Annotated in this window: 46 protein-coding genes (2 of these 46 cut by a window edge); 21 read left to right on the top strand and 25 right to left on the bottom strand. The window is 49.9% G+C overall.

The annotated features are described in order from the left end of the window. Nucleotides 1–2,580 carry the 5' portion of a transporter substrate-binding domain-containing diguanylate cyclase gene (locus Q366_RS07920; protein ID WP_035237854.1) on the bottom strand. It extends 336 nt beyond the left edge of the window, so the window shows 2,580 of its 2,916 coding nt (coding positions 1–2,580); the start codon lies at nucleotides 2,578–2,580; its stop codon lies off the left edge, out of view. 257 nt (nucleotides 2,581–2,837) lie between these two features. Here Q366_RS07920 and Q366_RS20185 point away from each other — a divergent pair, with 257 nt between their 5' ends. The 3 genes from Q366_RS20185 (at nucleotide 2,838) to Q366_RS07905 (ending at nucleotide 6,809) form a co-directional block, all read left to right on the top strand. After that, nucleotides 2,838–4,070, top strand: a complete 1,233-nt coding sequence (locus Q366_RS20185; protein WP_051957903.1) for a phospholipase A — start codon at nucleotides 2,838–2,840, stop codon at nucleotides 4,068–4,070. Between the two features lie 208 nt (nucleotides 4,071–4,278). Further along, nucleotides 4,279–5,979, top strand: a complete 1,701-nt coding sequence (locus Q366_RS07910) for a 4Fe-4S dicluster domain-containing protein (RefSeq protein WP_035237853.1) — start codon at nucleotides 4,279–4,281, stop codon at nucleotides 5,977–5,979. Then, entirely contained in the window at nucleotides 5,976–6,809 is an 834-nt protein-coding gene (locus Q366_RS07905) for a CoB--CoM heterodisulfide reductase iron-sulfur subunit B family protein (protein WP_035237852.1), read from the top strand. Before Q366_RS07910 ends, Q366_RS07905 begins: the two co-directional genes overlap by 4 nt. Nucleotides 6,810–6,937: 128 nt before the next feature. Here Q366_RS07905 and Q366_RS07900 read toward each other — a convergent pair whose 3' ends face one another. The 6 genes from Q366_RS07900 to Q366_RS07880 all read right to left on the bottom strand — a co-directional run bounded on the left by Q366_RS07900 (nucleotide 6,938) and on the right by Q366_RS07880 (nucleotide 11,096). Then, a complete protein-coding gene (locus tag Q366_RS07900) occupies nucleotides 6,938–7,474 on the bottom strand; it encodes a gamma carbonic anhydrase family protein (protein ID WP_035237851.1) in 537 nt (178 codons plus the stop codon). Between the two features lie 15 nt (nucleotides 7,475–7,489). After that, nucleotides 7,490–8,911 (bottom strand): glycine--tRNA ligase, encoded by a 1,422-nt coding sequence (locus tag Q366_RS07895; protein ID WP_035237850.1) that lies wholly within the window; start codon nucleotides 8,909–8,911, stop codon nucleotides 7,490–7,492. Continuing rightward, nucleotides 8,881–9,078 (bottom strand): hypothetical protein, encoded by a 198-nt coding sequence (locus tag Q366_RS21260; protein WP_156968137.1) that lies wholly within the window; start codon nucleotides 9,076–9,078, stop codon nucleotides 8,881–8,883. The genes Q366_RS07895 and Q366_RS21260 overlap by 31 nt, the downstream gene beginning before the upstream one ends. A gap of 3 nt (nucleotides 9,079–9,081) precedes the next feature. After that, complete coding sequence (fumC, locus tag Q366_RS07890; protein WP_035237849.1) at nucleotides 9,082–10,473, bottom strand: class II fumarate hydratase; 1,392 nt, start codon at nucleotides 10,471–10,473, stop codon at nucleotides 9,082–9,084. Between the two features lie 190 nt (nucleotides 10,474–10,663). Continuing rightward, nucleotides 10,664–10,849, bottom strand: a complete 186-nt coding sequence (locus Q366_RS20795) for a type II toxin-antitoxin system YoeB family toxin (protein WP_084691749.1) — start codon at nucleotides 10,847–10,849, stop codon at nucleotides 10,664–10,666. Next, on the bottom strand, nucleotides 10,818–11,096 hold the full coding sequence (locus Q366_RS07880) for a type II toxin-antitoxin system Phd/YefM family antitoxin (RefSeq protein WP_035237847.1): 279 nt from the start codon (nucleotides 11,094–11,096) through the stop codon (nucleotides 10,818–10,820). Before Q366_RS07880 ends, Q366_RS20795 begins: the two co-directional genes overlap by 32 nt. 250 nt (nucleotides 11,097–11,346) lie before the next feature. On the opposite strand from Q366_RS07880, the gene yciA reads away from it, so the two are divergent. The 4 genes from yciA to Q366_RS07860 all read left to right on the top strand — a co-directional run bounded on the left by yciA (nucleotide 11,347) and on the right by Q366_RS07860 (nucleotide 14,829). Continuing rightward, nucleotides 11,347–11,742 (top strand): acyl-CoA thioester hydrolase YciA, encoded by a 396-nt coding sequence (gene yciA, locus Q366_RS07875; RefSeq protein ID WP_035237846.1) that lies wholly within the window; start codon nucleotides 11,347–11,349, stop codon nucleotides 11,740–11,742. 107 nt (nucleotides 11,743–11,849) lie between these two features. Next, complete coding sequence (locus Q366_RS07870) at nucleotides 11,850–12,476, top strand: nitroreductase family protein (RefSeq protein ID WP_035237845.1); 627 nt, start codon at nucleotides 11,850–11,852, stop codon at nucleotides 12,474–12,476. Nucleotides 12,477–12,677: 201 nt separating this feature from the next. Beyond that, entirely contained in the window at nucleotides 12,678–14,063 is a 1,386-nt protein-coding gene (locus Q366_RS07865; RefSeq protein WP_051957902.1) for a TrkH family potassium uptake protein, read from the top strand. 103 nt (nucleotides 14,064–14,166) lie between these two features. Beyond that, entirely contained in the window at nucleotides 14,167–14,829 is a 663-nt protein-coding gene (locus Q366_RS07860) for a potassium channel family protein (RefSeq protein ID WP_035237844.1), read from the top strand. A 67-nt stretch (nucleotides 14,830–14,896) separates the two neighbouring features. On the opposite strand, the gene Q366_RS07855 is transcribed toward Q366_RS07860, so the two are convergent. Next, a complete protein-coding gene (locus Q366_RS07855) occupies nucleotides 14,897–17,098 on the bottom strand; it encodes an EAL domain-containing protein (RefSeq protein ID WP_169742942.1) in 2,202 nt (733 codons plus the stop codon). Between the two features lie 31 nt (nucleotides 17,099–17,129). After that, nucleotides 17,130–19,814 (bottom strand): response regulator, encoded by a 2,685-nt coding sequence (locus Q366_RS20180; protein WP_051957900.1) that lies wholly within the window; start codon nucleotides 19,812–19,814, stop codon nucleotides 17,130–17,132. Nucleotides 19,815–20,052: 238 nt separating this feature from the next. On the opposite strand from Q366_RS20180, the gene Q366_RS07845 reads away from it, so the two are divergent. From Q366_RS07845 to Q366_RS07820, 6 genes are all read left to right on the top strand, one after another. Beyond that, a complete protein-coding gene (locus Q366_RS07845) occupies nucleotides 20,053–20,922 on the top strand; it encodes a radical SAM protein (protein WP_035237843.1) in 870 nt (289 codons plus the stop codon). A 30-nt stretch (nucleotides 20,923–20,952) separates the two neighbouring features. Beyond that, entirely contained in the window at nucleotides 20,953–22,956 is a 2,004-nt protein-coding gene (tkt, locus tag Q366_RS07840) for a transketolase (protein WP_035237842.1), read from the top strand. Between the two features lie 31 nt (nucleotides 22,957–22,987). Then, entirely contained in the window at nucleotides 22,988–23,380 is a 393-nt protein-coding gene (locus Q366_RS07835; protein ID WP_035237841.1) for a secondary thiamine-phosphate synthase enzyme YjbQ, read from the top strand. Between the two features lie 410 nt (nucleotides 23,381–23,790). Further along, entirely contained in the window at nucleotides 23,791–25,611 is a 1,821-nt protein-coding gene (locus Q366_RS20175; protein WP_051957899.1) for a methyl-accepting chemotaxis protein, read from the top strand. Nucleotides 25,612–25,626: 15 nt separating this feature from the next. Then, on the top strand, nucleotides 25,627–26,553 hold the full coding sequence (locus Q366_RS07825; protein WP_211251876.1) for an MBL fold metallo-hydrolase: 927 nt from the start codon (nucleotides 25,627–25,629) through the stop codon (nucleotides 26,551–26,553). A gap of 100 nt (nucleotides 26,554–26,653) precedes the next feature. After that, on the top strand, nucleotides 26,654–27,262 hold the full coding sequence (locus Q366_RS07820) for a hypothetical protein (RefSeq protein ID WP_035237839.1): 609 nt from the start codon (nucleotides 26,654–26,656) through the stop codon (nucleotides 27,260–27,262). Between the two features lie 212 nt (nucleotides 27,263–27,474). On the opposite strand, the gene Q366_RS20790 is transcribed toward Q366_RS07820, so the two are convergent. The 15 genes from Q366_RS20790 to surE all read right to left on the bottom strand — a co-directional run bounded on the left by Q366_RS20790 (nucleotide 27,475) and on the right by surE (nucleotide 46,421). Beyond that, nucleotides 27,475–28,896, bottom strand: a complete 1,422-nt coding sequence (locus Q366_RS20790; protein WP_211251875.1) for an eCIS core domain-containing protein — start codon at nucleotides 28,894–28,896, stop codon at nucleotides 27,475–27,477. 239 nt (nucleotides 28,897–29,135) lie between these two features. Beyond that, on the bottom strand, nucleotides 29,136–31,112 hold the full coding sequence (locus Q366_RS07810) for a TonB-dependent receptor (RefSeq protein ID WP_051957898.1): 1,977 nt from the start codon (nucleotides 31,110–31,112) through the stop codon (nucleotides 29,136–29,138). Between the two features lie 29 nt (nucleotides 31,113–31,141). Beyond that, a complete protein-coding gene (locus Q366_RS20170; protein WP_051957897.1) occupies nucleotides 31,142–31,771 on the bottom strand; it encodes a class I SAM-dependent methyltransferase in 630 nt (209 codons plus the stop codon). Next, on the bottom strand, nucleotides 31,768–32,988 hold the full coding sequence (locus tag Q366_RS07800; RefSeq protein ID WP_035237837.1) for an ABC transporter substrate-binding protein: 1,221 nt from the start codon (nucleotides 32,986–32,988) through the stop codon (nucleotides 31,768–31,770). Before Q366_RS07800 ends, Q366_RS20170 begins: the two co-directional genes overlap by 4 nt. Further along, the gene (locus Q366_RS07795) at nucleotides 32,985–33,854 is read right to left on the bottom strand and encodes a class I SAM-dependent methyltransferase (RefSeq protein ID WP_051957896.1); all 870 of its coding nucleotides are present in this window, start codon (nucleotides 33,852–33,854) and stop codon (nucleotides 32,985–32,987) included. The genes Q366_RS07800 and Q366_RS07795 overlap by 4 nt, the downstream gene beginning before the upstream one ends. Next, on the bottom strand, nucleotides 33,851–34,675 hold the full coding sequence (locus tag Q366_RS07790) for an ABC transporter ATP-binding protein (RefSeq protein WP_035237835.1): 825 nt from the start codon (nucleotides 34,673–34,675) through the stop codon (nucleotides 33,851–33,853). Before Q366_RS07790 ends, Q366_RS07795 begins: the two co-directional genes overlap by 4 nt. A gap of 1 nt (nucleotide 34,676) precedes the next feature. Beyond that, nucleotides 34,677–35,693 carry a FecCD family ABC transporter permease gene (locus tag Q366_RS07785; protein ID WP_035237958.1) on the bottom strand — a complete coding sequence of 339 codons (1,017 nt, stop codon included), beginning with the start codon at nucleotides 35,691–35,693 and terminating at the stop codon, nucleotides 34,677–34,679. A gap of 363 nt (nucleotides 35,694–36,056) precedes the next feature. Beyond that, the gene (locus tag Q366_RS07780) at nucleotides 36,057–37,091 is read right to left on the bottom strand and encodes an HD-GYP domain-containing protein (RefSeq protein WP_051957895.1); all 1,035 of its coding nucleotides are present in this window, start codon (nucleotides 37,089–37,091) and stop codon (nucleotides 36,057–36,059) included. A 384-nt stretch (nucleotides 37,092–37,475) separates the two neighbouring features. Next, the gene (locus tag Q366_RS07775) at nucleotides 37,476–38,027 is read right to left on the bottom strand and encodes a DUF4276 family protein (RefSeq protein ID WP_035237833.1); all 552 of its coding nucleotides are present in this window, start codon (nucleotides 38,025–38,027) and stop codon (nucleotides 37,476–37,478) included. Continuing rightward, nucleotides 38,024–39,211 (bottom strand): AAA family ATPase, encoded by a 1,188-nt coding sequence (locus Q366_RS07770; protein ID WP_035237832.1) that lies wholly within the window; start codon nucleotides 39,209–39,211, stop codon nucleotides 38,024–38,026. Before Q366_RS07770 ends, Q366_RS07775 begins: the two co-directional genes overlap by 4 nt. Before the next feature lie 464 nt (nucleotides 39,212–39,675). Then, nucleotides 39,676–42,363 carry an aconitate hydratase AcnA gene (gene acnA / locus Q366_RS07760; protein WP_035237830.1) on the bottom strand — a complete coding sequence of 896 codons (2,688 nt, stop codon included), beginning with the start codon at nucleotides 42,361–42,363 and terminating at the stop codon, nucleotides 39,676–39,678. 306 nt (nucleotides 42,364–42,669) lie between these two features. Beyond that, on the bottom strand, nucleotides 42,670–43,587 hold the full coding sequence (locus tag Q366_RS07755; RefSeq protein WP_245619905.1) for a hypothetical protein: 918 nt from the start codon (nucleotides 43,585–43,587) through the stop codon (nucleotides 42,670–42,672). Continuing rightward, nucleotides 43,577–44,479, bottom strand: a complete 903-nt coding sequence (locus tag Q366_RS07750) for a DUF4438 domain-containing protein (protein WP_035237829.1) — start codon at nucleotides 44,477–44,479, stop codon at nucleotides 43,577–43,579. The genes Q366_RS07755 and Q366_RS07750 overlap by 11 nt, the downstream gene beginning before the upstream one ends. A 10-nt stretch (nucleotides 44,480–44,489) precedes the next feature. Continuing rightward, nucleotides 44,490–45,671 carry an MFS transporter gene (locus Q366_RS07745; RefSeq protein WP_035237827.1) on the bottom strand — a complete coding sequence of 394 codons (1,182 nt, stop codon included), beginning with the start codon at nucleotides 45,669–45,671 and terminating at the stop codon, nucleotides 44,490–44,492. Continuing rightward, nucleotides 45,672–46,421, bottom strand: coding sequence for a 5'/3'-nucleotidase SurE (gene surE / locus Q366_RS07740; RefSeq protein WP_035237826.1), 750 nt, complete (start codon nucleotides 46,419–46,421; stop codon nucleotides 45,672–45,674). Nucleotides 46,422–46,595: 174 nt separating this feature from the next. Here surE and Q366_RS07735 point away from each other — a divergent pair, with 174 nt between their 5' ends. Both Q366_RS07735 and Q366_RS07730 read left to right on the top strand, forming a co-directional pair. Next, nucleotides 46,596–47,216: a TetR/AcrR family transcriptional regulator gene (locus Q366_RS07735; RefSeq protein ID WP_035237825.1), complete on the top strand. Its 621-nt coding sequence runs from the start codon at nucleotides 46,596–46,598 to the stop codon at nucleotides 47,214–47,216. Between the two features lie 148 nt (nucleotides 47,217–47,364). Next, the gene (locus Q366_RS07730; protein WP_035237824.1) at nucleotides 47,365–48,423 is read left to right on the top strand and encodes an ATP-binding protein; all 1,059 of its coding nucleotides are present in this window, start codon (nucleotides 47,365–47,367) and stop codon (nucleotides 48,421–48,423) included. 163 nt (nucleotides 48,424–48,586) lie between these two features. Here the strand turns inward: Q366_RS07730 and Q366_RS07725 are convergent, their stop codons facing one another. Beyond that, on the bottom strand, nucleotides 48,587–49,219 hold the full coding sequence (locus Q366_RS07725) for an arylesterase (RefSeq protein WP_051957894.1): 633 nt from the start codon (nucleotides 49,217–49,219) through the stop codon (nucleotides 48,587–48,589). A 92-nt stretch (nucleotides 49,220–49,311) separates the two neighbouring features. Here Q366_RS07725 and rlmN point away from each other — a divergent pair, with 92 nt between their 5' ends. The 6 genes from rlmN to Q366_RS07685 all read left to right on the top strand — a co-directional run. Then, nucleotides 49,312–50,343: a dual-specificity RNA methyltransferase RlmN gene (gene rlmN, locus Q366_RS07720; protein WP_035237821.1), complete on the top strand. Its 1,032-nt coding sequence runs from the start codon at nucleotides 49,312–49,314 to the stop codon at nucleotides 50,341–50,343. Between the two features lie 141 nt (nucleotides 50,344–50,484). Next, complete coding sequence (locus Q366_RS07715) at nucleotides 50,485–51,135, top strand: cobalamin B12-binding domain-containing protein (RefSeq protein WP_035237818.1); 651 nt, start codon at nucleotides 50,485–50,487, stop codon at nucleotides 51,133–51,135. Beyond that, nucleotides 51,126–52,178 carry a uroporphyrinogen decarboxylase family protein gene (locus tag Q366_RS07710; protein WP_035237816.1) on the top strand — a complete coding sequence of 351 codons (1,053 nt, stop codon included), beginning with the start codon at nucleotides 51,126–51,128 and terminating at the stop codon, nucleotides 52,176–52,178. The genes Q366_RS07715 and Q366_RS07710 overlap by 10 nt, the downstream gene beginning before the upstream one ends. A gap of 1 nt (nucleotide 52,179) precedes the next feature. Beyond that, a complete protein-coding gene (locus Q366_RS20165; RefSeq protein ID WP_051957893.1) occupies nucleotides 52,180–54,699 on the top strand; it encodes a PAS domain S-box protein in 2,520 nt (839 codons plus the stop codon). Nucleotides 54,700–54,836: 137 nt separating this feature from the next. After that, nucleotides 54,837–55,655: an SIR2 family NAD-dependent protein deacylase gene (locus Q366_RS07700; RefSeq protein ID WP_035237815.1), complete on the top strand. Its 819-nt coding sequence runs from the start codon at nucleotides 54,837–54,839 to the stop codon at nucleotides 55,653–55,655. Between the two features lie 1,228 nt (nucleotides 55,656–56,883). Next, nucleotides 56,884–57,671, top strand: partial view of a transglycosylase domain-containing protein gene (locus tag Q366_RS07685; protein WP_245619904.1) — the 5' end (the start) only. Its footprint extends 2,191 nt past the window's final position; only the first 788 of its 2,979 coding nucleotides appear in the window; its start codon is at nucleotides 56,884–56,886; its stop codon lies beyond the right edge, outside the window.

Raw genomic sequence — 57,671 nt, 5'->3', positions numbered from 1 at the left:
GCAGGCATCTCCGGCAGGGTGCCCATGGGTGTCGTTGATCTTCTTGAAATGATCAATATCCAGAATAATGACTGAAAAAGAGATCTCATTGCGTTGGCACAGACTAAAAATCCGCGCAAACTCTTCGTCAAATACCCGCCGGTTAAAAAGACCGGTCAAACCGTCTATGCGGCTCAGTTCCGCCAGCGCATGATTTGCCTCAATCAGCTTCCGGTTGAGTCTGCGCACTTTATTGGTCCAGAAAAGTGTGACAAGGATCAGGATGACCGTCACGCCCAACGCCTTCCAGAACGGTGAATAGTCAAATTTCTGCTCCATTTTCACACTGAGCCAGTGATCCAGTACCTGGGCTTTCTGTTTTTCAGATACAGACATGACCAATTTCTGAAAAATGTCCCCCAGCAGGGGCTCGTCATTCCGGGAGCCGATACCGGCCTGCCAGTCATAGGGCATTTTGCCGGCAATTTTGATGTCCACAATCTTTTCCTGGCGCAGATGATAGCCGATTTCCGTCATGGTGCAGATAAACCCGAAAAGCGTTCCCCGCTGCACCATGTTGATACCGGCAAGTTCGCTGTCCAGGGCCACAAGGTGCATACCGGGATAGGTTGATTTTAAAATCTCTGATATGGCCGAAGACTTGACAACCCCCATGGGACGGTCCAGAAACTTACGGAAATCATCAATAAACGGCGCATTGACAGAGGTGGCAATGACATTGGGGATGGTGAGATAGGGCGCTGTAATATCCATATACGCTTGTTTTTCAGGGGTTTTCATGGCTGCCATGCAAAAATCACATTGTCTTTTCTTGATTTGCGCAAGCAGATCATCCCAGGAGTTGCATTTTTTTACGGTCACGGGAATAGGCAGTTGTTTTGAAAAAAGCGCTAAAAAATCCGCACCAATTCCCACATACTGGCCGTCGCTGTTCACCCTTCCAAACGGCAGCCGGTCTGAGACCACGCCAAGGACCAGCTTTTTCTTTTCTTTCAGGTAGGCGGCCTCTTTATCGGAGAACCGGAGGGTATAGCCGGCTGACGTGCCGGTTTTAGGAGAAAGCCAGGCCGTCTCAAGCAACTGCCAGTCCGAGGCAGACAGAGAACCAAGGGCCTTGTTCATGATCCCAGCCAAAGGAGCTAGGTCCGGCCGGACACCAAACCGCAAATCTTCCGCCCCCATACCGTCAACACTGAATTCACCGGCAATGACTAAATTGACCAGCCCCAGTTTCCGGATATACAGGTTCCCTGTATTCAAAGGCGCCACCACGGCATCCAGCTTGCCAAAGGAGAGATCTTTCATCATGACGGAATGATCATCATACTCCCGAAGGCCCGGACCTGTCAGCCGGGAAAGAATTTTTTTATAAAATACTTCCCGGGTCATGCCCACCACCCGGTCCTTGAGGCTGCTGATCCCCTGGTAATTCTTAAAGTCGTTGCGTACAAAAACCACTGTTGGAATCTGGTGATACACATTGGTATACCGGGTAAATTGTGTGCGCTCTTCGGCATAGGAGATATTGGCAACGGCATCCAGTTGCCCGGTTTTAAAAAGATAGAAAATCTTGGCCCAGTCATCCACAACATAGGAGAATTTAAGGCCGGTCCGTTCTGAAATCATCTTGAGTAAAGAATCACTGAACCCTACCTGGCGGCCTTGACTGACAAAACTATAAGGGGAAAAATCAGAGAGCATACCCATGGTGATGACCGGATGGCCGGCAATAAAGGCTTGCTCTTCCCCGGTGAATAAAAGCGTGGCCGTATTGTTGTTCAGATATGGATACCGGCCCCATTTCCGGGCCAGAACATCCATGGTCTGCTTCGGAACCGCATTTAAAATTTTTGTCAGAATGGACTGGAGCAGGGGATCCTTTTTTGAAATGCCCAGCCGGAAGTCCTCTTCAACAATTCCTTTGGCGTTGAAAGGACCGACCATACTGATACCGGAAAGATGGTTGTCACGGGCTACAAAACGCCCGGTCATTTCACTGGCAATCACGGCATCCACCCAGCCGAAGGAAAGCGCCTTCATCAGCGAAATATAGTCGTCATATTCGTAAACCCTGGCATGACCATCCTGCCGGAGGCACTCTTCATAATAGATGTCCCGGAGAATGCCGATCCGTTTTCTGCCAAGACTCTCCAGCCCTTTGAAAGGATGGGGAATTTCGCCGGTTCTCATGAACAGGACAAGTGCTTTAACGTGATATGCCGGGGTAAACAGCATCCATTCGCTGCGCGCCTTGGTAAAGGAGATCTGGTCAATAACATCCAGATCCCCGTTTTGAAATGAGGCGTAAATATTGAACCAGCTGCCCAGAACAAATTCAAATTTCAGTCCCGAGGACTGTTCCAGCAAATGGAGCAGGTCAATGGAAAATCCGCTGATCTTGCCTTGGTTATAGAAAGAATAGGGCGGTTCATTATCGATAATACCGATGCGGATACTTTTTTGGGATTGAATGTATGCCTTTTCCTGGGCAGTGAACAGGTCATTGTCCGTTGCGGCATGGGCCAGGATACCAGCAGTGGCTGCCCAGACGAATATCGCAAATGTCAGTATTCGTTTCATCAAACGCGTTATTTCTCCCCGTTTTTTTACCAGATTGTTTCAATTGCGGCACGCCTCTTCACGTGCGCTTGATTTAATTATCATATTTTTAGTTTCCAATACATGAGGAATTGATCCATCCAGTCATTGAAAATTTCTTGACAAGGCCAAGGATTCTAAATTAAGTGTGATTGGTTTTGTTTTTTTGTCCTGTGCATCCCAAGTCCAAAAAATGATGTCCAAAAAATGCGGTGATTAAACCGTTGCGGAGCGTTTCCATGTCTTATCCCTTGAAAATAAATCGGTTTACAGCTGTGTTTTTTGTGATCTTTGCCCTGGGTGCAGGTCCTTTTCATTTAAGGTCTGCAACGGCTGGCACACCAAATGTATTTATTGTCCCGCCCCAGGAAAACGCCGTGGCAGGCCAGCCTGTCCGGTTTACGCTGTTTGTCCAGAATTCCGGCACCACGGATATCATTTCAAAGGATTATCATTCTGTCATGGTCACGGTGGGTCTAAACGACCAGAAGCGTATGGTGAAGGCCATTTGTATGGAGACCGTCCCTGACGGCATAGTGACGGTTCCGGCCGGCGGATTCGCCAAACTGACCTATGAGTTTGAACTGCCCCGGGACATGGCCGGAACAATCCGCCTGGCCCTTGGGGATTTCAAGTCTGGCCCGGTATTGTTTTCCGCTGCCCCGCCTGTTGAATCCCAGGCCCGGGAAGCGGAAAATCCAGGCCGGGAGCAACTGGTCATCGGAGAAAAGCAGAACGAATTCGAGCCCTTTTTGAAAAATCTGTCTGCCTATGAGCCGGTCTATTTCCTGTTCGGTGTGGACCCGGGGATGGAAAAAAGCAAATTCCAGGTCAGTTTTAAGTACAAACTGTTCAACGCGCCCTTTGACAGCCGGGGGCTCAATTCCCTGCTGGATGGGGTTCATCTGGCCTATACCCAGACCTCTTACTGGGATCTTAAATCAGATTCCAAACCCTTTGATGATTCCAGTTATAAGCCCGAGTTGTTTTATCTGGTGCCCAAAATTGATTTAGCGCTGCCGTGGGTTAAACTCTTCGGGGTCCAGGGCGGTTTTCAGCATGAGTCCAACGGCAAGGGCGGGGATGATTCCAGATCCACCAATTACATATATATCAAACCGATTATGGCGGTTTCACTTTTTGAAAAGGCTTATCTGACCCTGGCCCCCAAATTGTGGGTCTATGTGATGAATGAGGATGAAAGCAACCCGGACCTGGCAGATTTTCGAGGATATTTTGATTTGCAGGTCCAGGCAGGCATTCCCATGGGCCTGTGCCTGGATACCCACACAAGATGGGCTGACGCGGGGCCCAGCATCCAGGCGGACTTAAGCTATCCATTGACCTCATTTTTCAACAACGGACTTAATCTCTACCTGCACCTGCAGTATTTCAACGGATACGGGGAACGCCTGAAGGATTACAGCACAAAAGAAGAGATCTTCCGGATTGGTTTTTCCCTGAGCCGGTAATGCGGATCATTCACACATTCCAGTGTAAAAATATAAGTGTTTGCTAAAAAATATAATTGACAATATCATCGTATTGTAATATGCCAACAATTTATTTTTGTGCTCCTTTTGAGCCGTATTTATGTTGAGTAGCATTTATGTAACATCCTTTGGCGCCCTGATTCGGGGCTCCTGGATATCATCTCTAAATTTTACTGGGAGATAATTAATGCCGTTGTATGATTTATTAACCGGCCCAATGCTTTATACCTGGAGTTTTTTTATTGCGTTGGCAGTATTTTTCATCGGAATCCTTTACAGAATCATTGGATTTTTCCGGTTAAACATCGGACCGAACCTGCCCGTATTCACTATGGCAGGCCGGATAAAAGCGTTTTTGTCCGGCCTGTTCGGCATCCTGGCCTCGCCTGCCCGGATTTTCCATCTTTTCAAGACGGTTATTCTGGATGTCGTGCTTCAATTGCCGCTGCTGCGCCAGGATTTCCTGAAGTGGGTTATGCACATCTGTATTTTCTGGGGATTTGCAGGGTTGTTTTTTTTCCATGCCCTTGAAGGCTATGTCAGCGAAGTAATTTTTTCAAATTACCTGTCCACCCTGAACCCGTTCATGGCCCTTCGGAATATCGCCGGTGTAATGGTGATGGCGGGACTGGTCATTGCCGTATATCGCAGGAAAACCCATTTTCGCTTGAGACAGATCAGCAGGCGGCCCGATTACCTGGCAATCGCCCTGCTTGCACTCATCATGATATCCGGTTTTGGCCTGGAGGCCGCGAAGATCATCTCTTCGGGTGTGTTTTACGAAATGGTGGAGGAATATGGCTCCTTGGACGAAGAGGAACTGCCGGCGCTTAAGGCTGTCTGGCAGGAAGAATTCAATGTCCAGTTCCCCGGGGAGACCATCGAGGTCACCCCGGAACTTATGGAAGAAGGAGAGCTCCTCAATGAAGACAATTGTGCTGCCTGCCATGCCAACCCAAGATCTGCCTTTGTCTCCTATCCGATCTCCGTTGCCATGACGCCTGTTGCCGGTTTTTTCAACAGGAACCGCCTGGATGCACTGATACTGAAGATTCACTTTTTAAGCTGTTTTCTCGCCTTGGCCTACCTGCCTTTCAGCAAGTTCCTGCATATCCTGACAACCCCGGTAAGCCTTATGATTTCAGGACTTGCAGGACAGCAGATAAAACGCGATGAGAACAGGGCCACCCGCCGGGTCTTTGATCTTTCCGCCTGCACCCAGTGCGGCACCTGCACCAGCCACTGTGCCGTGGGGCCTTTATATGAAATCCTTGACAACCCATGGGTGTTCCCCTCGGAACGCGTAACCCGCATCCGGGAGTCGGCATGGGGACGGCCGATGGAGCCGGAATCAAGGGATGCTTTTTCCCTGGGCAGTTTTATCTGCACCATGTGCAACAAATGTTCCCAGATCTGTCCTGCCGGGCTGGACTTGCAGGATATCTGGAAGGAAACCCGGGAGCGGCTGGCAGAGGAATCTCTTCCGGACCCCGTTATCCGGATAAGGGACCTTCGCAAAAAACAGACGCCTGAAAAAGCCGGACTTCAAACCCCTGTGGTGATCAAACCCGGGAAAAATCCTTTGATTGCATCCTTGAAAAGATCCTTCCAGACCGCTACGTTTTCACAATGTTATACCTGTCTGACATGTACGAGCACATGCCCGGTGACAGGTGTTACCGGCGAAATCAGGGAGTTCGGATCAGCACCCCACCAGGTCATCCATGCCCTTGTTCTGGGGCAAACCGATCTGGCAAAGGATGCTTCCATTGTCTGGGACTGCCTGACCTGTTATAAATGCCAGGAAAATTGTCCCCAGGGCGTCAGGATTACGGATATTTTTTATCAACTTAAAAACATGGTATACCACCAGGAATTTGGAATATGAAATACGCGCTATTCTCAGGATGCAGAACCGGATTTGACATCCCCCAGCATCCAAAGTCGGCCAAGGCAGTTTTATCCAGGCTCAATGTTCAGACCCAGGAACTTGATTTTGGATGTTGCGGATACCCTGCCAAGGAAAAAAATCTGGATGCCTTTCTTTTGCTGGCCATACGGAACCTGGCCATGGCCCAGGCCCATAACCTGCCTGTATTGACCCTGTGCAAGTGCTGTTTCGGCTCCCTTAAACAGGCAGAATATTATTTTAAAAATGATCCCGACAAACAAGTCCGGATCAACAGTATACTGCAAAAGGAAGGGCTGTACTATGACGGGGGTGTCAAAATCCATCACATGCTGACCCTCCTGGACCGGGAAATCGATCAAGATCTTCTCCGGCAGTGCATCACCCATCCCCTTGACGGGATAAAAGTCGCCCCAAGCTACGGCTGCCATGCCCTGCGCCCCTCAACCATCACCGGGTTTGATGACCGTCCCAATGCACCGACGATATTTGAACGGATTATCGCACTGACCGGGGCAGAACCCGTAAACTGGTCCAGACGCCTGGAATGCTGCGGCAATCCCCTGTTGGAGAAAAACAGCAGCCTGGCCCAGACTTTTATTCTGGAAAAATATAAAACAGCGGAACAGGAAGGTGCGGATATCATCTGCATGGCATGCAATTATTGCCACATGCAGTTTGAACACGGCCGGGATCTTATCCTGAAATCAGGATCAACACCTCCCATCCCTGCCATGCTCATTACCCAATTGCTGGGCCGGGCCATGGGGCTCGAAAAGGACCGGACAGGGGCGGAAACTGCCGCCTAAAACCGTGCTTGGCCGAAAAGTTGCCCAGCGGCAAGGCGCAGAAAAATTTGTAACCGGCGCATACTAATGTATGTGAGGATTGCAAATTTTTCTGCAACGCCGCAGATGGGTGACTTTTCGTTCAAACACTATTTAATCTCATAAAACAGATCGCTGGAACGATATTCCCTTGCATGTTCCACATAGCCATCAGAGGCTCTTTTCAGCATCCGATCAACCTCTTCCCGGTTTTCGTAAACTTTTTTGACCTTGCCAGGCGACCCTGTAACCAGTGAATAGGGTGGAATTACCGTTCTTTCCAGAACAAGGGTACCGGCCGCGATGACGCAGCCTTCCCCGATGACGCTTTTGTTCAGGAGAACAGCACCCATGCCGATCAGGCAGCCGTCCCCAATGGTGGTGCCGTGAACACAGCAGTTATGGCCGATGGTAACGCCGTTGCCGATGATCAAAGGGATGTCTTTGGCCACATGGCCCGTGCAAAGATCCTGAATATTTGTGCGTTCACCAATGCGGATTCCGGCGACATCTCCCCGGATAACCGTTTGAAACCACACCGAAGAATCCCGGCCGATTTGCACATCACCTATAATTTGGGCACTCGGTGCGATAAAAACGGAGTCGTGGATATCCGGCACAATATTGTTGTATGAATACAAAGGCATAAAATCAGGCTTTCGTTAATATGTAAATTTTTCCCGGAAAAAGGGAACCAGTTCATCTATTTTCATGCGCTGCTGATCCATGGAATCCCGCTCCCGGATGGTGACGGCATTGTCGTCAAGGGATTCATAATCAAAGGTGACGCAATAGGGGGTGCCGGCCTCGTCCTGGCGGCGGTAGCGCTTGCCGATGCTGCCCTGGACGTCAAAATCCATGTTCAGCCCCAGTTGCTGTACCAGGGTGTCAAAGATAGACTTTGCATTGTCGGCAATTTTTTTGGCCAGGGGCAATACTGCAATTTTCACAGGCGCCAACTGGTTGTGAAGATGCAGCACCACCCGGGTGTCCCCCTCTTGAATCTCTTCTTCTTCATAGGCGTCGCACAAAAATACCAGGGCGGAGCGCTGTACCCCGAGGGACGGTTCAATGACAAAGGGGATGTACTTTTCCCTGGCAGCCTCGTCAAAATACTGCAGATCCTTGCCTGAGTGCGCCATGTGCTGGCTCAGGTCATAGTTGGTCCGGGAGGCGATGCCGCACAATTCCCCCCAGCCAAAGGGATACTGGTATTCAATATCTGAGGTGGCATTGGAGTAATGGGACAATTCCGCCGGGTCATGGTCGCGGAATCTAAGATTGTCCGGGGTAACGCCCAGGCCCAGGTACCAGTCCATGCAGAATTTTTTCCAGAAGTCATGGCACTCAAGATCAGTACCGGGTTTACAGAAATATTCAATTTCCATCTGTTCAAATTCCCGGGTCCTGAATACAAAGTTGCCCGGGGTGATTTCGTTCCTGAATGCCTTTCCGATCTGGGCAATCCCAAAGGGGATTTTTTTGCGTGAGGTGGTCTGGACATTTTTAAAATTGACAAAAATACCCTGGGCGGTTTCCGGACGCAGATAAATGTCCTTTCCCTCGCCTTCAACCACACCCTGCTGGGTTTTAAACATCAGGTTAAAGGCCTTGGGCAGGGTCCAGTCAAGGCTGCCGCACTGGGGACAGGTGATGTTCTTGGCATTAATAAAATCCAGCATATCCTGGGGCGGGGTTTTTTCCCCGGCCCAGTTGGCGGGCTGTTCACCAGACCCGTTGTCCTGCTGCCAGTTTTCCACAAGCTTGTCAGCCCGCTCTCGGGATTTACATTTTTTGCAGTCCATCAGCGGATCGGAAAAACTGCCCACATGGCCGGAGGCTTCCCAGGTGGTCGGATTCATGAGGATGGCGGCGTCCAGGCCCACCATATCAATGCGCTCGGTGACAAATTTTTTCCACCAGGCCTCTTTCAGATTTTTAAGCAGTTCCACTCCCAAAGGACCGAAATCCCAGGCATTGGCAAGTCCGCCGTAAATTTCAGATCCCGGATATACAAATCCCCTGCGTTTACAAAGTCCAACGACTTTGTCCATCAATGTTGTTTCTTTTTTTGGTTTAGCCATTTTCCACTCCATGTTCCAAAACCGCCCGGATGGTGTCCAGGGCCAGCCCGTTGTAATTTATCAATATTACTAATTATAATGATACCCATGATATTTCTGGAATTTTCACTTTTAAAAAGAGGTTGAATATACATGATTTTTATATTTTGCTGAACTGTTTTTTTCAAAAGTTACTTTTGTCCCAGAATCATGGTTTCGGGGGTGACCCATTCATCAAATTGCCCGGGCTGGACCAGGCCCAGTTCTGCGGCTGCCTCTTTTAAGGTCATGCCGTCCCGGAGCGCTTTTTTGGCGATCCGGGCCGCATTGTCATATCCGATGTGCGGGGCCAGTGCCGTGACCAGCATCAGGGAGTTTTTCAGGTGGCGTTCAATCACCGGGATGTTTGGGGCAATCCCGGCCAGGCAATGGGATGTGAACGAGGAGAGGGTGCCGGCCAGAAGGGTAACGGATTGGAGCAGGTTATGGATGATAACCGGTTTAAATACATTTAGTTCAAAGTTTCCCTGGCTGGCGGCAAAGCCGATGGCCGCATCGTTTCCCATGACCTGGCAGGCCACCATGGTGGCGGCTTCTGCCTGGGTGGGATTTATTTTTCCGGGCATGATGGAGCTGCCCGGCTCATTGGCCGGGATATTCAGTTCTCCGATGCCGCACCTGGGACCGCTGGCAAGCCACCGGACGTCATTGGCGATTTTCATCAGATTGGCAGCCAGTCCTTTGAGTGCGCCACTGGTGAACACGATCTGGTCATGTCCGGTAAGGCCATGGAAGGTGTTTTTGATCTGTTTGAACGGATGGCCGGTTGACCCGGCAAGTTCTTCTGCCACGGCTTTGCCGAACCCCTGGGGCGCATTCAGGCCTGTCCCCACCGCTGTTCCGCCAATGGCCAGGGGATAGAGTGTTTCCAGGGCTTGTAAAATCTGGTCCCGGCTGCTCCGGACCATGGCTTCCCAGCCGCTGATCTCCTGGCCAAGTGTCAGCGGGGTGGCATCCTGGAGATGGGTGCGGCCGATTTTAATGATCTGTGAAAACTTACGGGATTTCTCTTCAAGGGTGAGACGCATGCGGTCAACTGCGGGAAGCAGGGTGTCATGGATCTCAAACACCGCTGCGATATGCATGGCAGCCGGGAATGTATCATTGGAGCTTTGGGATTTGTTCACATGGTCATTGGGGTGGATGGGCCTGGTATCATCCAGTTGCCTGCCGTCAAGCAGGGCGGCCCGGTTGGCAATGACCTCATTTAAATTCATATTGGTCTGGGTGCCGGAGCCGGTCTGCCAGACGTGAAGGGGAAACTGGCTGTCGTGGTCGCCGTTCAGGATTTCATCGCAGACCCGGATAATCAGATCTGCCCGGTGGTCATCCAGCAGCCCCATTTGTCTGTTGACGGCTGCACAGGCTTTTTTAAGCCGTGCATAGGCATGGATCAGGGCCCGGGGCATCAACTCCCGGCCAATGGTAAAATTCTGACGGCTGCGTTCGGTCTGGGCACCCCATAATGCGTCTGCGGGCACCTGGATTGGGCCCATGGTATCATGTTCGGTTCGGTTCGCCATTTCTTAAATCCTTCTTTCGTCCCTTACTCAGGAAGGGGCGGATCTGTTGTGTCGGTTACGGGAATTATGGGCTCCCTTACAATCTGTACCTCGGGAGCTGCCAAGGATCATAACATCAGGTTATCATTTCAGATGTTTTTCCGGCGGTCAAGTCAGAATCCCTGTTATCACGGCCCAGGCGGTACCATCATCATCTTCCCTGAAAAGGATCCCGCATTACCGATTCTATCAACTGAAAGATACGAAGCGCTGTTTTTCGGTCAGTTTCAACCCAAGATTTCAAATCATCTCTAAATTCAGGTTGGAATACAGACTCTTTTTGCGTTTTTACACTGGATGCTTTTTTACTCAAAATCGATCTCAGCGCGAAGGTCATCGATTGTCTGTGAGATACCAGAGCCTTTTTTTACCCTATTGAGTGTCGTCAGGAGTCGCTTGGCATTTTTAGGGGAGCGAAGAAGATGCACTGTTTCAAGGATACCTGAAAGCTCGTCTGCACTTATCATGGCGACATCTTCGCATCCACGGCGCTGAATAATGACGACTTCTCTATTTGCCGTAACCTCATCCATCAAGGACGCTAAACTTGCCCTGGCTTGGGTGTATGTAGTTTGTATTGGCATAATACCTCCTTTTATTGTACAGACATACAGTTGTCTTCAGAGGGAATGTCAACATTTAGAACAACAGATTGATCAGGTAGCCCTTTGTGTCAGGATTTCCTGACAAGTCTACTCCTGACAAGTCTACCCCTGACAAGTCTACTATTGATCCCTTGATCAAATATGGTTTATATAGGATCTTATTTCATTTCACCCGCACAAGATAGAATATAATTTAAACAGTGATCATAATTAATCAGAGAGGGTATTCATGGAAGATAAAAAACAGCCACAGGGAGACCTGCTTCTCCGGACCCAGACAATGCCGGCAGATACCAACCCAAACGGAGATATTTTTGGGGGGTGGGTCATGTCCCAGATGGATATTGCAGGGAGCATCCTGGCCAAGGAGGCGACGTGCGGACGTGTGGTGACCATTGCCGTGGAAGGTATGAAGTTTATCGAGCCCATTCAGGTGGGCGATATCTTTTGTTGTTATGGTTACGTGGAAAAGATAGGGAATACCTCAATTACAGTGAAGTTGGAAGTGTGGGTCAAGCCCATACTTAACGCCTGCGGTGTGGCGCGTTATCAAGTTACGGAAGCGCGATTTGTGTATGTTGCCATTGATGAAAACCACAAGAAAAGGCAAATTCCCAAAAAGTAAAACAGTTGGTATATGTTTCAGTGTTACCGGGCATGATGCCCATAAAGTAAGTTTTGGGTAATTAAAAGCATGTAATCTTCAAAAGAAACAGGAGATAGGGAAATATTATGAATTTTGAGCAGATTACTGAAAACAGACGGTCCATTAACTTTTTTGACCCTGAAAAAGAGGTTCCCCGGGAAAAGATCAAAAAAATGGTGGAACTGGCCAGTCATACACCTTCCAGCTTCAATCTCCAGCCCTGGAACCTGATGGTTCTTCAAAACAGGGAGCAAAAGGAACAGCTCAAAGCCCTGGCCTGGGACCAGCCCAAAATCGTTGAAGCCCCGGTCATCATGATTGTGCTGGCAGATAAAGAAGGATGGAAACAGGGCCATCCCGGATTTGAACGGACCTGGCAGGAGATGGTCAAAATTGGTATGCCCGAGACGCAACGGGATTGGTTCCTAAACGCCACAAATTCCTTATACAACTGGAGCCCGGATGCCAACCTGGCCTTTGCTGCCAAAAACGCGGGATTCTTTGCCATGAGCCTGATGTATGCCGCTGTGAGTTTAGGCCTTGATTCCCATCCCATGGACGGATTTGACCATGAAGGCGTAAAAAAAGCATTCAATATCCCTGACAGATACTGGATTACAATGCTGCTTGCCGTGGGATACAAAAAATCCGGGCTTGTACTTGATCCACCTAAATGGCGGAAGACCTATGAAGAAATCGTCGTTGACTTTTAACCCTGAAGCGCCCATTTTAGCCCCGCATTGTCAATGAAGTTTGATTTTCATGGGCTGGCAGCGTAATATTGGGGCCAATGGTTTCCGGTGCTGTCTTGCAAATGAACGAACCAAAGACAGTGCCGGATTAATTTTTATAGGCAGTGTTCATCCGGATGATTATGGATTTTCATTTCTTTAAAAACGCAATTTGGGCTGAATATGACGTTGCTGCACCGTAAGGAGCCCACCCGGAAAGGGAAGGTGCTGTCCCCGGGCCGGGTCTCCATGCTCAGCTATGCCGTGTTGATACTGCTTGGCGCGTTTTTGCTCCTTTTGCCTGCATCCACTGAAAAAGGACATCTGGGCTTTATTGATGCGCTTTTCACATCAGCTTCCGCCGTGTGCGTCACAGGGCTTGTCGTGGTGGACACAGCTTCCACCTTCACCTTTTTCGGCAAAGCAGTGATCATGGTGCTGATCCAGGCCGGCGGCATCGGCATCATGGTTTTGTCCACCATGTTCCTGCTCACCCTTGGCAAACGGGTGGGCATGACCGGCTGGCAGATGCTCTCGGATACTTACAGTTACGGCCAGGGAAAAAACGTATATTCACTGGTCAAAGAAATACTGATCTTTACATTTGTCATTGAGCTGATCGGCGCGGCATTGATGCTGCCGGATTTTCTTTGCAGCTTTCCTGTGGACCAGGCCATCTGCTATGCGGCATTCCATTCGGTCAGCGCATTCTGCAACGCCGGTTTTTCTCTGTTTCCGGACAGCTTTACCCGGTATGGCGGCGGCTGGCTGATCAACCTTGATATCTGCTTTCTCATTATCACTGGCGGGATCGGGTTTATTGTCATGGCGGAAATCCGGCAAAAATTTTCATTTTCAAAACGCTGCTGGTCAAAACTCAGTCTGCACACACGGCTTACGCTGACTGCCACTTTGATTCTGCTGGCCGGCAGCACCCTGTTATTTTTTATTCTGGAATGGTCCAACACCCTTAAAACGCTGCCCCTGCATGCCAAATTTCTGGCCTCTTTTTTCCAGGCCGTAAACACCCGTACAGCCGGGTTTAATACCCTTGACATTGGCAGCCTGACCAATGAAACGCTTTTTATCAGCATTCTTCTGATGTTTGTGGGCACAGCCCCCGGCTCCTGCGGCGGCGGGGTTAAGGTGACCACCGTATCTGCCATCGCCATCCTGGGATATTCCAGATTCCGGGGACAGGAGTATCCCCATATTTTTTACCGCAGGGTGTCTGATGCCAGTATAACAAAGGCGGTGAGCCTGATTCTCATCAGTATGCTGGTGATTGTCATCGGCGTGGTGCTGCTCCAGCAGACGGAGATCGGCGATGTCTCCCATATTCAGACCCGGGGTGCCTTTCTTGAGATTCTCTATGAGGTGGTCAGTGCCTTTGGCACCGTGGGTCTGTCCACCGGTATTACGTCCGGATTTTCAGGGATTGGCAAACTGATTATTATATGTATCATGTTCATCGGGCGCTTAGGCCCCATGGGCATTGCCATGGCAGTCAGCAGAAAAGGCAAACCAAGTAAATTTTCCTATGCCCAGGAAAATATAATGATCGGTTAAAAAAATATGTCGGTTGAAAAAATATGATCGGTTGAAAGAATAGTGATCGGTTAAAAAAATATGATCGGTTGAAAGAATAGCGATTGGTTGAAGAAAGGGGTATATGAAACAGTTTCTGATTATCGGCCTGGGAAATTTCGGATTTCACCTGGCCACCCATTTATACCGCAAGGGCCATGATGTCATGGCCATAGATAAAAGCCCTGTCCTGGTACAATCCATTAAAGACCATGTCACCCAGGCGGTGGTTGCGGATGCCACGGATGCGGCCACCCTCAAAGAGTTTGGCATCAAAAATGTGGATACAGCCGTGGTGGGCATTGGTTCCGTACTCGGGGATTCCATCCTTGCGGTGCTCAACCTTCAGGAACTTGGCATCCCGCATATTGTGGCCAAAGCCATCAGTGATCCCCACAAAAAAGTTTTGGAAAAGCTGGGTGTCAAAGAGATTATCTTCCCGGAAAAAGACACAGCCCTGTCCATGGCGAAAAAACTGGACAACCCCAGCCTCATAGATTATCTGCCGTTTATGGAAGGGTATGGCATCATTGAACTGGCCGTGCCTGAAAAATTTATGGGCAAAAGTCTTAAACAGATCAACCTGACCAATAAATACGGTGTTCAGGTCGTTGCGATAAAAGGCCTGGACGCCGGGAATACACGGTTCTCCCCCCAGGCCGATCACGTTCTGAACCAGGGCGATATCCTGATTCTGCTCGGACCGGAGAAAGGGTTGGATACCCTGAAAACCGCTACCCAGAAATAGCCTGCATGGGTCCTGAACCGGCCCCCAAAAGCATTACGCAGATCCCCCGGAAAAATATCTGCGGTTGCTATTTTTTCCCATATTGCACGATAAAATCGTATAAATCCTCCCAGGGCATAGGTTTGGCAATAAAATAACCCTGGCCGCTGCCGCAGGAAAGATGTGACAGTTGATCCAGCTGGGACCGGGTTTCCACTCCTTCCGCCACGGCGGATATATTCAGGGATCTGGCCAGGGCCAGGATGGATTTAACAATTTTCCGGCTCTCCTCTTTGTTGTCCATGGCGTTGATAAAGGAGCGGTCAATCTTGATCTGGTCAATGGGAAACTGCTGCAAATAGGACAGGGATGAGTAGCCTGTGCCGAAATCATCAATGGCCAGCTTGACCCCAAGATCACGCAGGGCATACAGTTTTCTCACAGCCTGCTGCGTATATTTCATTAACAGGGATTCCGTGAACTCAAGTTTAATATTCTGGGGGGTGAGCCCGGCGTTTGAAATCTCGCATTTAAGCTTGTCGACAAAATCATTCTGCAGAAATTGCCTGATGGAGACATTAAGATTCATGGTCAGCAACTGTCCGGTGTCTTCCTTGATCTGTACCAGTTTCCGGCATCCCTCCCGAATGACCCAGTCCCCTATGGGAAGAATCAGCCCGGTCTCCTCGGCAATGGGGATAAACTGGTCCGGGGGAACCAGGCCCCGGCTGGGATGGTGCCAGCGAATCAGGGCCTCAAATCCTTCCAGCGTATCAGATGCGATATCTATGATGGGCTGAAAATATAATACCAGTTCCCGGCGCTCCAGGGCCTTTCTCAGTTCGGTTTCAAGGGTAAGACAAGTCAGGGCGCTTTTGTGCATCCGGCTGGAAAAAAATTGGAACTGGGCTTTGCCCGAATCCTTGGCATGGTACATGGCAAGGTCGGCGTCCCGGATCAGACTGTCGGCTGTATCATACCCCTGTGTATGGGTCACCACCCCGATACTGGCGGAAATCCGGACTTCCTGCCCGCTGACCATGAAAGCAGATGCAGCCGCTTTTGTAATCCGTTCGGCAATGGCGGAGATCAGCTCGTCGGAATCCACATCGGAAAGCAGAACGGCAAACTCGTCCCCGCCCAGCCGGGCCAACAGGTCATTGTTCCGCAGGCACTGCTTGATCTTTTCAGCCACCAGTTTTAAAAGCTGGTCTCCGGCCTGATGGCCCAGGGAGTCATTGACATTTTTAAACCGGTCCAGATCAATGAGAAGAACGGCGAACCTGAACCTTGAGTTTTTTTTCTGTATCTGCAGAAGGGTGTTAAGCTGTTCTGTGAAATACCGCCGGTTGGCTATCCCGGTCAGGGCATCATGGAATGCCTGGTGGTGCAGTTTTTGTTCGAACAGTTTTCGCTGGGTAATGTCTTCGTAAAAGACAAACACGGCCTGGACAACACCGTCGATTTTAACCGGATACGCCAGGGCCGATACCTGGATGTCAAATCCGTTTTTATGGCGGCACCCGGTTTCTGTTTTGCCGGTCCGGCCCTCCAAAGCCTTTTGCACCAGATCTTCAATCTTTTCCTGGGACCGGCCATCCAGCATGCTTGCCGGGAATTCATTATAACTGAGTTCTGAATAGGCGTATCCAAACAGGTCAAAAAAACCTTTGTTGCTGTTAAGTATTTTTTGATCCCTGCCGATCAAAACGATGCCGTAGGGAGAATTCATGAACAGCTCCCTGAAATAGGTCTGGGTTTTATGGGCCTGGGCGGACTTTTCCTCAAGATCCCCCTGCACCTGTGTCAGTTTTTGTTTTTCTTCCACCAGGGCTCTTTGGGAGTGTTTCACCTGGTCAGTTTTCTTTTCCACCATCCGGGCCAGCTGGTCCCTGTACCGCTTCAGCTCGAGCTGGGATTTGATACGGGCAAGGGTAATGGGCGCATTCACCGGTTTTCTGATGTAATCCACAGCCCCGGCCTCAAACCCCACAGCCTCATCTGCCTCATCAATTTTAGCGGTGACAAAAATAATGGGAATGTGGCTGGTGGACTGGTCGGATTTCAAACGCCTTGCCACCTCGTAGCCGTCCATCTCCGGCATCATAATATCAAGCAGAATCAGGTCCGGGGTTTCTCCGGAATAAACAATATCCAGTGCCATATGGCCGCTGATGGCCACACTGATCTCATAATCCCGGACAAGAATGCCCCCCAGCACATCGATATTGGCCGGGGTATCATCAACGATCAGGATTTTTTCCTTTAAACACTCGGTAGAATCGGTCACCTGTTTCACCCTTTTCCTGGCGGCGGTTTTATCATGGCCTTAGGCATGATTGCTTCCGGATCGCGGTTTCCAGACATTGAAAGGTTTTGCGGGCACTGGGAAAATCAAAGCGTTTGACTTGAAGGGCCAGGGTACCGGCATCCGCTGCAAAGACAGTGCCTTCCAGCTCCTTTGAAAAAGATACCGCATGGACCTTGGCATCCAGGCTGTTTTTTTTAAGCAACTCCCCCATTTTCTTCATCATGTCACCCATCTGATCGAACAGTTTCTGTTCCGGAAACGGTCCGGCCTCCCCGGGCCTCTTGTCTGTTTTTTCCCTGATACGTTCAGCCGTGGCGCAGATCAGGGAAAACTGGGTGTCAATATCTGCCAGATCCGCTTTAAGTGCCATGAGCTTTGGCTCATCCTTTTCTTTTTCATCCTTAATCTTTTTTTCAAAATTCGCCAGAAGGCGCCCGAGACACACAGCGGATATATTCAGGCTGACCCCCTTAAAGCGGTGAACCACAGCCAGAAGGCCCGGGATATTGCCGTCCTGTATCAATTTTTTGATTTCAAAAATCGTATGCTGGTTTTCCAGGGTATAATCAACTACGGCCCGGCATAAAAGGGTATGGTTTCCGTTGAGCCTTTTTGCCGCATCTTTTACATCAATCCCCGGCAGATCTTCCATGGGGGAATGAGTTTCAAAAATTTCGGATTTTGAAACATGGTTTCCGGTTTTTATCGGTTTTCCAAGGATATTTGACAGCACTGTGAAAAGGGTATCCGCATCCACGGGCTTGGTTATATATTCATCCATGCCGGCTGCAAGCCCTTTGGCCCGGTCCCGGGCAAGGGCATTGGCAGTCATGGCGATGACCGGAATATTTGCTGCCTTTCCAAGCTTCCGGATAAGACGGGTGGCCTCATACCCGTCCATATCCGGCAACCCCACATCCATGAGCACCGCATCAAACGTTCTGTTTTTCAACCGCTCAAGGGCCTGGGCCCCGGTAGCGGCGACCACCGTATCAATACCCTGGCCTCTTAAAATTTCAACAGCAAGGGTCTGGTTGGTTCGATTATCTTCCACCAAAAGAACGCAGGCGCCATGAAGTGCATATTGGCCGCCAAGCAGCACCGGGCTGTCTTCAAAAAGCGTTTGATCCTCACAGAACAACTCCATGATCGCATCAAACAAGGCAGACTGCTTTACAGGTTTGGAAAGAAATGCCCGGATGGCCGGCAACCGGTTCAAAGCAGTCCCGGTGCCAATGGAACCAATGGCAATCACCGGCGGGAAAGCGTCTGAACTGATCTGGCGAAATTCCGGCGGCAGCCCGGTGTGTCCAAACAATTCCAGATCCAGCACCATCAAATCAAACTTAACCGGATCATGGCAGATGGCTGCAACCTCCTCCTTTTTTTTGAGTACGCCAAACCTTTCAGTCACCTTGAATCCGAACAAGGATAAGAACCTTTCAAGCACTCTGCCGGTGGTGGCATTTTTTACAGATAGAAGAACGGATTTGCCCTTTAACTCTGCGCGCCGGCCAACCGGGATAAAATCATTCTCTTCTGCGCGTTGGACATGAATGGTAAAGGAAAAACACGAACCTTTCCCTTTGGTGCTGGACACGGAAATCTGTCCCCCCATCAATGCCACCAGATTTTTTGATATGGCAAGTCCCAGTCCGGTGCCGCCGAATTTCCTGGAGGTGGACCCGTCTGCCTGGGTAAATGCGTGAAAGAGATGATCCAATGTCTGCTGATCCATACCAATGCCGGTATCATGGATGGAAACGTCCAGATAAAATCCGGTGCCATTTTCCTGATTCCGGGCGGTTACCCGGATCAGGACCTCTCCTTCATGGGTAAATTTCACCGCATTTGACACCAGATTGATCATCACCTGTTTTAAACGAAGGGGATCGGTTTTTATCTGGCGCGGCACAGTTTCATGGATATCTGTAATGAGCTCCACCGATTTTTGGGCAAGGCTGTGTTTGAAGACATCCGCCACCTCTTCTAAAAGGTCTCGCAAATTCACCGGAACCACTTCGATGTCAAGCTTTCCCGCATCTATTTTTGAAAAATCCAGAATGTCATTAATGATCTTTAGCAGATCCTTTGAAGACGTATTGATGATGGTTGCATACTCGTTCATCTGGGGCGAAAGGCCGGCTTTGAGCATAAGCTCGCTCATGCCGGTGATGGCATTCATGGGGGTCCGGATTTCATGGCTCATGGTGGCAAGGAACTGCCCTTTTGCATTGGACGATGCCTTTGCCGCATCCCGGGCCACCGTAAGTTCGGCATTGATGTTTTCAAGTTCCCGGGTGCGTTCGGCCACCTGTCTTTCCAGAAGCTCTTCCCGGCGTTCAATCTGATGGACCATCCAGTTCATGCTGCGCATCAGGGAAATCAATTCATTTTCATCGCCTGGTTCAACCGGTTCATTGGGGATAATAAAATATCTGTATCTGCCGTGCTGTATATCCGTACACAGGGAAACGATCTGCTGGATCTGCTTGAAAAAAAGCCATTGAAGCCCGAAAAGAAAAGGACTGAACATGGTATTGAAAAGTATCAGGCCCAGGCATATGGTCAAGGCAATTTGAAAGGCAGTATCGAAAAAAAAAGGCGTGTTCCTGGTAAAGAAAACAACAATCATCACCGGGATCAACATGTGCAGCGAGGAGAGCAGCCGGAATTTGGTCTTTACTTTAAACATGGGAAATCCACCAAAACAATTTAATCATGTATAAAAATCTTTTGTTTATCTAAGCATAATTGTTTGTTGAGCATGTCTTTATTAGGGTGGATTATTATAAAGAAACCCACTTGAAGTCAAGCAAAAACTAAGGGGCCGCTGACAGCCTTCGGATTTGCGGTTGATACATTGAATTTTTACATCATACCTGATAAATATAATGGCCTAAATTTTTAAGGGGATACAAGGGGATACACAAATGCACTACGAAGGCATGGTTATCAGGCCTCCCAGCGAGGCGGACAGTATATTGCTCCAGGTCACATTGGGCTGTTCCCATAACAAATGCACATTTTGCGGAACCTATCGGGGAAAACGGTTCAACATCAAAAAAGATGATGTGATCTTTGAGGACATTGAATTTGCCAGCAAGTACTGCCGGCGGCAGAACCGCTTGTTTCTGTGTGACGGGGATGCCCTGGTTATTCCCATGCGGCGCCTGGTCCCCATCCTTGAACGGATCCGGGAGCGGCTGCCCTGGGTGGAGCGGGTGGGCGTTTATGCCAACACCAAAAGCATCAAAATGAAAACCGATGAGGAGCTGGCCCTGCTTCACAAGCTTGGTATCAAGATCGCTTACATGGGCCTTGAATCCGGTGACAACAAGGTGCTTGGGGCCATCTGCAAGGGTGCGGATGCAGATACAATGGTCACCATGGGAAAAAAGTTGAAAAAGGCCGGTATCAAGGTCTCGGTGACAGTGCTGCTTGGGCTTGGCGGCCGCAAAGGGTCTTTGGACCATGCCAGGGAAACCGGCAGGGTGCTCACGGCCATGGACCCTGATTTTGTAGGTGCGTTAAGCCTGATGCTCATCCCCGGAACAGAACTGCATGACCAGTATGTCAACGGAGACTTTCAACTGCCCGGGCCAGAGGAGATGCTCACCGAACTGGGTGCCATGATTGCCGCCACCAACCTGACAGACGGCCTTTTCCACGCCAACCATGCATCCAATTATTTGCCCGTGCGTGCGCATTTGCCCCGGGATAAAGAAAAAACACTTGAACTTATATCCCAGGCCCTGGACGGAAAAATTCCGTTGAAACCCGAACATATGAGAGCTTTATAACTTTTTTGACTATTTACAGGAGATATATCCATGGCTGATGCCGAAAACAACAACCAAGACCAGCTCACCATTAACACCATCCGCGCCCTGTGCATGGACATGGTACAGAAAGCCAACTCCGGGCATCCCGGTGCCCCCATGGGCCTGGCACCTGCTGCCTATGTGGTTTTCAAACACTTTTTAAAACAGAATCCAGCCAATCCATCCTGGGTCAACCGGGACCGTTTTGTTCTGTCGGGCGGGCATGCCTCCTCTTTGTTGTACGCGCTTTTATATCTGTTTGGCTACGGGCTGACCCTGGATGACTTAAAAAAATTCAGACAGTGGGGCTCCAAAACCCCGGGGCATCCCGAGTATGGTGAAACTTCGGGCGTGGAAACCACCACCGGCCCCCTGGGACAGGGCGTGGCCAATGCCGTGGGCATGGCCATTGCCGAACGCCATATGGCGGACCGGTTCAACAAGAATGGGCAGAGTGTGATTGATCATTACACCTACGCGATCTGCGGCGACGGGGATCTCATGGAAGGGGTGGCCCAGGAGGCCGTTTCCCTGGCAGGGCATCTGGGCCTTGGACGTCTGATCCTCATCTATGATGACAATGAAATCACCATTGAAGGCAAAACCGGCATCACATTCACCGAAAACACCAGGGCCAAATTTGAGGCCATGAACTGGCATGTGCTTGAGGTGGCGGACGGCAACGACCTGAATGCCATTGAAAAAGCGGTTCAGGCAGCCAGGGATGACGTGTCCCGGCCCTCGTTGATAAAAATCAGTACGCATATCGCCTATGGCAGCCCCAGCAAGCAGGATACACCGGATGCCCACGGTTCACCCCTGGGTGAAGAAGAGATCAAGGTGGTGAAAAAATTCTATGGTCTGCCTGAAGATAAGGATTTTTATGTGCCGGACGACGTTCTGGAAAACACGCGCAAGGCACTTGCATATGGGGAGCAGTATGAAAACAACTGGCAGGAGGCATTCACAAAATTTAAGACCCTGTACCCCGAAGACGCCAATCTGTTTGTGGATGCCATCACAGGATTTTTAACCAACGGATGGGACAAGGATATCCCTGTGTTCAAGCCCGGGGACGGGCCAGTTGCCACCCGGGCGGCCTCAGGCAAGGTGCTCAACGCCATCGCACCGAACCTGCCGGCTTTGATGGGCGGATCTGCCGACCTTGCGCCTTCCAATAAAACCTACATGACCTGGGCCGGGGAATTCCAGAAAGAAGCCTGGGCCGGCAGAAACATCCGTTTCGGGGTCCGGGAGCATGCCATGGGTGCCATCATGAGCGGCATGTACCTGCATGGCGGGGTCCGGCCCTTTGGCGGTACCTTCCTGGTGTTTTCCGACTACATGCGGCCGGCCATCCGGGTGGCATCCCTGATGCATCTGCCCATCATCTATGTGTTTACCCATGACTCCGTGGCTGTGGGCGAAGACGGTCCCACCCACCAGCCGGTGGAGCATGTGGCGGCGCTGCGGGCCATTCCCGGCCTTACCGTGATCCGTCCGGCAGATGCCAATGAAACAGCCTTTGCCTGGAAAAAGGCCCTGGGTACCCTGAACAGCCCCACGGCACTGATTCTTTCCCGGCAGAAACTGCCCACCCTGGATCTGTCCAATTCAGACGGGGATATGATATGGGGCGGATACACCGTAAAAAGTGCGGGCAAGACCCCTGATATGCTCATCATTGCCACGGGTTCGGAAGTCCATATCAGCGTGGCTGCGGCCGAGGTGCTGGAAAAAGAGCATCATATCAAGGCCTCTGTGGTCTCCCTGCTCTCCTGGGAATTATTTGAAAAAGCACCTGAGGCATATAAAGAAAGAATTTTCCCTGCCACGGTTACCAAACGGCTGACCGTCGAAGCCGGCATTTCCATGGGGTGGGAAAAGTATGCAGGCAGCCAGGGCAAGAGCATCAGCATTGAACGGTTCGGCGCATCAGCCCCCGGCGGTACGGTGCTCAAGGAATTTGGTTTTTCCGTGGACAACATCGTAAAAACCGCCCTGGAAATGTAATTTACCAAGGATCAAAGGGGAGGCTGAACAGATGCAGTTTTCAATTAAAACCGGGGCCAGGACCCAGATGATAGATATCACCGGCCAGGTCCGGGACATTGTCCGGCAGTCCGGCATAAGCAACGGACTTGTGCATGTGTTTTCCATGCACACCACAGGTGCTGTGACCATTAATGAAAATGCAGATCCGGCAGTGCCCGGGGATATTTTATCCTGTATCAACAAGGTGATCCCCTTTGATGACAATTTCAAGCACATGGAAGGCAATTCAGCGGCCCACATAAAGGTCAGCCTGTTCGGGCCGTCTGAAACCGTTGCCCTTGAGAATAAAAATCTGGTTCTGGGAACCTGGCAAAGTCTTTTTTTCTGCGAGTTCGACGGGCCCAGAACCCGGAAAATCAACGTGACAATTATCGGCGCGTAACCGTCTTTTAATACACCGCATGGGGTTACACAAAAGCGGATAGCCTTTCAGTGCGGTAGGGTGGGCACGATTTTTGTGCCCACCGGTTGTCCTTTGAGATGAGATAAAACATCCCTGGCAGCGAAAATCAAGCGTAACTTTAATATATAATCCGTCCGAGCCATTCGAAATCAAGAGCTTGATCATAAGATGGCCCACTCGTGAGAAAACACGATTCAGGGTACTGTCAACCTATTGTAATTTCATCGGTATTTTCAGGTTCTGCAAGGATGAGCACAAAGTGGCCGAAGTTATGATCAAGTCCAAGAATTGTGTTGCCAATACGTTCAAATTTTTGTAGGATTCTCAAATTTATAGGAAAATTTTGTTATAAAATTGGAGGATATAAATTGAGTTTGAATCGGAAAATAATGATTATTATTGGAGTGCCCCTTATTTCTCTCTTTATATTGATCGCTTTTGGGCAGTGGGCTCTGGAAAATTTGACGAAAGATTTGAGGCACATTGTAAATGACCAATTTGTGGTGCTGATCGAGAAGCAAATAACCCCGCTTATCTCCAACGAAATGCTTCCCCTAATCAATGATGATGTTGTCCGGCTCCAGAACCTCCAAAATAGTATTAAACTGATGATTGAGGCGGACAGGGACCTGACCCAAGCCGTTATTGCCGAAAAAATGTCCCTTGTCGCCAGTGAGCCTCCGGAAATAGAGGCTGCCAAAAAAGCCAGTTCGGAAAACATCCACCAGGCTGCAGAGAGGATGAAAAAAGCGTCTGAGAGTTTCGAAACCGAGGAAATCAAGATCCTTTTTGCCAGTTATCTCAAGGCCGTAGATTTTTGGACACAGAAAACCCAATATGTGGCAAAGCTGGCCAATACGCCGGGTAAATCCCGATTTGCGCGCAAGGCAAGTGAAAGGGGTTCTGCTTTTAAGGCTTTTACTGCGGTACGGGTCATTAGTGAGCAACTCCAGGATCTTCAAGAAAAACGTATCCAAGATGCCATTGTGGAGATCAATGCTAAAAAAACGAGAATCAATGCTGAAGAAGACAAAATAGACGGTAAAAAGGAAGAGGTTTTTAAAATCAGCGAATCCGTATATCAACATGCGTCGTACATGAAAACGCTTTTTAACGCGGTCGGTCTTTTTGCTGCCTTTATTGCGGTTGCCCTGGCCTTGCTGCTTGCCCGTTCGATCAATAGATCCATCAGTGACGTTGTTGCAGGACTCAAGGATGCGGCAGAGGGTGAAGGCGATTTAACCAAACGCCTGACAGTGAAGAGCAAGGATGAGATCGGCAGTCTGGGCAAGTGGTTTAATAGCTTTGTTCAAAAGCTCCATGGCATTATTACGGATATTTCCGGAAATTCAAAAAAGCTTCACACTTCTTCCAGCGAACTTTTTGCCATTTCAAAAAAGATGAGTGACGGCGCGGATAAAATGTCTGTTAAATCCGGCACGGTTGCAGCGGCAGCAGAAGAGATGAGTTCCAATCTGTCCTCTGTGGCTGCTGCAGCCGAGCAGTCATCAACCAATATCAGCATGGTGTCTTCAGCCGCTGAAGAGATGAAATCTACCATTAATGAGATTGCCCAAAACACCGAAAAAACTAGGAACTCAAGTAACCAGGCCGTGGACAGGACAAAGAAAGCATCTATAAATATAGATCAGTTAAGCAAGTCTGCCCAGAAAATCGGAAAGGTGGTTGAGACCATTAATGAAATTTCAGAGCAGACCAACCTGCTGGCGTTAAACGCCACCATTGAAGCGGCCCGGTCCGGGGAAGCCGGCAAAGGATTTGCTGTGGTGGCAGGGGAAATCAAAACCTTGGCAAGACAAACAGCAGAAGCCACCATGGAAATCAAGCAGAAAATTGAAACCATTCAAGACTCAACCCGTCAGACGGTTTCTGAAATCGAAGAGATCACCTTTGCCATCAAGACCGTCAATGAGATGATCGACACGGTTGCAGCATCTGTGGAGGAGCAGTCGGTCACGACCAGAGAAATCGCTTCCAATGTGATCCAGGCTGCCCAGGGGATTCAGGACGTGACCGAAAATGTGACCCAGAGTTCGACAGTGGCAAGGGAAATTGCCAAAGATATTGCCGAGGTAAACCAGGCAGCAACCGAGATGTCAGCCAACAGCATGCAGGTCAATGCCAGTGCAGGTGGTTTAAGCCAATTGTCAGAGCAGCTTAAAAAAACGATTGACCTGTTTAAAATTTAACCAAGGAGAATGTAAATGAAAAAAAATTTTGTTAGGAAGATATGTTTTTTTGTCGCTTCCTGTCTGGTTACAATGGTGATAGCGGGTAGTGGGTTTGCGGGCGACACCGGGAAAGTGAAACTTTCCGTGTTGTGCGATGACTCTGCCGCTTCGGACAGGTTTGTCACTGAGCATGGCGTGTCTATTTTCGTTGAACTGGCCAATGGCCACCACTGGCTGATCGACACCGGCACCACGGATATTTTCATGCAAAATGCCAAACTCATGAATATCAGTCTGGACAACCTTACTGGAATCGCCATCAGTCATGGTCATGATGACCACACCGGCGGTTTGACATTCTATCCGCGTCTCAAAGGGAAACCACCTGTTTACGGTCATCCTTACATCTGGCATAAACAGTATGGCGTAAAAAAAGGTAACCCGGTCCGGATTTGCGGTATGCCCTATCTTGCCAGAAAATATGCCGACCCTGTATTCCAGCCCAGAAATGACGTATCCCAACTGGATGAGAATATGTATTTTTTTACCGATGTCCCCCGGGAACCCGGAAGCTATGTGCCGACACAGGGAAAATTTCAAAATGAGGACGGCACCGGACCTTGCCCCATTATTGATGACGCTACGATAGCGATCAGGACCCCCCGGGGTATCGTGGCAATCTTCGGATGCGGCCATGCAGGATACATTAATATCCTGAAAGCGATCCATAAAGAATTTCCCAATGATAAACTGCTTGCCGTGGTTGGCGGCCTTCACCTGAAGAGTGCTGATGATGAGGTGCTTGCAAAGGCTGTTGCCTATACGGATACAATTAAGACCAATGATTTTACCTTTTATGGGGGACATTGTACTGGCAGCAACGCCATTCAATATTTCACCAAAGCTTATGGCGATAAGGTGGTCAGACCCTTGGGGGCTGGACGTGTGATTGAATTTTAAGATTACTATTTAGAAAAGTGCAGGTGGAGCCAATGGCTTCCAAACGACCGAAAAGGTCTTTTTTATTAAAAAATATATAAAAAAAGTGAAAGGAAACGTTATGAAAAAAATTTTAGCGATAGTCGTTATCAGTGTTCTCTTTGCCGCTCCCTTTGCAGTTGCGGGCGAAAATCCGGCCGTAGATCAAATGATTGCCAAGGTAACCCAAGATCTCAACGCAGATCCAGGCGGTTCGGATAAAATAAAGGCCTTTGCCGTGGAAAAGCTTGTCCCGTTTTGCACGAACAAGGTGTTTGTGGAAGCGGTAAAGTCGCAAAATGCCAAAAATATCTCCTTGGAGGAGATCAAGAAGATCGACAAGGAATGGATGGAAGCCGAAGAAGAGCTCCCGATCATGACCGCGCTATTGGATAATCCCTGCGGCAAGGAACTTCAGGCCTTGGGTCAGGCGGAAATGGCAGTTTCCAAAGGCTTTGTTTTTGACAATCAGGGTGCGACAGTAGGCTCCTTTGGAATCCCCAACGATTATTGGCAGGGCGATGAGGGAAAATATACGCGTACGGTCAAGGACCACAGCATCGAAATCGGGCCAATCAAGTTCGATAAAGCTGAAAATACCCAGCTTCAGCATTTGGCGTTTCCAGTTATTGACGAAGATGGAACCGTTGTGGGCGGGTTCCTTATTGGAATCTTTCTGGATAAATTATAAGCAGTGTCTCTCTAAGTATCTGCCCGGTCATATTGTTTTTTTTACGTTTAGGTAGCGGACAGCAAGGGCTTCCAATAAAGAATCATTGAAAGCACATCATTTAAACATGTTCCAATCTTTAAAAAGATGAGACCCTTGCCCTTGCTGTCCGGTTCACCCGCCTGTGATGTGCATTTGATATCTTCACGCCACTGTCTGGCTAAGATCATCTTTTAGCCAGGATCATATGTCTGCCAGTTATGGGCAGCGTAATGTCCTTGTATCGCAGCAGCATCAATTCCTAGTGATGCATTCAATTGCGGATACGCGTCTGCCATGGTTATCGCGTGTTGCCGGATAATTTTATCGCGATTCGTATCTCCAAGCTGATTGACCCGGCCATGGTCAAAGGCTTTCCACATATAATCCATAACGCCAGTCTTGCTGAGAGCAGGCGTCTGTCCCAGCTGAAACTTACGCTCCTGGTACTGAAGTGACCCTGCCCATTTCCCTTCTGCATTTCCATGACCGCCTTTGGGAAGTGACGTCAACGCGATTTGGTTTCTGAGGGCCAGCAATTGGTTGACTGCACTTTGAAGGGCATTTATGTCGCCTCCGGTCTTGATCAAACCTTCCACATAATTGCCAAAGGTTGTCCGCGTAAAACTTTTTGATTCTCCCCATCCCGGAAGCGTCTTGTAAACCGCCAATGTATCGGCAAGGTTTGTCCAGGCATCGGCAAGCGTGACTTCCTCAATCGCATTTGCAATCTGATCCTGCAACGAAGTAAACGGCGTTGTATGATCCCCTTGACTCCCTCCTGGAAGACAACCTGACGGACGTTTAGCATCTTGATGTGTGTAAACAATATTGTTGCCATCAATCGCAAGATTAATCATCCGCTGCGCCACAGGTTTTGCCGGGGCCCCGGACTTTTTGGCAAGATTGGTGTCTGATCTATCCGCGAACCTCCCCTGCATTGCCCTGGCGCCCATTTCACCTGCTTCATGCTCCAATCTGATGTCATCATTCACGGAAGAACCATTCACTTTCCTGGTTGGCTGTACCCGCCCCTGTTTCTGCTGTACAACATGCCAGGCTTCATGGGGTAAATGCTTTTCCTGCCCAGAGGCCAGGTAAACAGTCGTACCTTCTGTATACGCATGCGCATTCAGTTGAGCCGGTTTGCTGGAATTGTAATACACGTTTACATCATCCATGGAATAGTTAGAGAGACGTTCAATTCCGGATTTCAAGCTTTCGGGTAATCCGGTGTGATGTTCCTTTTTTTGCATGGGCGATTGCTGTGGCGCAAAATAATCATCTGCCATGGCTTGTAATTGAGCCGCATGTTTAGCTTGAGGGCTGTTGTCCGAAATCTGTTGAAGTTTTCTTTGTGCAATGGTTTCCGGCCGGTTATCCATAAATTGAAATGCCAATTTACTGCTGCTTTGCTTTTGAAACATCGTATTCGCAGCCCGCAGGTGCTTTCCTGCCTGGGTTTTATCAACGTAAGTATTCATTTTCCGATCCGATTTATAATTTTCGTACCATTGATAAAATTTTTCAAATTCTTTGTTGGACGAACCCGATTTACCGGGAGAGCTTTCTATGATATTTGCTCCTTGGGTAAAAGCAAAAAGAGCTTTCCGCATTGTCCGACACTTAACCACCTACCCTGAAAACCCGAATGATCTCCAGCCAATTCAAACAGGTTGGCCCAATAATGAAAATCAAGATTATTTAAGATTAAACATCCCTGGCAGCGAAAATCAAGCGTAACTTTAATATATAATCCGTCTGAGCCTTGTTCCGGCCCTTGAAGATGCAACAGGCACACCATCCGGAAGACAGTGTGCCCGAAGTTTAATTGAATATCCTGTGTGTGCCTGAATTACATCTCAAACTGGATACCCAGCATGCCGTTGATGCCCGGCATGGGATAGCCGGACTGGTACTCGTAATTCTGGTCCGTCAGGTTTTCGCCGGCCAGGAACAGTTTGATTTTATAGTCTGCGCCTTTAAGATCCAGGTCATAGGTGAGTTTCCCGTTTACAAGGAAGAAATCATCCACTGTGGTGGTGTTTTCAGTATCCTTTTTCCGGGCCTGGGCGTTGACATGCATGGATGAGACATAGGAGGCATTCAGGTTGAGCTTGAACCGTTCAAGAAACCGTAATGTCAAACCGGTGCTGATGGTAACTTCAGGAGCATAGGGCAGGTCCCCGGGGTCCGGGTCAAGAAGGGTGACGCCTGCAAACACAGAGAAGTTGGCGGCTGGTTGCCAGGTGGCGGTTGCTTCAAGTCCCTGGATGGTAAACTCTTCCACATTGTCGTAATGTGGCCTAACGCCGCCGGCAAAGGGAACAACCACGTACCGGTCTTTGCCGTCTTCATAAAAAAGAATCAGGTCCAGAAGGGTCTGGCGGGTTGGGGATACGGAAATGCCGATTTCATAGTGGTCTACGATTTCAGGATCCAGATCCTTCCAACTGTTTCCCAGTCGGGTGTTTAATTCCTGGCTTACAAGTATGACCTCCAGTCCGGGGTAGACCACACCCCGGGAATATCCCACATGGGCATCAAAGCGTCCAAAGGAAGCTGTCAGTCCGGCATGAGGCGCCCATTCATCTGCGTATTGGCTGTGGGAGTAGAACCGTGCCCCCAATGACGGGGTGATGGTTACACCATTGCCCACACCGATCTGCCAGCTGAACGCCGTATAGGGGGACAGAATATCAAAGTCATTCCCGTCCCATACCTTATCGGGCCTGCCGTCACTGTATTCCCAGTAGCAATCTCCTTCAGTATAGTCCCAGTCTGCACCGGCCAGAAGCGACATGCCGCTTCCGAATGTCAGGGTTTCCTTGATCCTGGCGCCGTAGAAAAGAAAGTCATTATACAGGTTATCTGTGACACCAGGTAAATACGGTTCATCCAGCCAGTCGCCTTCTCCGGTGCTCTGGTACAGTTTGATTTCACCTTTGGCGTTTTCGTATTCATGGGACAGGGTGGCCGTACCCATCCAGGCCCGGGTTTCATAGCGGCCCAGACGTTTGGACGGATCAGCCCCCTCAACCCCCGGATCATTGGCCCAGTTGTCATTGGCCATGGCGAAAATGTTTAAATCCCAGTTGTCGGACAACTGGCGTCCAATACGGCCATAGATATTTTTCAGTTCACCGTCGGCATGGTCCCGGTGGCCGTGGGATTCCCGCAGGCCCCCGCCAAGATAATAGTCCCAGCCATTGACATTGCCCCCGTGCTCGGTTTTGGCGATGTGGGTGCCATAACTGCCCACAGCCGCTTCGGCAGAGGTAAAAAACCCCGGTTCGGTTATCCGCTTGGGAACGATGTTGATCAGCCCGACGGCATTGCCGAAATACTGGGGCTGGGGGCTTTTATACACCTCAATGGCCTGGGAAGAGTCAATGGACATCAGGTCCAGCAGGGGATGGTTCCATACACTCATGAACATGGGCACCCCGTCCACCATGGTTTTGATTTCAGCACCCGGACGGCTGGAGCCCATGCCCCGGATAAATACCCCGCCGCCGTCAGCCCCACTGAATGAGCCGATGGGATTGAACCTGGACATGCTCACGCCGGGCGTCATTCTCAGGGCCGTTTCAAGATCCTGGGCATTGAGGTCATTGATTTGTTCCTGGGTGATCACCGTTTTTGTGCTGCCGTAAATGTCGGTCTGGTTGCCCTGGATAATGGGGCGGTCGGTGATGGTGATCTCTTCAAGGACGGTGGCGCCCGTGGCAGCGCCGTCACCGGTTTCGCCGGCCATGGACTGGAGCGGTGGCACGGCCAGGAAGAAAAACAGAAAACAAATCAGAAAATAACGGGGATAACGATGGGTCATGATTCTCTATCTCCTTTTGAAATAGCTGTTCAAATTTTGACTGCGGCCAGAAGGTAAAGGCCGGGTTCGTCTTTAAAGGTCTCAATGCTGAATCCGCTGCCGGTGATCCATTGGAACAGGATCTCTTTTTCCGGCAGCCGGTCCTGGCACACCGGTGTATGGGAATGGTGGTGCTCAGCCAGTTGGGACGATGACATCAGGTGGCCGATCACCAGGCGTCCTCCGGGTCTCAGGCTTTTTGACATCCGCGTAAGCACCTGTTCGGGATCGCTGAAATGGGGAAAGGCAGCAAAGCAGATCACGGCATCCAGGCTTTGTGGTTCAAATTCCATTTGTGCGGCATCACAGCAGATAAAACTGATCCGTTCATCTGTGTGACGTTTTTGGTTTTCCAGGATCATCTGGCCGGAAAAATCCATCTCTATCAACCGGCCCCCGGAAGAGAGGTGCCCAAGAAGATAGGGCACCAGGACCCCGGAACCGCAACCTGCATCCAGAACCCGGCTGTCCGGGCCAAGGGCAAGAAAGGAGACAATCGTCCGGATCCGGTCTGCATACAGGTCATGCCGGTCCGTGTCCGGGTTTTTATAGTGATTGTCCAGCCAGCCCCGGGCCCGCTGGTTAAAAAATTGTTTTCGCTGTTCATTTAATGCGCTCATTGGTTATCTCCTTTGCAGGCCCAGTCCATCCACTGGCAGGATATAAGCCGGGTGGCCGTATCCCGGCTTACCCCGTAAACGGTCATGTAAAACTGGTGAAGCCAGTCGCAAAGATCAATGTCCGTGAACCGTTCCGGATATGCGGCCCTGGCCATGACCATGACGTCAATGGGGTATTCCAGCCGTTTTTCGCAATTGCAGGGGGTCCAGGGAAGTGCGGTGACCGCCTTGTTTTCCACGGCCCGCAAGTGACGCAGGTTTTTGTAGTATGGGGCGTCATACAGTTCTTCGGGCGGATGATATCCCCAGGCCGTGACCAGGACAATGAGGTCCGGGTCCAGGCCAATGATCTGTTCGGCATTGAGAATATTCCAGGCCCCTGTGCCGGAAAACGCGTTTTGGGCATGGGCAAATTCGTTGAGAAGATAGGTCTGGACGGTTTTCTCTCCCTTGACGTGTCCGGCACCGCCGTTTTCCCGGGCCGTGGGGGAAAGACCAAGCATGAGCACCCGTTTCTGCTTGTCCGGCGGGATATCTGCTGTCCGGGCTTTGATCTCGTTCACCGAGGCCAGGAGAAAATCCGCCACCTCCTTTGCCCGTTTCTGTTTCTGGAAAACCGCACCTAACAGTTCGATTTCCCGGCTTAAACTGCCAATGTCCGGCCGGTCAAAGGTGTTGGGGCCGTGGAGCACCACCAGGGGCGCGCCCAGGGATGCCAGAAGCCGGATGTTTTTGGCCAGGATATCCTTTGAGGCACACAGGGAACAGGACCCTGTGCGGACAATGATCAGGTCCGGGGTCAGTTTGGCAATGGCTTCGAAATTGATGCCTGAACCAAACTGGCTGACCAGGGGCAGGTCAGCTAAAAACGGGTTGAGAAAAAACACCGGGTTCATGCCTTCCCTGTATTCATGGGCCGCACCGGTGCGGGAAGGAATCTCATACGCCCAGGTCTTGGGCAGGCAGGGAGATCCAATCCCTACGATTTTTTCCGCCTGTCCCAGGCAGGTCATGACACCTGCGATCATGCCGTCACTGATGGTGACCACCCGGCGGATCTGTGCCGGGATTTCAACCTGCCTGTCTTCAAAATCAATGATGGTGAAGGTATTTTTTTCCACAGCCCGGGACGGGTTAACGAATGATAGCGATACCATGACCATGACTGCCGTAAAATAAGGAAAAATACCTGGTATATTTTTAACGGATAATCTCATCTCTTTTCTCCCTGGGTGCTGGAACAGCCGGAATCACCAAGCTGCCAGGACAATTTCATGATAATGTGGTTGAATTCATGGACCAGTCCCCGGTCGTCCTTTTTGCAGTGTTCCTTTAAATAAGCTTCCACAATGGGCTGGTGTTCCGGTGACAGGATTTGGAAGCGCCGGGCATAGAAGGATACGGCTGAATCCATGGATTCAAATATTTCGCAGAAATCGTTGGAAAATACCTTTACGTCAGGATAGATCCCCATCCTGTACAGGAGCTGAAAAATGATATCTGACTTGGGACCGCCATGGTAGGGCATTGCAAAGATGTCCGGCCATAATGCCCGTGGCATATCCTCCCACTCCGGGATTCCGGCGTGCCAGAACAGGGCCACCTGACCTGAGCACACCTGGTTCATTTTTTCAATGGTACCTTTAAGATCGGGCATGCCAAGGGAGAGGGAGGCCACCACAAGATCGTAGGGCGGGGTCAAAAGCGTGATGTCCACCTCCTCCCAGGCGGCCCGGATGGTGGTGATGTTGGTGATCCGGTTCTCCGCGATCTGGTCATCCAGCACCGCATTCATGCCGGGCGAGGGCTCCACTGTGGTGACCCATGCCGTTTTTTTTGCCATGGGAATGGCCAGGTTCCCTGGGCCTGCCCCAATGTCCAGCACCCGCATGTCCGGGGTCAGTTCCAATAAAGACAGGGTTTTTTCCAACCGCTTTTTATGCTGCCGGATATCCTTTTGGGCAAATACTTCAGCAGAATTTTTATCTTCCCAAAATCCCTGGCACGGTTTGCCTGCGGATTGATTCCACAACTCGGTCTCTTCGGCCCAGGCCTTGTTCCAGTCGATTTCCATATATCTCATTTATGATGTATCCCTTTCCGGTTCCCGGGGAATGCAACAATATTCGTTGTTCCTGTGTCCATTGTTCCGGGAACCATGATTTTAAGTCCGTTTATATTCCAGACCCGGCAGGCATCCCCATAGATGCGGTCCATCATCTCCTGGGTCATGACCTGGCCGGGGGGGCCTTTGGCAAGAAGTCCGGACCTGTCCAAAACCACCGTGGAATGGCAGAACCAGGACACATGGTTAGGGTCATGGGTGCAGGCCAGGATGGCTGTCCCCTGTTCAGCTATGGCCTGAAGTGTCTGCCACAGAGTGATCTGGTTTTTAAAATCCAGGGCCGCGGCCGGTTCATCCAGAAAAATCAGCCCGGTCTGCTGGGCAATGGCCCTGGCAATGAGTACCATCTGCTGCTGGCCCCCGGAAAGCCGGTTGTAGGCCGTGTCTGAAAGATGGCTGATGCCCAGGGTCTGCATGGCCTGGTCTGCCACCTTGCGATCTTTGGCTCCCGGGGTAAAAAAGCGGTTCAAATGCGGGGTCCGGCCCATGAGGACCATCTGGCTGACCGTAAAGGGAAAGGCACAATGGTGGGCCTGGGGCACATAGGCCACCAGCCGGGCCATCTGTCTGGGGGGCAGCCTGCGGATATCTTTGCCGTTGATCCGCACCGTTCCGCTGTCCGGGACCAGAAATTTCAGGCAGCACTTGAACAGGGTGGTTTTGCCCGTGCCATTTGGACCGAACAGGGCGCATAATTCCCCTTTTCTGATTTGAAAACTGATATTTTTGAGTACTCGCTGTCTGCCGTATGAAAATGTCAGATCGTTTACCGTGAGCATATTATCTTCCAACGATCTGGCCCCCCCGGGTTCTGACCAGGTAAAACAGATAAGGGGCACCCACCAGGGAAGTGATGATGCCGATGGGAATTTCAGCAGTCGTTAGTGTCCGTGCCAGGGTGTCGCAGACAATCAGGTAGATGGCGCCCAGGACGGCGGATACCGGCACCACCCGACGATGGTCCGGGCCTGTCATCAGCCGGGCCGCATGGGGAATCATCAGGCCCACCCAGGCAATGATTCCTGTGGCCGAGACTGCGGCAGCCGTCATCAGGGTGGCAAGGCTGATGAGTATGAACTGGGTTGTGCCCGGGTTGATGCCAAGGCTTTTGGCCTCTTCCTCTCCCATGGACAGGACATTGAGTTTCCAGCCCGAGATCCGGATGATGCCAAGCCCCAGGGCTGCCACCGCAAACAGTATCCTTACCTCCTGCCATCCGGCATAGTAGAATCCGCCCATGAGCCAGAACACAATTTCCCGGAGGGCCGTGTCCTGGGCCAGGTATTTCAGCAGGCCCACCAGAGCGGCAAACACGGAGCCTGTGATAATGCCGGAAAGGACCAGGGTGACCACCGGGGTGTCCGGCCCGGTTCTGGCCAGGGTGTACGCCATGGCCACGGCCAGGGCCGAAAATATAAAGGCCATGATCTGAACAGAGAGGAAAAATATCGGAAACACAATGCCCAGGGCCGCACCAAAGGCCGCACCCGAAGAGGCGCCCAGCACATAGGGTTCCACCAGCGGGTTCCGGAAACAGCCCTGGAACACCACGCCGGAAACAGAGAGGCACACGCCCGCGGCCATGGCAAGAAGAGTTCTGGGAAGCCGGATATCCCAGATAATGGTGTGATTCAGGGCCGGGATGGTGGCCGGGTCAGGCCAGTGGACCAGGTGGGATAAAATGGTTTTGACCACCATGGAAAACGGCACCTGGCAGGTGCCTGCCTGGATGCAGCACAGCCCTGCGGCGGCCAGTGCGAGGATCAGGGCCCCGGGGCCAAGTATGGATTTATGCAATTTTTCCGTGTTCTCGCAATTCATGAAATACGGTTCAAATAAAAAACGGCCACAAAGAATTTGCAAAAAAGGGTTTTCTGCAAAGCCTTCGTGGCCGTTACTGTTTATTGTATATCACCCACATGGGCCGCAAGCCCACACCGAGTAATGAAACTAAAGACACCGACAATGCGGGGCTAAAATGGGCGCCCCAGGCGCTTCGCCCTCTTGTTTCCTGTATCTTGTCTCTAGTTTCTTAGAAACTGCTTTTGTTTTGTATGCCCTTCTGGACATTGGTTAGATGCTCCTTTAGTATAAAGGGCGGCTGGGTGTCAAGAAGATTCTGTCCATCAGGGAGGCCGCTTTTTATCACCAGCGCATTGGTTAATGGTTCCCATTATTCATGGTTATGGATATCTGTTCGAACTGCGCTTCAACCCGTTCAAAGGCCGCTACGATTTCAGGATCAAAATGCGTTCCCTTCTCTTCACGTATGATACGGCAGGCCTTTTCGTGTGAAAATGACGCCTTGTACTGCCGTTTGGCCCTGAGCGCGTCATATACATCCGCTAGGGCCATGATTCTACCTGACAGGGGAATCTCTTCTCCCTTCAGGCCGTTGGGATATCCGGAACCATCCCACTTTTCATGATGTGACAATGTCATCTGTTCGGCAATGGTTAAAAAGGATTTAAAATTAAGCCGTTCATTGGCCTTTCTGATGATCTGTGCCCCTAAAAGGCAGTGCTGTTTCATGATCTCAAATTCATCCCGGGTAAACGGGCCTTCCTTTTGAAGTATCCTGTCGGGAATGCCGACTTTTCCGATGTCGTGGAGCGGCGCAGACTTCACAATTTCCGTTTTATATTCCACAGAAATGTAGTTGCGGTATTTACTGTTTTTCATGAGATCTTCAACAAGCAGTTTGACATATTGTGCGGTGCGCAGGATATGGTTGCCTGTGACTTTATCACGGATTTCGGCCTGATACGCTAGCGCGAATATGGTGACGTTCTCTGTCTCAAGCAGTTGTTTATTTAATGAAATCAGCTGTTCCCTTTCATTTTCAAGGGCGCTGCTGATGCGAAGGGTCTCATCTAAATTGGCCTTCATGGCAGATATGGCATTGTGATGCAGTTTATTTTCGAGAAATACAAATACAGCGCCCAGAAAAAAAATCCCGCTGATGATGAATTCAGATGACAGGAATTGATCTAAGATGAAAGATATCAGTACAAGGATATAGCCGGATAAAAAGATATAAAGCAGAATGTGATGGTACACCATCAAGGCGCTATTAAATGTATCTCCGATATAAAAATCACTGAGCAGCTTTTTGTTGCTCCGGAATTTTCTTATTCCCAGAAGCATAAAGATAATACCGCCGGCAATCAGCAAACAGGCTGTAAGTTTGTCCATTTATGTTCTCTTTTTTGGCAAGTTGGTTACTGTTGACCCCAACGTTGGGGTATCGTATGTCGAGCGTCTGGTCAGACGCCATAACGCAGTAGGCGGAAGGCTTTTTACGACGCCATCAATTTTAGTAAAAATGACGAGATCAATACTCAATGTCATAAAGTTAAGATGCTTCCGAATTAAAACCATGAAGCGCATGAATGACATGAAGATTGATTTCCCGGCATATATTCTTCATGCTCTTCAGGTCCTTCATGGTGAAATAAAATACTCAATGCTTAAGTTTATGACATTGAACATATACTGACCGAACATTTTCATAAAAAAACAGGATTTATAGACAGATTGTAGGGTTTTATTTTCCTCAATTACCGTCATAATTTTGAGCTAAATTAAATTTTTAATTCCAGAAATCAGCGTATTAAAACTTTTAGAGAAATTGGATTCTATCGCTAAATAGGGAGCAATTGCACGAGAACCAGAAACTTTATCATAAATATTATTGGTAAGCTTAAACATTTCTTCTGAAGGGTTAGCCAGCAGATCCGGGTCTCTGAATTTTCGTTGTTGTTGTCTTTTTTCAATGCCTTTTAAATCAAGACCCTTTTCTACCGCGGCTAAGTCCCCTAAATAGAAGCTTTCCAATTCATGACAAGCAATTCTGATCAGAACTCCTTTTTTGCCAGCTTTCTCACAAATATTGGCTAACGTTTCTTTGATTACTTTGCAATCACCTGAATCTTGATCTCGCATGATAACGAAACTGCAATTAGGCAATGTCCATGCACGCAGTTTTATTTTAAGATTTTTTTCTAAATCTTGTTTCCCTTGAAAAACAACATACCGGACGAGAATCTCATCCGGTAAAATACGGTGAATAACTCCTTGAAGCATTTCTTTGGCGGAAGGCTCTTCGAGAAAAAAAACTATGGTCCTCATTCCGGATCTGCTCCCTCTAAAAAGCCTTGATCCCAAAGATACCCCATCTGATCGCCAGCTGCCATAAACGAAACTATTTGTTCATCATCTGCAGCTCGTCGAATTTCAGAATATCCCTCTTTTTTAACAAGCCAAAAAACCTCTTCTATTCTCGTTGAATTTAGAAAATCAGGAGAATGTGTTGACACGAAAACTTGTCCACCGCGATTAGCATACGCACGAAATTCTTCAGCAAGTTCCCATAACAATTTTGGATAAAGCTGATTTTCCGGTTCTTCAACACATAAAAGAGGATGAGGCTCAGGGTCATACAAAAGTGTTAAATAGGCCAACATTTTTATGGTCCCATCAGAAACATAACGAGCAAGAAATGGATCTTCAAATTTACCATCTTGAAATTTAAGAAGCACCCGCCCTTCTTCTGTTGTTTTTGATTTTACATTTGTAATTCCAGGAACTCTTCGTTTTAAAAGCGTTAGAATTTTTTCGAAAATCTCTGGATGATGATTATGTAGGTATTGAATTACTAAAGATAAATTTTCACCTTCACTCGATAAGTGCTCCGCATATCCAGCATCTTGCTCCGGTCGAGCTTTATTAATGTGAAAATCAGAGACATGCCAATTCTCAATGAGATTGCCAAGTGTCATAACAGCAGGAAATCTTGCAAATTGAGCTAACCCTTTAACGGCCAAAATGTCGGATGCCTTTAAAGTTTGTTCTTCCCTATTTAGATCTTTTACATCGGTGACAGAGTCTAACTCGTTAGTAACAGCAGTACCTTTTCCTCTTGTAAAGTCGAGGAAGTGCCAAGGCTGTCCACTGCTACCCCGTCTATACTTTAAAATTTCACGCTCAACGACCCCTTTCCCGTTTTCTTCTCTAATTTGCAAAAAATATGTGGTCAAAGGGCTATCTGGTTGTTGACGAAACTTAAGCTCTATTTCAATAGGGCCTTTAGTATTTCTGCTACGTACTTCCTGAAATCCACGGCTACCGCCTAATTTCATTAACGCAGTAGTTACATTTGTAGTAAGGGCATCACGAAGAAAACCAAATATGCTAAAAATTGAGCTCTTGCCAGTGCCATTTGCACCCACTAAAACACAGAAATTCGGCAAATCCTTTAATTCTGCATTTCGAAAAGCTTTAAAATTTTTTAGCCGTATCGACTCAATTTTCATACTAATCTTCCTCTCATTGCCATTAATATTCTAAGATATGAGCCGTACCAATCTTTTTGATAACTGTAAAGATTTTTCAGATTAAATATATTGTGTCAATAGATTGTTTTTCTAACGGCGAACGAGTCCTTAATGAGCAGAAAAGTAGAGGATGGTTATGGCTGCAGATGGTATTCCCCTGATGGGCGACAATTATATCGGCGACGATGTCAAAGGAAGAGACGTCCATGGCCGGCGGATGGAGTTTGAAAAAGGCCCTGCTAGGCAGTGGGAATGACCAGGTGTTGCAAAATTTATATACTGCTTTCAGCTGGCAGCAACTTGGCCGTGGGATTGTTGTCTATGGAAGGCGGCTACAGGCACAATCTGCTGCGCCTGTAGCCGGGTGGGTTCAGTCGCCGGACAAAGGAAAGTACAATTATTGAGGCAACATGCTAAGGGGCGTGGATGCCCCCTTCTTAAAATCAACCCACGTCTTTAATGAAGTTTCTTAACACGGTATGCAGAATCCCTCCATTTTGGTAGTACTCAATTTCCACAGGCGTATCCAATCGAAGCACAACAGCAATTTCCCGGTCATCCACTTTCAGTGTCAACTCCTGGCCGGGTTTGATTTCATCACTCAGTCCCAAAATGGAATAGGATTCCTTCCCGGTCAGGTTCAGGGAATCCGGAGAGTTACTGTCTTTAAACTGCAGGGGTAAAACGCCCATGCCCAGCAGATTGGATCTGTGAATCCTTTCGTAGCTGGTGGCAATAACCGCTTTGACACCTAAAAGATAAGTCCCCTTGGCTGCCCAGTCCCGCGAAGATCCTGTGCCGTATTCCCTGCCGGCTAAAACAATTAAAGGTGTTCCGGAAGCCTTATATTTTTCGGAAGCGTCGAAAATCGACATCTGTTCGCCGGTGGGAAGATAGGTGGTAATACCCCCTTCTGTCCCAGGTGCAAGCTGGTTCCTTAATCTGATGTTGGCAAAGGTGCCTCTGACCATCACCTGGTCATTTCCCCGCCGGGAGCCATATGAATTGAAATCCGCCTGTTGGATTTCATGTTCAAGCAAATAAGCCGCAGCAGGGCTGTTTTTTGAGATGGCTCCGGCAGGTGAAATATGGTCGGTGGTAACCGAGTCTCCTACCTTAACCAGCACCTTCGCGTCAACGATATCACGGATCGGTTTCAGCGCCTTGCTCATATTCAGGAAAAAGGGCGGATTTCTGATATACGTTGAGGATTGGTCCCAGGCATAAACTTCATCGCCCTTGGTTGGAATTTCGTTCCAAAGCGGGGAGAGCGTTTCAAAATTGCTATACCGTTTCAGATACATTTCAGGCGTGATTAGAGCGGTAATCTCGGCGATTTCGCTTGGGTCCGGCCAAATATCTTTCAAGTAGACCGGGTGCCCATTTGGGTCTGTTCCCAGGGGATCTTCCAAGAGATTGATATTAACGGTTCCTGTTATGGCATACGCAACAACAAGGGGAGGGCTTGCCAGATAATTGGCTTTTGTGAGCGGATTGACTCTGCCTTCAAAATTGCGGTTTCCGGAGAGAACAGAGGCAACGACCAGGTCTTTGTCTATTACAGCGTCGCTAACCGGTTCCGGCAGGGGGCCGGAATTGCCAATACAGCTTGTGCAGCCATATCCCACCGTAAAAAATCCCAGTTGTTCTAAAAAGCTGTCAAGTTTTGCCTGGTGCAGGTAATCCGTAACAACCCTTGATCCCGGTGCCAGGGATGTTTTGACCCAGGGTTTTGTTTTCAGCCCCTTTTCAACCGCTTTCCTGGCGAGTAATCCGGCAGCGATCATGACAGATGGATTGCTGGTATTGGTACAGGAGGTAATGGCAGCCAGTACAACAGAGCCGTGTGCCAGGACAAAAGGCTTTTCGGACTCAGGAAGGCGGATTTCTGCCTGGGCAGACAGCTCGTTCTCTTTTAGCTCGTATCCCCGTTGGCTGACCGGTGCTGTTAAGGATTTTGCCCAGGCATGTTTCATATCCGATAATCCGATTCGGTCCTGGGGACGTTTGGGGCCTGCCAGGGAAGGCTCAACCGTTGAGAGGTCCAGCTCAATGTCATCTGAAAACTCAGGTGCGGACATTCCGTCCGTTCGGAAGAGACCTTGGGCTTTGCAGTAATGCTCGACTCTTTCAATGACTTCAGGACTTCTGCCGGTACCTTTTAAATAGCGCAACGTCTCGGTATCTGTGGGGAAGAACCCCATGGTTGCGCCATATTCGGGGGCCATGTTGGAGATCGTGGCCCGGTCCGCAAGACTAAGCCCTGAAAGCCCGTCACCATAAAACTCAACAAATTTTTCCACCACACCCACTTGTCTTAAGATTTGTACAATTCTGAAAACCAGATCTGTGGCTGTGGTTCCGGGACTCATTTTCCCGGTCAGCTTGAATCCTACAACCTGGGGGATTTGCATATAAATGGGTTGTCCCAGCATGACGGATTCCGCTTCAATCCCACCAACACCCCAGCCTAACACGCCTAAACTGTTCACCATTGGCGTGTGGGAGTCGGTGCCAACCACGGTATCGGAAAAACAGATATTCTCTCTCATTTGCACGACATTGGCCAGGGACTCCAGGTTCACCTGGTGGACAATGCCCACGCCGGGGGGGAAGATCTTCATATTTTTAAAGTTTTTTTGTCCCCATTTTAAAAATTCATATCTTTCCCGGTTACGTTCAAATTCCTTTTCCATGTTGATCTGGAGAGAGTCTGGCATGCCAAAGGAGTCAACTTGAATGGAGTGATCAATAATCAGATCCACTGGTATTTTGGGGTTGATGACAGCAGGATTGCCCCCTAATTGGCTCATGGATGTTCGCAGGGCAGCTAAATCAACTAAAGCGGGAACGCCTGTCAAGTCTTGCAGAATGACCCGGGTCGGCTTAAAAGGGATCTCTTTTTCAGATTTTTGTTTAGGCTGCCAATTTGCCAGAGCAACGATATCATCTTCATTCACCTGGAAGTGGTCCAGGTTGCGCAGGGCCTGCTCCAATAATATTTTAATTGAAAACGGCAGGCGGCTGATGTGTCCTATGCCTTGTTTTTCCAGGTTCTCAAGCCTATAGAATTGCGCTGACGTACTAGATAGCTTCAGGTGATCTTTACTGCCAAATTTGTTTTGATCCATAAAAACTCCTTTTACTCATGCGGTGAAAATACGTTGTGAGCCTGGGAGACTCGGAATGCCCTGGGCCGCAACGAAGAATACGGACCAAAAGGCAAATAAATGGAGAACTGATTTTTCCGGGCACCTAAGACGTTTATTTTCCTGAATCACATACCAGAATGGTTACGGTACTTTTATATCATAAATTGTTTGCAATAAATAATTTTTTTATATTGCGCCGGGCAACATTCAGGCAGGGACAGGACCGGGTTATAAATTGGGGGGACACCGCGTGCTATAATGTGGGTGGTATATTTCAGCGGAAATTCAATCAGGTCTGATGCCATTCTTCATGAAGGCAAACAGGGCAGTGAGCACACCCATCAGGAGACCCACAAAAATCATGGCCCGGATCTCCTCTGACCCAAGTTTTCGGACTGCGGGATATTTTGCTGCCATGGCGCTTAGAAAAACAATGACGATAAAAGGCAGGGCCGGCAGGTATAAGTCCATGGCTCTTGCCGCCACAATGGAGAGCATCAGACCAATGCCTGCCACGGGGAAAAATGCCCGGGATTTATTTGGCACCTGTTTTGATCCGGCAAGGCTGAATACATTGTCGTCCATGCTGAACCGAAGGGCACCTGCAGACAGCAAGGCCACCACGATCCAGTCGGTGATGCCGAATACGGGCATAAAATAATCAGTGCCGGGCATGGGCATTTTGACCAGGAAAAAATCCACCAGGGGCACCGGTCCTGTCATGCCTTCCCGGTAGTAGTCGGAAAGATTTTCTGCAAAGTTGCGGGTGGGGCCTGAAAAGACACTGAATATGTCGGACAGGGCCACGGCCATGCCAATGGGAATAAATTCAGAAGGGCGCTTCAGTGATATGGCCAGCCAGTGGCCTGCCACACAGGCCAAAAGCACCAGGGTTGCCGTGGACAGCGCCGTAATGATATTGCTTTTCACACCGGCCTGGCTCACCCACAGGCAGAGGATTACAAAGATCAGCGTCAAAACGCCGATCCAGGACAGACGCCGGGCCGTGTCTGTGCCGATGGCCGGTTCAACCTGTGTTTGATAAATCCGGGTCATCCGGGCCAGGCAGGCAATCAGGCCCGCAATAATAATATAATCAAATCCGGCCCGGGCCGTTTCAGGCAATATCCGGCCCAGGGCCTGGAATCCAAGTGTTCCCAGGCCCCAGACCAGGTATATGCGGATTACGGGCTTAATCGTCATTCGTATCCGGGGCTGCACTGCCGATCCCGAGAAGATCGGCGATATTGGCAGATGGGTCAATTTGGGGTTCAATCTGCGGGGCTGCACAGGTCAAAAGGGTGGAGACCCCCGGACCATGGCCGGCCAGCAGGCAGTCGGAGTGCACCACAATGCCGATGGTGACCGCGCCCCGGACATAGGCCCTGCCATAGGAATTGTCATGGTCCGTCAGGGCCACAAAATCTCCGAACCTGATTTTATCCAGATTGTATTTTTTCACGGTTTCGGGATCTGAGGTCATAATATCATAATCGCCTGCCCCCACATGGGCCCGTCCAACACCTGATCCCATGCAGGGCGCAGGTACAATGGTGGTCACCGGCACCTGGAGCACCCCTGCCCCGGTTTCAACAATATTCATTTTTTCCAGCAGGTCCGGGTCCAGGTTGAACAGTTTGATTCCGGGATAGTCGGTCAGGGCCAGTCCCTGGCCCTTGGCCCGGATCAGGATTTTGTCGTCATAGCTCATCTTTTCCTTGGTTTTCCGGGAGAACTCCACAATCACATGTTCGGAGCCGCCGTGGTGGCCGATAACCACGCCGGTCTCTCCCCGGGCGTCCCCGGAAATGATTTTAGCCTCATTGCCCACACAGGAGAAAAGCTGCAGGGTGTTGTTGGGAAAATCATTGGGTTTTTCCATATTGGCCGTGCAGGAAACCCCGGGTTCGATATGATCGCCGGCAAGGCCAAATGCCGGATCCCCGGCCTGGACATTGAGGGTGATGCCGCCGATGCCGGGCAGAAGAAAGGGATTTCCCTTATGGTCCACTTTCCAGCCGGCCCCAGCCCGGGGCATGCCGGGGGTGCAGGCCAGAAACATTTCAACTACTTTATCTTTGTTTGTTTTTAACATGACATACGCCTTATTTTTTTAATTTAATCAAAAACGGGATTGCGGTGAAGCCTGCCAGGGCTGAGACGATAAACATCATGTTCATTCCGAATACGTCAGCAATGGCCCCTGCCGCAACAACGGCCAGGGATCTTACGGCAAAGGAGATCATCATAAAAAGACCGTTGGCCGCCGCAGGATTTTCCCTGGCATTCTCCTGGACCAGGGCCAGCATCACAGGGGTGGTTGACAATACGGTGAACCCTGTGATCAGAAGCCAAAGCACCTGGATCCATCCGGATGTCAGGGCAAACAGCAAGATGCTCACGGGCGCCACGGTCAATGCCCAGAACAGCACCCGTTGGCGGCCCAGGCGGTCGGACAGGGTGCCTGCGGACAGGATGCCTGCAACGCCTGTGGCCTCATACAGGGTCAGGGCCGTTCCCCCCAGCCACAAAGAGCCTGTGGCCTGTTCCACATACACCGTTAAAAACATGCCCATGGATCCGTGCATCATGGCCCGGGCCGAAAGGATTCCTGCCAGGGGATTGAGTATATGGCGGACTTCTTTGTAGGCCTGGGTTAAAGATCCCCGCCGCTTTGCTTTGAGCGGCTCCTGGGTGGGTTCCAGGGTTATGAACAACAGCACGGAGGTGGCCAGGGCCAGGGCCAGGATAAAATGGAAACGGGCCAGCCCCAGAACAGATACCGCAGCCACGGCAAGGATGGGTCCCATTGTCCTGGCAAGCTCCCCTCCGGTCATGAAAAAACTCATGCCCCGGCCTTTGAATTTTCCTGAATACCTTGCCACAGTCACCGGGGCAGGAACATGGAAAAGGGATACCGAGATGCCGGCGACAAAGACCAGGACCAGCAGCATACCATAGGACGGGGCAATGCCGATGACGCTCATGGGAATGGCCGTCAGGGTAGGGGCCAGGATCACCAGCCACCGGGCCAGCCCTTTATTGTCGGCAAACAGACCGATGAACGGGTTGGCCAGGGAAGGGATCTGCATGACCATGGATAAAAGACCTGCCTGGCTCAGGGTCAGGGCGAGTTTTTCAATAATCAGGGGCAGCAGGGGGGCCAGAAAGCTTGTGTAAAGATCATGGACAAAATGGGCAAATGCAATGGTGGTGACCCTGTATGTCTGAAATTCGGGCGTGGGAAATTCGGAAGCCTGTGCCGTGGTTTTATCTGGCATTGTCATTTAGAATCCAGCCTTTGCAATCATATCCATGGCCGCATGGGCAGTCATGTCGCACTGCAGCGGTGTGATGGAGATAAAATTTTTAAGCAGTGCATTATTATCAGACCCTTTACATGGCACCTCCGGCGTCATCCCGGCGTACCAGTAATATGTCCGGTCCCTGGGATCCCGGCGGCGGTCAAACACATAGGCCAGGTTGTTATCTGCCTGGGCCGTTACCTTTGTGCCGGCGATCCGGTCAAAGGAAATGGCCGGGGCGTTGATGTTCAGGAAAACCCCCGGGGGAAGATCCAGGGCCATGGCTTTATCCAGAATGGACGCGGTATAGGCTGCCATGCCGTGAAAGTCCATGACCTCACCGTACTGGATGGATACGGCAATGGCTGGAATTCCGTTAATGGCTGCTTCCCGGGCTGCACCCACGGTACCGGAGTAGTTGATGTTTATCCCGGTGTTGGACCCGGCATTGATCCCTGAAATCACAAGATCCGGTGTCTGGTCGCAGATATCAAACAGGGCCAGTTTGACGCAGTCGGCCGGGTTGCCGGTAACCGCATGGACAATATCGCTGTGTCCCAGGCGCACTTTCTGGTGTTTCAGGGGCGTGTGCAGGGTGATGCCATGGCCCACGGCACTTTTTTCCCTGTCCGGGGCTGCCAGGGTCACCTCATGGTCTGATTTTAATGCGTTAAACAGGGCTCGGATACCCGGGGCGCGGTAGCCGTCGTCGTTTGTCACTAATATTTTCATAGCTTGTTTTATTCCTGTTGCAGATTTGTGTGCCTAAAAAAAATGTTTACGCTTGTGTTGATAAAACATAAAAGGGGAGCCGCCTGCAATAAAAATTGACAAAAAAAGGCAGTGCCCTTATATCAATTATAAATTGATTAGCGTATAAACAATAAAAAATAGGCAAAATAATTTATGGGAAGAAAAAGCATATCTCATATCAGAAAACCTGAAATACTGAGACATACCTACAAGGTTGTGGAAGAAGAAGGCTTCAAAGGTATGACCATCGGTAAAATCGCAAAGCGCATGGGCGTCAATTCAGGCCTGCTGATTCATTATTTCAAGAGTAAGGAAGGCCTGATCATGGAAATGGTGGATTTTCTTTATGAATCTTCCATGAACCATTATCTCAAGGAACTGGAGACCCTTACCAGCTCCCGGGAGCGCATGGAGACCCTGCTGGAAATCCTTTTTGACACCAGCGGCACCTGGCCCCAGCGGGATGCGGTGTTCTGGTCCTGCTATGCCATGGGATTCCGGGATGAGAAAATCAGGGAAAGAATCCGGGGCATGATGCTTAAATTCATTGAATTCGGCATTGAGGAGATCTCAGGCTGGGAAGAGACAGGCCTTGCCAGTGTGGAGGATAAAAAGAAGGCTGCCGCCAAAATTTTTGCCTTGTCAGAGGGCTTCGGTATTGTGAAAAATTCAGTGGATGATCCCGACCTTATTAAGGAAATTGCCGACTTTTTTAAGAACACGACCTTGAAAATCTTAAATTGCAGATCAACATTTAATCAAGTACAGCCCTGAATATCGTCCTGTTTTGCGATTCCCGCCAAAGCTGTTTTGCATCTTTTCGGTTTTTATAAAATCAGTACCGCAGACCGTTTTTATCATTAAATTGAACGGGTAGGGGAGGGATGGGAAATTCATTTTCTCATGAAAGGAGAATTGTGCCATGACAGATCTTTATAAAAAACTGGCCCTGCACCTGGATAAAATGCCGGCAGGATTTCCGGCAACAGATTCCGGTGTTGAAGTAAAAATTCTTGAACGGCTGTTTACACAGGAAGAGGCCGCCATTGTGCTTGGGCTGAACATGTGGCCGGAACCTGTGCCGGTTATTGCCCAGCGTCTGTCCATGGATCCGGACAGCTTAGGCAACACACTCATGGAGATTTCCAAAAAAGGGCTGATTTTCAGGACCGGCAAAGAGGATTCTCCGTCATATATGGCCATCCAGTTTGTGATCGGTATCTGGGAATTCAACCTCAACCGGCTCAATACGGACCTGATCAGGGATGTGAATGAATACCTGCCCCAATATATGAAAGAGAGCTGGGTTAAACATAAAACCAAACAGCTGCGTGTCATCCCGGTGTCAAAAGAGGTGACTGTGGACCTGGCCACCATGCCCTATGAAATCGCCGAAGAGATTATTTCCAAACAAAAGAAAATTGTGGTCAGTGACTGTATCTGCCGCAAGGAGCATGGCATGGTGGGCCAACCCTGTGATTACCCCATGGAGGTGTGCCTCTCCTTTGGTGGCGGGGCCTACTATTACGAAGGAAACGGCCTGGGCCGGTCCATTGATGTGGAAGAAGCCCTGGCGATTCTTGAAAAAGGGCGGCAGGCAGGGCTTGTTCTCCAACCGGGCAACGCAAAGGACCCCGGTAATATCTGCATGTGCTGCGGGTGCTGCTGCCAGGTGCTGGTGAACCTGAAAAAGCTTGAACAGCCGTCAAAGGCCGTACACTCCAACTATTTTGCCCAGGTTGATGCGGATGCGTGTGTGGGGTGCCAAGCCTGTATAACCCGCTGCCATATGGATGCCATTGTCGTGGATGATGCGGCAAGGGTGGTCCTTGACCGCTGTATCGGCTGCGGTGTGTGTGTGCCTGTCTGTCCGTCCGATGCCATTGCCCTGGTTAAAAAGCAGGAAACAGATCAATATGATCCGCCTGAAAATACCATTGAGACATACCTGGCTATGGCCCAGGAAAGAGGGAATATTTGATGGCGTCGTAAAAAGTCTCCGCCTACTGCGTTATGGCGCCTGACCAGACGCTTGACATACTATATGTATGCCTTCGCCCCTGGTCAGTCACCATGCCTTGTAGGCGAAGATTTTTACTTAGCCATCGATTGGCCTTTTTACGGGTTCATTAATATTTAGTTCCTCATTTTTTTCTAAGACGCAAAAAAGGGGCCAGGGCGTTATAAAAATATCCGGCCATCGTCTCATATCCCTTGTCATTGGGATGAATGGAATCACTCATTAAATCCGGGCTGCCGAATATGCCCTCAAGGATATTGGGAATCAGAACCGAACCGGTCTGCCGGGCCACGGCGTCATACATTTGGGCATATCCTTTGCCGTACAGGGGAATGTCGATACCGCCAAGAACCACCATGGCCCCGGCAGCCTGAATGCGCTGGATAACATTGACCAGATTGGCCCGGGCCGTGTCTACGCCCACCCGGTTTTTCAAATCATTACCGCCAAGGGTGATCAGTACCACATCCGGTTCAAAGGCCAGCACATCATCTTCCAGCCGGGCCAGTCCGTCTGCCGTGGTATTTCCCGACACCCCGGAATTAATGACCTCAATACCGGTCATCTCTTCCAGCCGGGCCGGATACTCTTTTCCCCGGGTGGCACCGTACCCCCGGGTCAGACTGTCGCCGAAACAGACAATGCGCGACACGGTTATGGGAATATTCTTTATTTCATAGGTTTTTTCACCGGCCCAAAACCGGTATCCAAAGACGCTTGCAACCACTATCGTCAGGGCTATCAGGCTTTTTTTCAAAATAATCTCCTTCAAAAACAGGTTTTTGTTCAGGCATTATAAATGACTTCTCTGTCATAGGCAAATTTGGGGGCCTGTGATATATATTCGCCATGAAACCTGTTATTGATATCTTTGGCCTGCCTTTGGAGCAGCTCACCCGGACGTTGCGCAATGATTACGGCAAAGGGCTGTTTCATGCCGAAGCGCTGTACCGGGAAGTGTTTAAAAACGGCGGAAAAGAGATTGGTAATGCCCCGGAATTCAAAAACTCTTTAAAGCTTTGGGCTGCCCTTGAAAAAGCCATTGCGCTGGTGCCCGGCAAGGTGGAAGAGACATTCAAGGCGGGTGAACTGGTCAAGTTCATCACCCGGCTTTCCGACGGCCTGAACATTGAATCCGTGATTATTCCCATGACCCGGCACAATACCCTTTGCGTCTCAAGCCAGGTGGGGTGCAAAATGGGATGCCGTTTCTGCCAGACCGCCCGCATGGGGTTCAAACGCAGCCTGTCAGCCGCTGAAATCGTGGGCCAGGTGTTCAATGCCAGGCATACCCTGGGCCATGACATTAAGAATATCGTTTTCATGGGCATGGGAGAGCCCTTTGACAATTTTGATGCGGTAATGACCGCTGTCAGGGTACTCAACAGCCAGAAAGGCTGCGACATTGCCCTGCGCCACATGACCATCTCCACCTGCGGTGTGGTGCCGGGGATTGAGCGGCTGGCCCGGTTGAACTACCCCAACATCCGTCTGGCAGTCTCCATTAACGGACCGGAGGATGCCATCCGGTCGGCCCTGATGCCGGTGAACCGGCGCTGGCCCCTTGCTGCACTGAAAAAAAGCCTTGAAGCGTATCCCTTGCCCCCAAGGGGCGTCTTTCTTTTTGAATATATTCTGATCAAAGGCGTAAACGACTCCATGGACCATGCCCGGGCACTGGCCCGGTTCATCCATCCTTTGCCCGTGCGCCTGAACCTGATTCCCTACAACCCTGTGACAGGTTTTAACCACCAAAGCCCCAGTGATGAACAGATGCATGAATTTGCCCAAATTCTCACTGATAAAGGGGTGTTTGTGATCAAACGATGGAGCAGGGGCCGGTCCGTCAGTGCCGGATGCGGCCAGCTGGGGAAAACATAATTTTTCTTGATAACAATCTGATATCGGTGGTACTTTAATACCCGAAAAGATGAGATTCAGAAGTATGATTTCGGTTCTATTCTTGAACGTCATATCAGGTGGTAAAATCTGATCGGTGAGTTGTTCTGGCAGGAGGAGACGATGACAGAACTCAATAAGCGAGCGAAACAGTTCATGGATGCGCTTCTGCATATAGACGCAGATCGGTGCAGTATGCTGCTTGATAACCTGTCATCCCAGGGAGGAGATCTGCGTCTTGTGGAAGATGTGGTTATCCCGGCTCTTGAACAGATCGGTGTCTCCTGGGAGGGTGGCGATATCTCTCTTTCGCAGGTTTACATGGCAGGACGGATTTGCGAAAGAGTTGTGGGAAGGCTTCTTCTGGAAAATACCTGTTCTATATATGGTCGTCCCAGAGTTGGCATTGGCGTGATAGAGGATTACCACGCGCTGGGTAAGCGCATGGTTATATCTGCGCTTCGCTCTTCCGGGTATGATCTTCTGGATTATGGTCATGGTCTCAAGGCTGATGATCTGGTGGAGAGGGCCCTGAAGGATCAACTGGATATTCTTCTTATCTCCTGTCTGATGCTCACTTCAGCCGTGTGTGTCAAGGATGTGGTGGCGGGGTTGAGGAGGGCTGGCAGCAGAGTTGTGGTTGTGGTTGGCGGGGCGCCTTTCCGTCTTGCGCCAATGCTATGGAAAGAGGTCGGGGCACACTGTATGGGGAGCAACTCAGGTGAAGCCGTTAGAATCGTCAGAACTTTAATGGAGGATCGGATATGGGAATGACCTCCAGTCAAAGATTGCAGATCGCACTCTCACACAGAGAGCCGGACAGGGTGCCTTATGTGCTCTCTGCCAACATGCATCCTGCCAGACAGATGGGGCTCACGATCAAGGAGTATTTTTCCCGGCCCCGGAATGTGGTGGAAGGGCAGCTTAAGCTTCACAGAATGTTCGGCAACGACATACTCTGCTGCTACCCGTTTGCAGCGCTGGAGATTCTGGCCTGGGGCGGAGAGGCCCTCTATTGTGACAATGGCCCACCAAACGCCGGAGCTCCCATTATCAGAAGGGCAGAAGAGATCTCTCTTCTTGATCCTCCTGAGGTGGCTGGTAACCAGCCGTTGCAGGGGGTTCTGCAATCAACAGGTCGGCTAAAGGCTGCTGTTGGCAACGATATCCCGATTGCCGGCGTTATTATCTCACCCACCTCTCTGCCCATCATGCAGATGGGATTCGGGCCGTATCTTGATCTGATCCATGAACGGCCGGATCTGCTTGAGCGTCTTCTTCTGATAAACACGCAATACTGTGTGGCATGGGCTAACGCACAGCTCAAGGCCGGGGCGGCATCCATACTCTATTCTGACCCTGCGTTCTCGCCTGCTATCATGTCCCGGGATTTTATATTGCAGTACGGATTACCGACAGCTGTCAATGTTATCTCCCGTATAAATGGTGCTGTGATGATTCACATGGCATCTGGAACGGGGGTGCCGGTTGTGAATGAAATTTTCAGAGCGGGTTTCGTTGGCATGAGCGCCAGTGCAGAGGAGGATCTTGGTGCATTGAAATCGCTGTGCAGGGGAAAACTTACGCTTGTAGGAGACCTGAATGCGCTTGCAATGGGAAGTTGGCGTTCAGAAGATATTGAGTCAGAAGTGAAGCGGGCCATTGCCCTGGCTGGGCCGGGAGGCGGATTTGTCCTGTCGGACAATCATGGGGAGATCCCCCTGATGGTCAATGAGGATATCCTGCTGGCGGTTGCTGACGCGGTGCGCCGCTGGGGGCAGTACCCTTTGAACTGGATCAATGCTGAGGATGTGTGACATGAGACTTCTCTGTTGCCCGTATTTCCTGAAAGAGGTGGAAGCTGTGGTGGCAGCTTCCCGGGATCTATCTGGCCTGGAGATAGAGACCTATGATCTTTCCTGTCAGCAGAGTTTTCAAAAAGGAGGGGAGGCTCTGTCACACCGCTTCTCCAGTGAGACTGAAGGGGTGGATGCGATCATTGGTGGTGGCTGTCTGGGTGGGTGTGACGCCATCAGCAAGGGGGGCAGTTCAGCTTTTCTGTTGGCTCCAAAGTTATGTTTTTACCTGGTAGCTCCCTCTGCCATGGTCGATCACCTTATCGCGGAGGGGGCATATCTTATGACCCCCGGCTGGCTGTTGAACTGGAGGCAAGAGATTGCAGCGTGGGGATTTGATCAGGAGACAGCCAGAGAATTTTTTCATGAGACCACAAAGAAACTTACCCTGTTAAACACCTCTGTCGGCGGAAATTGCCATGCCGAATTATCTGCCCTGGGCAGATATCTTGACCTGCCAACCGAATCAATTCCCATAGGCGTGGATATGCTAAAACTCTCTATGGAACGTCTTGTGGCGGATCTACGCCAAAGTCGGAGCGGTATGTCACCGCCTCCTGATCACTTTTTTGCAGATCACCTGATGTTGATTGATCTGATGAATATTCTGATGGCTTCAGAGAGTGAAAAGGAGGCCATTGGCCATATTGAGGAGCTGTTTAACCTTCTTTTCGCCCCTGGCCGCATATTCTATGCGCCTTTTTGTAATGGGCAGGAAGCGTCCGGATTAAGTGCTGGAAAACAGTTTGCATGGACAGATTCAGGTCGCGGATTTGCAATATACATGGGATACAAAGGGGTCTGTCTGGGTATTCTGGAAATTGATGACCTCACCTTCCGGGAGTATAAAGAGCGTTATCTGGCTCTGGCCCTGCCTCTGGCTAAGGTCTGTTCAATGGCAATCTACAATGCCCGTATCCAGGAGTCGCGGCTGCGGTCTGAACAGGCTCTACGCCGGATTGCCCGTATCGTTGAGTCATCTGATGATGCCATTATCGGCAAAACCCTTGAAGGGGAGATTGTCAGCTGGAACAGGGGGGCCAGGCGGATCTACGGTTACGATGAGCGTGAGGTTCTTGGAAAGCATATCTCCTTTCTCACACCACAGGACCAACCTGATGAGATGCCGCGTATGCTGGCAAGGATAAAGGCTGGCCAGCCTGCGGATCAGGTTGAGACGGTCTGGGTAGCCAGAGATGGCAAATTATTAGACGTCTCTTTGCAGGTTTCACCTATTCGGGATGAGAGTGAAAGGATAGTCGGGGCTTCCAGCATTGCAAGGGATATAACAGCGGAAAAACAGAAGAGTGAACAGGAAAAGCGCTCTTTGGAAGCACAGCTTCAGCAGTCCCAGAAACTTGAGTCCGTGGGCCGCCTGGCAGGAGGGATTGCCCACGATTTCAACAACATGCTTGCAATCGTTATGGGGTATTCACAGATCAGCCTTGATGATACCCCGTCAGAGAGTGAGCTGCACCAGAATTTAGAGGAGATACTGCAGGCGGCTGAACGTGCCAAAGGTTTGACCAGGCAGCTTCTTGCATTTGCCCGCAAGCAGGTTCTTGAGATGGCAACCCTCAGCCTCAATACTGTTATTGAGGGGTTCAGCAATATGATCAGGCGCTTGATCGGAGAGGACATCACCATTAAAACCGTGCTGGAAGAGCGCATCCCTCAAATCGATGCAGATTCAGGTATGATGGAGCAGATCCTTCTGAACCTTGCCGTTAATGCCCGTGACGCCATGCCGGATGGGGGCGTTCTGACCATAGAGACCAGGGTCGTCTTCCTGGATAAAGATCATGCGTCGGTTAAGCTTGATGTCAGGCCTGGCAACTATCTGATGCTGTCAGTGGCAGATACAGGCAAAGGTATGGATGAAAAGACCAGAGAGAGGATCTTTGAACCTTTTTTTACCACAAAGGAAGCCGGTAAAGGGACTGGTCTGGGATTATCCACTGTTTACGGAATTGTCAAACAACATGGGGGTACCATATGGGTTTACAGTGAGCCAGACCATGGAACTGTTTTCAAGATCTATTTTCCTCTATCCCGGAAGATAGAGCAGATCGGAGAGCGGCAGACCGAAATTGAGCCCATTCATGCTGGCGGTGGAACCGTTCTGGTGGTGGAAGATGAAGAGAAGCTGAGAATCTTCATCTGCTCGGCATTAACCAGGTTAGGTTATTTTGTTTTACCCTCAAGATCACCCGTGGAGGCCCGGAGCGTTTCAGAAAAGCACAAAGGGGATATCCATCTGATGCTTACCGATGTGGTGATGCCAGGGATGAATGGAAAGGTGCTTTACGAGATTCTCTCCCCCTTGAGGCCTGCGATGAAGGTGCTGTTCATGTCTGGTTATACTGAAAACGTGATAGCTGAGAAGGGCATTTTAAAACAGGGTATTCATTTCATTCAAAAACCGTTTTCCATAAGAGAGCTATCCTTGAAACTCGGTTCTATTCTCTCCCAGAATGTTTAATAATTTCATGAATTCAAAAATTCAAAAAGGAAGTTCCTATCCTGTACGTTTCATGGTATCGTCCTGTTTATAATGGGTTATTCAATTCACGCGTATCAATTGAGATAAACAATTGAAACAGACAAGGAGGCCGAAACATGGACACAACCAGACTGCTTGAGCCGTTTAAGGACAACAACAAACGGATCACTGTTTTAACCGGGGCCGGCATTTCAGCTGAAAGCGGAATCCCTACATTTCGGGGGCCTGAAGGGTATTGGACTGTGGGGTCAAAAGAGTACCGGCCTGAACAGATGGCCACCCACAGCATGTTTACCCAAAGCCCTTGGGAGGTCTGGGCCTGGTACCTTTACCGGCGGACCGTGTGTAAGAATGCAGAACCCAATTCAGGCCACCATGCCATTGTCCAAATGGAAAAGATTTTCAAAGACAGGTTCTGTCTGGTTACCCAGAATGTGGACGGTCTTCATCTGCGGGCCGGCAACAGCCTTGAACGAACCTTCCAGATCCACGGGAACCTTAATTTTCTACGGTGTGCAGGAGAATGCACCCCAAAGCTGTTTGACTTTCCCGAAGGCATGGCAGACAAAACAAAAGACCAGCCGGTCACCGAGGAAGAAAAAAAGCTGCTGACCTGCCCCAGGTGCGGCAGCCTTGCCCGGCCCCATGTCCTCTGGTTTGACGAATGCTACAACGAAACATGGTACAAAGCCGAATCCGCCATGGCATGGGCTACATCCACCGACCTTCTTTTGGTGGTGGGCACGGCCGGGGCCACCAACCTTCCCATGCAGATCGGCACGGCAGTGGCCCGAAATCCTGAAGCGGTCATTGTGGACATCAACCCGGGAGATAATCCTTTCAGGCAGTTTGCCGCCCGGCACCACCGGGGGATTGTCCTTGACGGGCCCGGGGGCAAATTTTTACCCGAACTGCTGTCTCTCTGGGAAACATAGGACGTCCGGAGACGGGACGCCGCAGACCGGTTTCCCGTCTCCGGATTTCATCCTTATAACCCCCATGGGCGTAAAGCTAAGCCTTTTCAGGGGGCGGATAGACGAACTGGCAGATGCAGATGGTGACGAGTACCAGGGTCAGAGAATACAGGGTAAAACCAAATTTTTTTTTCATAATCTCTTCCTTTTTTCGGCAATTGCCGCTGTTTGGTCTTTTGGGGCATGTGATGGCCCACTTTGTTGGCGGTTCACGATGAATCTTGGCCTTTTCTACAATAATCGCAAGTACAATGCCACAATAGCTGCACTCAATCATCCAGGAACTTATTTTCCCCAAGTTAATGATAGCGCCCTTATCATATCTGAACGATGCGTCACTTCAAGGAAAATTCACTGTTAAAAACTGTTAAAATTATGGATAACAGTTTGAGAAAGATATTGAAAAAATGAAGACAGCAGTGTAAACGACATACCAGTATCCCGAGCCTGAGTGGACGTTGCGCTTCCATCGCCGTCGCTAATTCCTTGCACAGCATGGGTCACCAGATGTGTCAAGGATGCGAGGAACGAGCACCCGCAGGGCGTGTCCTTGATAGACTGGATCGCCCATGCTATCAGCAACCCCGACTGCGAAGGGAAAAGGGAAAATAACGTTAGGGAAACGTGACCACTGTCAAGTCAAGTTTTGTTCAGGATACCTGAAATTATAGATTTTGTAAAAACGGCATCTTTAATGAAACGCTGGATCGGTCTTATGACCAACGGGAGCCTGCTGGACAAATCAATTTTTAAGGTACTGCTTAAATCCGGGCTCAGGAAGCGATATAAAGATTTCCTACTACTGCCTCCGGATCAGCTTTTCCATCGTTTTCCAAAACGACAATATTGTTTTTCCCCGTGGCAGGCAGTTCCGCTTGACGTGAACGGAAATGTCGCTTTGTGCGACTGCCAGCCTGAAAATTAGGATTGGCAATATTATATCCGAGCCTGATAATTGATATGTCAGGCTCAGCCCATGGCCGTTATTGAAAAGAATCTTTTGTGAAATAAACCGAGGCCAAAATTGAACCACAAGCTATCCCAGTCAGATCCTCCTTCATTCGAGGAAGCCTATTCAATACAAGATGATCGTTTTGAAATAGGCCCGAGGCCGCTATTTCAGACTCACATGCCCCGAACCGAAAAGCCTATGATGAAAGTCAGAACAGGATGCAAACAGGTGTGGTGCATGGTTCGAAGGATTTTCATATTTCTGTTGATCCTGGCGGTAATCTCTGGGGTGATTCATGAGCTTCGCACCTCTGCGTTGCAGGCTTATTGCTTCAGCAAGATGGCTGCAAAGATCCGTGTACGGGTTGTTCCCGGAAAAAGTCCGTCCATTGAGTTCCCCAAGGCAGGTCCCTACGATACGCGGCTTGGGTATGTAGAATTGCCGACTTTTCTTCGAAATCTCGACGCCGCAGGTTACAATATCGAAGAGCAGGCCTGCTTTTCTCCATTTCTGCTTCAATACACCCAGGCTGGATTTTATCCCGCGTACCGGGAAAAATCCCAGGCCGGTCTTCGTATTGAAGACCGTTCGGGGCATTTTATCTATGCCACAGCCTATCCTGAACATATTTTTTCAGATTACAGCCAGATCCCGGACATCATCGCAAAGATCTTGCTCTACATCGAAAACCGGGAACTCCTGGACACACGCTATCCTTTTAAAAATCCCGCCGTGGAATGGAAACGTCTCGCCGCTGCGGCGTTGGAGATAGGGATCAGAGCGGTGGACAGCAGTCGAAATGTTCCGGGGGGGAGCACCCTGGCGACCCAGATCGAAAAATTCCGCCATTCGTCCCAAGGCCTGACACTGTCTGTAACGGACAAATTTCAACAGATGGTATCTGCCAGCATGCGTGCTTATCTGGACGGACCGGAAACCTTGAAGGCCCGATACGGTATTCTATGCGATTTTATTAACTCCATGCCCCTGGGTGCAATTACCGGGCACGGGGAAGTCATGGGGCT

Source organism: Desulfobacter vibrioformis DSM 8776 (assembly GCF_000745975.1).
In the GTDB taxonomy this organism is placed as follows: Bacteria; Desulfobacterota; Desulfobacteria; order Desulfobacterales; family Desulfobacteraceae; genus Desulfobacter; species Desulfobacter vibrioformis.
This window is presented reverse-complemented; position numbering and strand designations above follow the sequence as displayed.

Coding starts and splice junctions, on each gene's coding strand:
- Q366_RS20185 (WP_051957903.1), top strand. CDS start 2,838: ATGTCTTATCCCTTGAAAATAAATCGGTTTACAGCTGTGTTTTTTGTG.
- Q366_RS07910 (WP_035237853.1), top strand. CDS start 4,279: ATGCCGTTGTATGATTTATTAACCGGCCCAATGCTTTATACCTGGAGT.
- Q366_RS07905 (WP_035237852.1), top strand. CDS start 5,976: ATGAAATACGCGCTATTCTCAGGATGCAGAACCGGATTTGACATCCCC.
- Q366_RS07900 (WP_035237851.1), bottom strand. CDS start 7,474: ATGCCTTTGTATTCATACAACAATATTGTGCCGGATATCCACGACTCC.
- Q366_RS07895 (WP_035237850.1), bottom strand. CDS start 8,911: ATGGCTAAACCAAAAAAAGAAACAACATTGATGGACAAAGTCGTTGGA.
- fumC (WP_035237849.1), bottom strand. CDS start 10,473: ATGGCGAACCGAACCGAACATGATACCATGGGCCCAATCCAGGTGCCC.
- Q366_RS20795 (WP_084691749.1), bottom strand. CDS start 10,849: ATGACCTTCGCGCTGAGATCGATTTTGAGTAAAAAAGCATCCAGTGTA.
- Q366_RS07880 (WP_035237847.1), bottom strand. CDS start 11,096: ATGCCAATACAAACTACATACACCCAAGCCAGGGCAAGTTTAGCGTCC.
- yciA (WP_035237846.1), top strand. CDS start 11,347: ATGGAAGATAAAAAACAGCCACAGGGAGACCTGCTTCTCCGGACCCAG.
- Q366_RS07870 (WP_035237845.1), top strand. CDS start 11,850: ATGAATTTTGAGCAGATTACTGAAAACAGACGGTCCATTAACTTTTTT.
- Q366_RS07865 (WP_051957902.1), top strand. CDS start 12,678: ATGACGTTGCTGCACCGTAAGGAGCCCACCCGGAAAGGGAAGGTGCTG.
- Q366_RS07860 (WP_035237844.1), top strand. CDS start 14,167: ATGAAACAGTTTCTGATTATCGGCCTGGGAAATTTCGGATTTCACCTG.
- Q366_RS20180 (WP_051957900.1), bottom strand. CDS start 19,814: ATGTTTAAAGTAAAGACCAAATTCCGGCTGCTCTCCTCGCTGCACATG.
- Q366_RS07845 (WP_035237843.1), top strand. CDS start 20,053: ATGCACTACGAAGGCATGGTTATCAGGCCTCCCAGCGAGGCGGACAGT.
- tkt (WP_035237842.1), top strand. CDS start 20,953: ATGGCTGATGCCGAAAACAACAACCAAGACCAGCTCACCATTAACACC.
- Q366_RS07835 (WP_035237841.1), top strand. CDS start 22,988: ATGCAGTTTTCAATTAAAACCGGGGCCAGGACCCAGATGATAGATATC.
- Q366_RS20175 (WP_051957899.1), top strand. CDS start 23,791: ATGATTATTATTGGAGTGCCCCTTATTTCTCTCTTTATATTGATCGCT.
- Q366_RS07825 (WP_211251876.1), top strand. CDS start 25,627: ATGAAAAAAAATTTTGTTAGGAAGATATGTTTTTTTGTCGCTTCCTGT.
- Q366_RS07820 (WP_035237839.1), top strand. CDS start 26,654: ATGAAAAAAATTTTAGCGATAGTCGTTATCAGTGTTCTCTTTGCCGCT.
- Q366_RS20790 (WP_211251875.1), bottom strand. CDS start 28,896: ATGCGGAAAGCTCTTTTTGCTTTTACCCAAGGAGCAAATATCATAGAA.
- Q366_RS07810 (WP_051957898.1), bottom strand. CDS start 31,112: ATGACCCATCGTTATCCCCGTTATTTTCTGATTTGTTTTCTGTTTTTC.
- Q366_RS20170 (WP_051957897.1), bottom strand. CDS start 31,771: ATGAGCGCATTAAATGAACAGCGAAAACAATTTTTTAACCAGCGGGCC.
- Q366_RS07800 (WP_035237837.1), bottom strand. CDS start 32,988: ATGAGATTATCCGTTAAAAATATACCAGGTATTTTTCCTTATTTTACG.
- Q366_RS07795 (WP_051957896.1), bottom strand. CDS start 33,854: ATGAGATATATGGAAATCGACTGGAACAAGGCCTGGGCCGAAGAGACC.
- Q366_RS07790 (WP_035237835.1), bottom strand. CDS start 34,675: ATGCTCACGGTAAACGATCTGACATTTTCATACGGCAGACAGCGAGTA.
- Q366_RS07780 (WP_051957895.1), bottom strand. CDS start 37,091: ATGGACAAACTTACAGCCTGTTTGCTGATTGCCGGCGGTATTATCTTT.
- Q366_RS07775 (WP_035237833.1), bottom strand. CDS start 38,027: ATGAGGACCATAGTTTTTTTTCTCGAAGAGCCTTCCGCCAAAGAAATG.
- Q366_RS07770 (WP_035237832.1), bottom strand. CDS start 39,211: ATGAAAATTGAGTCGATACGGCTAAAAAATTTTAAAGCTTTTCGAAAT.
- acnA (WP_035237830.1), bottom strand. CDS start 42,363: ATGGATCAAAACAAATTTGGCAGTAAAGATCACCTGAAGCTATCTAGT.
- Q366_RS07755 (WP_245619905.1), bottom strand. CDS start 43,587: ATGACGATTAAGCCCGTAATCCGCATATACCTGGTCTGGGGCCTGGGA.
- Q366_RS07750 (WP_035237829.1), bottom strand. CDS start 44,479: ATGTTAAAAACAAACAAAGATAAAGTAGTTGAAATGTTTCTGGCCTGC.
- Q366_RS07745 (WP_035237827.1), bottom strand. CDS start 45,671: ATGACAATGCCAGATAAAACCACGGCACAGGCTTCCGAATTTCCCACG.
- surE (WP_035237826.1), bottom strand. CDS start 46,421: ATGAAAATATTAGTGACAAACGACGACGGCTACCGCGCCCCGGGTATC.
- Q366_RS07735 (WP_035237825.1), top strand. CDS start 46,596: ATGGGAAGAAAAAGCATATCTCATATCAGAAAACCTGAAATACTGAGA.
- Q366_RS07730 (WP_035237824.1), top strand. CDS start 47,365: ATGACAGATCTTTATAAAAAACTGGCCCTGCACCTGGATAAAATGCCG.
- rlmN (WP_035237821.1), top strand. CDS start 49,312: ATGAAACCTGTTATTGATATCTTTGGCCTGCCTTTGGAGCAGCTCACC.
- Q366_RS07715 (WP_035237818.1), top strand. CDS start 50,485: ATGACAGAACTCAATAAGCGAGCGAAACAGTTCATGGATGCGCTTCTG.
- Q366_RS07710 (WP_035237816.1), top strand. CDS start 51,126: ATGGGAATGACCTCCAGTCAAAGATTGCAGATCGCACTCTCACACAGA.
- Q366_RS20165 (WP_051957893.1), top strand. CDS start 52,180: ATGAGACTTCTCTGTTGCCCGTATTTCCTGAAAGAGGTGGAAGCTGTG.
- Q366_RS07700 (WP_035237815.1), top strand. CDS start 54,837: ATGGACACAACCAGACTGCTTGAGCCGTTTAAGGACAACAACAAACGG.